General features: G+C 68.6%; 39 protein-coding genes and 10 pseudogenes. 30 read left to right on the top strand and 19 right to left on the bottom strand.

All coding sequences use genetic code 11. From position 1 onward, the window contains the following. Positions 1–133: 133 nt before the first annotated feature. Positions 134–1,002, top strand: a protein-coding gene (locus ACFV9D_RS35290) for an IS5 family transposase (RefSeq protein WP_385155816.1) whose coding sequence is annotated in 2 segments (ribosomal slippage) — positions 134–481 and positions 484–1,002 — 867 coding nt in all. Because the reading frame shifts where the segments join, the coding sequence is not laid out codon by codon here. Here ACFV9D_RS35290 and ACFV9D_RS35285 read toward each other — a convergent pair. Together ACFV9D_RS35285 and ACFV9D_RS35280 are read right to left on the bottom strand one after the other, a co-directional pair. Then, positions 999–1,964, bottom strand: coding sequence for a hypothetical protein (locus tag ACFV9D_RS35285; protein ID WP_385155813.1), 966 nt, complete (start codon positions 1,962–1,964; stop codon positions 999–1,001). The two genes, ACFV9D_RS35290 and ACFV9D_RS35285, sit on opposite strands and share 4 nt — an antisense overlap. 122 nt (positions 1,965–2,086) lie before the next feature. Beyond that, a complete protein-coding gene (locus ACFV9D_RS35280) occupies positions 2,087–4,561 on the bottom strand; it encodes a macro domain-containing protein (RefSeq protein WP_385155809.1) in 2,475 nt (824 codons plus the stop codon). 1,284 nt (positions 4,562–5,845) lie between these two features. Between ACFV9D_RS35280 and ACFV9D_RS35275 the strand changes: the two genes are divergently transcribed. The 4 genes from ACFV9D_RS35275 (at position 5,846) to ACFV9D_RS35260 (ending at position 10,685) form a co-directional block, all read left to right on the top strand. Next, positions 5,846–6,496, top strand: coding sequence for a DUF4360 domain-containing protein (locus tag ACFV9D_RS35275; RefSeq protein WP_385155806.1), 651 nt, complete (start codon positions 5,846–5,848; stop codon positions 6,494–6,496). Between the two features lie 249 nt (positions 6,497–6,745). Beyond that, positions 6,746–7,573 (top strand): transposase, encoded by an 828-nt coding sequence (locus ACFV9D_RS35270; RefSeq protein WP_385155803.1) that lies wholly within the window; start codon positions 6,746–6,748, stop codon positions 7,571–7,573. Positions 7,574–7,852: 279 nt separating this feature from the next. Then, positions 7,853–8,380: a transglycosylase SLT domain-containing protein gene (locus tag ACFV9D_RS35265; RefSeq protein ID WP_385155800.1), complete on the top strand. Its 528-nt coding sequence runs from the start codon at positions 7,853–7,855 to the stop codon at positions 8,378–8,380. 1,717 nt (positions 8,381–10,097) lie between these two features. Beyond that, positions 10,098–10,685: an SMI1/KNR4 family protein gene (locus ACFV9D_RS35260; protein WP_385155797.1), complete on the top strand. Its 588-nt coding sequence runs from the start codon at positions 10,098–10,100 to the stop codon at positions 10,683–10,685. Positions 10,686–10,885: 200 nt separating this feature from the next. Here ACFV9D_RS35260 and ACFV9D_RS35255 read toward each other — a convergent pair. Further along, a pseudogene (locus tag ACFV9D_RS35255) lies at positions 10,886–11,274 on the bottom strand (kinase); the annotation flags it as partial. Between the two features lie 1,244 nt (positions 11,275–12,518). Between ACFV9D_RS35255 and ACFV9D_RS35250 the strand changes: the two are divergent. The 3 genes and pseudogenes from ACFV9D_RS35250 to ACFV9D_RS35240 form a co-directional block, all read left to right on the top strand. Further along, positions 12,519–13,496: a hypothetical protein gene (locus tag ACFV9D_RS35250; RefSeq protein ID WP_385155794.1), complete on the top strand. Its 978-nt coding sequence runs from the start codon at positions 12,519–12,521 to the stop codon at positions 13,494–13,496. 385 nt (positions 13,497–13,881) lie between these two features. Beyond that, positions 13,882–15,111 carry a hypothetical protein gene (locus ACFV9D_RS35245; protein WP_385155791.1) on the top strand — a complete coding sequence of 410 codons (1,230 nt, stop codon included), beginning with the start codon at positions 13,882–13,884 and terminating at the stop codon, positions 15,109–15,111. A 12-nt stretch (positions 15,112–15,123) separates the two neighbouring features. After that, positions 15,124–15,828 (top strand): annotated as a pseudogene (locus ACFV9D_RS35240) (IS5 family transposase); the annotation flags it as partial. A gap of 37 nt (positions 15,829–15,865) precedes the next feature. Here the strand turns inward: ACFV9D_RS35240 and ACFV9D_RS35235 are convergent. Next, entirely contained in the window at positions 15,866–16,798 is a 933-nt protein-coding gene (locus ACFV9D_RS35235; protein WP_385155788.1) for a hypothetical protein, read from the bottom strand. A gap of 1,398 nt (positions 16,799–18,196) precedes the next feature. Between ACFV9D_RS35235 and ACFV9D_RS35230 the strand changes: the two genes are divergently transcribed. Both ACFV9D_RS35230 and ACFV9D_RS35225 read left to right on the top strand, forming a co-directional pair. Then, positions 18,197–18,676, top strand: a complete 480-nt coding sequence (locus tag ACFV9D_RS35230; protein WP_385155785.1) for a diadenosine tetraphosphate hydrolase — start codon at positions 18,197–18,199, stop codon at positions 18,674–18,676. A 906-nt stretch (positions 18,677–19,582) separates the two neighbouring features. Further along, positions 19,583–19,784, top strand: a pseudogene (locus tag ACFV9D_RS35225) (hypothetical protein); the annotation flags it as partial. Here ACFV9D_RS35225 and ACFV9D_RS35220 read toward each other — a convergent pair. Next, positions 19,774–20,871: a methyltransferase domain-containing protein gene (locus tag ACFV9D_RS35220; protein ID WP_385155819.1), complete on the bottom strand. Its 1,098-nt coding sequence runs from the start codon at positions 20,869–20,871 to the stop codon at positions 19,774–19,776. The pseudogene ACFV9D_RS35225 and the gene ACFV9D_RS35220 sit on opposite strands and share 11 nt — an antisense overlap. A 504-nt stretch (positions 20,872–21,375) precedes the next feature. Here ACFV9D_RS35220 and ACFV9D_RS35215 point away from each other — a divergent pair. Then, entirely contained in the window at positions 21,376–21,507 is a 132-nt protein-coding gene (locus ACFV9D_RS35215) for a hypothetical protein (protein ID WP_385155782.1), read from the top strand. A 1,006-nt stretch (positions 21,508–22,513) separates the two neighbouring features. Here ACFV9D_RS35215 and ACFV9D_RS35210 read toward each other — a convergent pair. Beyond that, complete coding sequence (locus ACFV9D_RS35210; protein ID WP_385155779.1) at positions 22,514–22,819, bottom strand: hypothetical protein; 306 nt, start codon at positions 22,817–22,819, stop codon at positions 22,514–22,516. Positions 22,820–23,129: 310 nt separating this feature from the next. On the opposite strand from ACFV9D_RS35210, the gene ACFV9D_RS35205 reads away from it, so the two are divergent. Continuing rightward, positions 23,130–23,423 carry a hypothetical protein gene (locus ACFV9D_RS35205; protein ID WP_385155776.1) on the top strand — a complete coding sequence of 98 codons (294 nt, stop codon included), beginning with the start codon at positions 23,130–23,132 and terminating at the stop codon, positions 23,421–23,423. A 284-nt stretch (positions 23,424–23,707) separates the two neighbouring features. Here the strand turns inward: ACFV9D_RS35205 and ACFV9D_RS35200 are convergent, their stop codons facing one another. Beyond that, positions 23,708–24,940, bottom strand: a complete 1,233-nt coding sequence (locus ACFV9D_RS35200; RefSeq protein WP_385155773.1) for an NAD(P)/FAD-dependent oxidoreductase — start codon at positions 24,938–24,940, stop codon at positions 23,708–23,710. 641 nt (positions 24,941–25,581) lie between these two features. On the opposite strand from ACFV9D_RS35200, the gene ACFV9D_RS35195 reads away from it, so the two are divergent. Next, entirely contained in the window at positions 25,582–26,181 is a 600-nt protein-coding gene (locus tag ACFV9D_RS35195; RefSeq protein ID WP_385155770.1) for an HAD domain-containing protein, read from the top strand. Between the two features lie 33 nt (positions 26,182–26,214). Here the strand turns inward: ACFV9D_RS35195 and ACFV9D_RS35190 are convergent. Further along, a pseudogene (locus ACFV9D_RS35190) lies at positions 26,215–26,358 on the bottom strand (ATP-binding protein); the annotation flags it as partial. Positions 26,359–26,361: 3 nt separating this feature from the next. On the opposite strand from ACFV9D_RS35190, the pseudogene ACFV9D_RS35185 reads away from it, so the two are divergent. Next, a pseudogene (locus ACFV9D_RS35185) lies at positions 26,362–27,279 on the top strand (aminoglycoside phosphotransferase family protein). Positions 27,280–27,512: 233 nt separating this feature from the next. Continuing rightward, a complete protein-coding gene (locus ACFV9D_RS35180) occupies positions 27,513–28,124 on the top strand; it encodes a DUF6461 domain-containing protein (protein WP_385155767.1) in 612 nt (203 codons plus the stop codon). 15 nt (positions 28,125–28,139) lie between these two features. On the opposite strand, the pseudogene ACFV9D_RS35175 reads toward ACFV9D_RS35180, so the two are convergent. Beyond that, a pseudogene (locus ACFV9D_RS35175) lies at positions 28,140–28,615 on the bottom strand (IS5 family transposase); the annotation flags it as partial. A 516-nt stretch (positions 28,616–29,131) separates the two neighbouring features. On the opposite strand from ACFV9D_RS35175, the gene ACFV9D_RS35170 reads away from it, so the two are divergent. Beyond that, positions 29,132–29,554, top strand: a complete 423-nt coding sequence (locus ACFV9D_RS35170) for a hypothetical protein (protein WP_385155764.1) — start codon at positions 29,132–29,134, stop codon at positions 29,552–29,554. Between the two features lie 269 nt (positions 29,555–29,823). Further along, the gene (locus ACFV9D_RS35165; protein ID WP_385155761.1) at positions 29,824–30,369 is read left to right on the top strand and encodes a transposase; all 546 of its coding nucleotides are present in this window, start codon (positions 29,824–29,826) and stop codon (positions 30,367–30,369) included. Positions 30,370–30,465: 96 nt separating this feature from the next. Here ACFV9D_RS35165 and ACFV9D_RS35160 read toward each other — a convergent pair whose 3' ends face one another. From ACFV9D_RS35160 to ACFV9D_RS35150, 3 genes and pseudogenes are all read right to left on the bottom strand, one after another. Continuing rightward, a complete protein-coding gene (locus tag ACFV9D_RS35160; protein ID WP_385155758.1) occupies positions 30,466–30,690 on the bottom strand; it encodes a hypothetical protein in 225 nt (74 codons plus the stop codon). A 126-nt stretch (positions 30,691–30,816) separates the two neighbouring features. Further along, positions 30,817–31,167 (bottom strand): hypothetical protein, encoded by a 351-nt coding sequence (locus tag ACFV9D_RS35155; protein ID WP_385155755.1) that lies wholly within the window; start codon positions 31,165–31,167, stop codon positions 30,817–30,819. A gap of 492 nt (positions 31,168–31,659) precedes the next feature. Next, positions 31,660–31,880: pseudogene (locus ACFV9D_RS35150) on the bottom strand (kinase); the annotation flags it as partial. A 206-nt stretch (positions 31,881–32,086) separates the two neighbouring features. Here ACFV9D_RS35150 and ACFV9D_RS35145 point away from each other — a divergent pair. Together ACFV9D_RS35145 and ACFV9D_RS35140 are read left to right on the top strand one after the other, a co-directional pair. Next, the gene (locus ACFV9D_RS35145) at positions 32,087–33,127 is read left to right on the top strand and encodes a vWA domain-containing protein (protein WP_385155752.1); all 1,041 of its coding nucleotides are present in this window, start codon (positions 32,087–32,089) and stop codon (positions 33,125–33,127) included. Positions 33,128–33,412: 285 nt separating this feature from the next. Beyond that, positions 33,413–33,982, top strand: coding sequence for a HutD family protein (locus ACFV9D_RS35140; RefSeq protein WP_385155749.1), 570 nt, complete (start codon positions 33,413–33,415; stop codon positions 33,980–33,982). 6 nt (positions 33,983–33,988) lie between these two features. On the opposite strand, the gene ACFV9D_RS35135 is transcribed toward ACFV9D_RS35140, so the two are convergent. Further along, on the bottom strand, positions 33,989–35,401 hold the full coding sequence (locus ACFV9D_RS35135; protein ID WP_385155746.1) for a purine-cytosine permease family protein: 1,413 nt from the start codon (positions 35,399–35,401) through the stop codon (positions 33,989–33,991). A 544-nt stretch (positions 35,402–35,945) separates the two neighbouring features. On the opposite strand from ACFV9D_RS35135, the gene ACFV9D_RS35130 reads away from it, so the two are divergent. From ACFV9D_RS35130 to ACFV9D_RS35115, 4 genes and pseudogenes are all read left to right on the top strand, one after another. Beyond that, positions 35,946–36,470 (top strand): thiamine pyrophosphate-dependent enzyme, encoded by a 525-nt coding sequence (locus tag ACFV9D_RS35130; RefSeq protein WP_385155743.1) that lies wholly within the window; start codon positions 35,946–35,948, stop codon positions 36,468–36,470. Between the two features lie 19 nt (positions 36,471–36,489). Continuing rightward, complete coding sequence (locus ACFV9D_RS35125; protein WP_385155740.1) at positions 36,490–37,563, top strand: Ldh family oxidoreductase; 1,074 nt, start codon at positions 36,490–36,492, stop codon at positions 37,561–37,563. Positions 37,564–37,992: 429 nt separating this feature from the next. Continuing rightward, positions 37,993–38,252: pseudogene (locus ACFV9D_RS35120) on the top strand (IMP dehydrogenase); the annotation flags it as partial. Positions 38,253–38,358: 106 nt separating this feature from the next. Beyond that, positions 38,359–39,072 (top strand): SDR family NAD(P)-dependent oxidoreductase, encoded by a 714-nt coding sequence (locus ACFV9D_RS35115; protein ID WP_385155737.1) that lies wholly within the window; start codon positions 38,359–38,361, stop codon positions 39,070–39,072. A gap of 375 nt (positions 39,073–39,447) precedes the next feature. Here ACFV9D_RS35115 and ACFV9D_RS35110 read toward each other — a convergent pair whose 3' ends face one another. Both ACFV9D_RS35110 and ACFV9D_RS35105 read right to left on the bottom strand, forming a co-directional pair. Beyond that, the gene (locus ACFV9D_RS35110) at positions 39,448–40,614 is read right to left on the bottom strand and encodes a winged helix DNA-binding domain-containing protein (protein ID WP_385155734.1); all 1,167 of its coding nucleotides are present in this window, start codon (positions 40,612–40,614) and stop codon (positions 39,448–39,450) included. A gap of 192 nt (positions 40,615–40,806) precedes the next feature. Next, the gene (locus tag ACFV9D_RS35105) at positions 40,807–41,190 is read right to left on the bottom strand and encodes a VOC family protein (protein ID WP_385155732.1); all 384 of its coding nucleotides are present in this window, start codon (positions 41,188–41,190) and stop codon (positions 40,807–40,809) included. A 271-nt stretch (positions 41,191–41,461) separates the two neighbouring features. Here ACFV9D_RS35105 and ACFV9D_RS35100 point away from each other — a divergent pair, with 271 nt between their 5' ends. From ACFV9D_RS35100 to ACFV9D_RS35090, 3 genes and pseudogenes are all read left to right on the top strand, one after another. Next, positions 41,462–42,043: a TetR/AcrR family transcriptional regulator gene (locus ACFV9D_RS35100; RefSeq protein WP_385155729.1), complete on the top strand. Its 582-nt coding sequence runs from the start codon at positions 41,462–41,464 to the stop codon at positions 42,041–42,043. Positions 42,044–42,345: 302 nt separating this feature from the next. Beyond that, positions 42,346–42,438 (top strand): annotated as a pseudogene (locus ACFV9D_RS35095) (transposase); the annotation flags it as partial. A 128-nt stretch (positions 42,439–42,566) separates the two neighbouring features. Continuing rightward, positions 42,567–43,094, top strand: a complete 528-nt coding sequence (locus tag ACFV9D_RS35090) for an IS5 family transposase (protein ID WP_385155725.1) — start codon at positions 42,567–42,569, stop codon at positions 43,092–43,094. Positions 43,095–43,156: 62 nt separating this feature from the next. Here ACFV9D_RS35090 and ACFV9D_RS35085 read toward each other — a convergent pair whose 3' ends face one another. Next, positions 43,157–43,582, bottom strand: a complete 426-nt coding sequence (locus ACFV9D_RS35085; RefSeq protein ID WP_385155722.1) for a hypothetical protein — start codon at positions 43,580–43,582, stop codon at positions 43,157–43,159. Between the two features lie 210 nt (positions 43,583–43,792). Between ACFV9D_RS35085 and ACFV9D_RS35080 the strand changes: the two genes are divergently transcribed. Continuing rightward, on the top strand, positions 43,793–43,918 hold the full coding sequence (locus tag ACFV9D_RS35080) for a hypothetical protein (protein ID WP_385155719.1): 126 nt from the start codon (positions 43,793–43,795) through the stop codon (positions 43,916–43,918). 21 nt (positions 43,919–43,939) lie between these two features. On the opposite strand, the pseudogene ACFV9D_RS35075 reads toward ACFV9D_RS35080, so the two are convergent. Further along, positions 43,940–44,556: pseudogene (locus tag ACFV9D_RS35075) on the bottom strand (IS5 family transposase). Positions 44,557–44,792: 236 nt separating this feature from the next. Here ACFV9D_RS35075 and ACFV9D_RS35070 point away from each other — a divergent pair. After that, a complete protein-coding gene (locus ACFV9D_RS35070) occupies positions 44,793–45,356 on the top strand; it encodes a dihydrofolate reductase family protein (RefSeq protein WP_385155716.1) in 564 nt (187 codons plus the stop codon). 360 nt (positions 45,357–45,716) lie between these two features. Here the strand turns inward: ACFV9D_RS35070 and ACFV9D_RS35065 are convergent, their stop codons facing one another. Next, the gene (locus ACFV9D_RS35065; RefSeq protein WP_385155713.1) at positions 45,717–46,541 is read right to left on the bottom strand and encodes a dienelactone hydrolase family protein; all 825 of its coding nucleotides are present in this window, start codon (positions 46,539–46,541) and stop codon (positions 45,717–45,719) included. A 98-nt stretch (positions 46,542–46,639) separates the two neighbouring features. Between ACFV9D_RS35065 and ACFV9D_RS35060 the strand changes: the two genes are divergently transcribed. Both ACFV9D_RS35060 and ACFV9D_RS35055 read left to right on the top strand, forming a co-directional pair. After that, entirely contained in the window at positions 46,640–47,737 is a 1,098-nt protein-coding gene (locus tag ACFV9D_RS35060) for a GlxA family transcriptional regulator (RefSeq protein WP_385155711.1), read from the top strand. Between the two features lie 158 nt (positions 47,738–47,895). After that, complete coding sequence (locus ACFV9D_RS35055) at positions 47,896–48,699, top strand: maleylpyruvate isomerase family mycothiol-dependent enzyme (protein WP_385155708.1); 804 nt, start codon at positions 47,896–47,898, stop codon at positions 48,697–48,699. Positions 48,700–48,746: 47 nt separating this feature from the next. Here the strand turns inward: ACFV9D_RS35055 and ACFV9D_RS35050 are convergent, their stop codons facing one another. Further along, on the bottom strand, positions 48,747–52,145 hold the full coding sequence (locus ACFV9D_RS35050) for a hypothetical protein (protein WP_385155705.1): 3,399 nt from the start codon (positions 52,143–52,145) through the stop codon (positions 48,747–48,749). Positions 52,146–52,369: the final 224 nt, after the last annotated feature.

The following is a 52,369-nucleotide window of genomic DNA, read 5'->3' as shown; positions in this document are numbered from 1 at the left end:
CGGCCTGGCGCAGGGCGGTGTCAGCTGCGCTGCCGGGCCGCCGCCGGTCGGCCCGCACCGGCCCGGCAACCGGCCCTTCTCAAAGGCCTCTTAGACCTCGTTTCTTATGGTGTGATCGTTCGTTGATCCGTGCATGACGGATCTGGTCAAACGGCTGGTGCCGGACGAGTTGTGGGTGTTGTTCAGGCGGGTGGTGCCGCCGACGGTGGTGATACGTCCGCAGGGCGGTGGCCGACGCCGGGCGGGTGACCGCGAAGCCCTGGCCGCGATCATCTTCGTGGCGGCGTCGGGTTGCACGTGGCGGCAGCTGCCGCCGGTGTTCGGCCCGGCCTGGCCAACGGTCTACCGCAGGTTCGCCCAGTGGAGCCGGGACCGGGTCTGGGCTCGCCTCTACCGCGTGATCCTCGACGAACTCGGAGCGCGGGGCGAGCTGGACTGGTCGCGGTGCGCGATCGACTCCGTTAGCTTGCGGGCTGCAAAAGGGGGCCATTGACGGGACCGAATCCGACCGACCGCGGCAAGCTGGGATCGAAGATCCACCTGATCACCGACCGGAACGGACTGCCGCTGTCCCTGGGCATCTCCGGCGCGAACATGCACGACAGTCTGGGCCTGGAGCCGCTCGTGCGTGCCATCCCGCCCATCCGGTCCCGCCGCGGGCCCCGGCGTCGGCGGCCGGCGAAACTGCACGCGGACAAGGGTTACGACTACGACCACCTGCGCCGATGGCTGCGCCAGCGGAGAATCCGCCACCGCATTGCCCGCAAGGGCGTCGAGTCCTCACAGCGGCTGGGCCGACACCGCTGGGTGGTCGAAAGAACCGTGTCCTGGCTGGCCGGCTGCCGTCGGCTCCACCGCCGCTATGAACGCAAGGCCGAACACTTCCTCGCCTTCGTCGGCATAGCCGCAACCCTCATCGGCTACCGCCGGTTGACGCCTCTGCTCATGGCCCGAGTTGTCGCGGCGCCAGGTCACCACCACTGCGTAAGGATCGAGGACTAGGGCAAGGTCAGCACCCACCACTGTCGCCACGTGCGAAGGGTATGCAGGAAGACGTTCGGACCCCGGCAGACGGGGCGGGCGTAGCGTCTGACAAGGTCGCCGTTCGGGAAGACGAGCCTCTCGCGGTCGACGAGGACAGCTTCATCATCCGTCAGCCGGAGGTGGTGGACGGCATGCGTCTGGGCAGCAGTGCCTATGCCCCGCTCGGCTCCTCCGAGCAGGAGCAGCCGGTCATCTTTGATCGCGAGGCCCGACGGGTCCGAGACCGGCAGGGCGCGGATGCGGAGCATCCCGCTGGGACCCGTTTCGACGAGCGGGGCGCCCGGCCAGTACACGGCGTGGGCGGTGGAATGGGAGATGTTGATGGTGCTGACCTCTGCCACATGATGGTAGGGCGCCGGTGGGCGCATGACCCCTGCCCGGTTGCCCCTACCGTCCCAGCGGGTCAGTCCACCCGCGCTGACGCGGTCACCGCTGTATACCCCTTCGTCGGCGTACCCGGTCCAGAAGCCGGTCCGGTGATCCGCTACCAGATGCGTGAGGCCGGTTCCCAGGGGAAACCGGCGCCGAGAGCGGCCGTCCGGGCCGAGGATCTGGCCGGACAACGCGTTTGGTCTCATGGTGCCGGAGAGGACGAACCCGCCACCCGGAAGGACATCGAAGGCATTCGGGTCCACGGCCACTCCGTGGAGAGTTTGTTCCAGGACCCTGCCCCCGTCATCGATCACGACGAGGGCATCGAAGGGCAGGTTGACGGGTGCTGGAACGTCCCGACCTGCCCACCTGTAGGGGAAACGGGCATCAGGACAGATCAGCCAGAGAGCCCGGCCACGCGAATCGATCGTCGTAGCCAGTACCTTCCGTTCGTCGTACTGCCGAGGCAACAGTGCGTAGGAACGCAGTGCCACCTTCGTCAAGAAGATCACCTCACGGGCGAAGGAATGCGACGCGTTCATGATCACACGCTTGCTCCGGGCTCAGCTACCCAGGGCGATCACCACGACCAGCCAACTCGGCTGCTGAGGGACCACGCCTCAAGTGCCAGGACTCAACAACACACACCTCAACCAAAGGAAACGACGTCTTAGGACACCATCCCCTGTCCCTCCAGTTCGGCGAGCCGCACGGTGCAGAGCCCCCCGCGCTCGGCTTTCACCTCCGTCACCTTCAGCTGTGTACCTGGCGCGAGGATGTACTCCTCTTCGCCGGTGAACGCGGAGAACCGGCGGATCCCCACCGCCCGCGCCGGTGTGACCTCGAACAAGGTGCGCTTGCCACGACTTCCGAGGAACGCCCGGGCCACGCTCAACTCGGACGTGCACGACGAGACACCCCACCACGTCACCGTCCGCCCCACCGGATACTGGGACCGCAGATCCAACGCCACGCCTCGCCACAAAGGCCGCTTCTGTGCCGGCAAGGCCGCCACCGCCGAGAACAACAGCCGCAGGTACGGCAGGTAGGGCACCAGCCGCTCCCGGTCCGCCGAGCGCAGCACGGCGTTGATCTCGCGGTAGAACACCGACTCGCACGTGTACAGGTACAGAGCCGAGATCGCGTCGGCCGACAGTCCGTCCCCGCTCATCCCCTCACCGGACAACCCACCCCCAGCCACCGCCTTCGCAGCCTTGTCTTCCCCGAACCGAATCGAGCGCTCGATGTGCCCGTCCAGATGTGCGAGCACTCCCGACACCGGCTCGGCGGCCTTGCGGAAATCCATCAGCGGCGTGTCGAACACACCGGTGATCGGCGGCAGGACAAGCCCCTCGTCCTTGACGCTCGTGAGCCGCTCCAGATACAGCTGGTGCAGCTCCATCGTCGACGCGATGAACGCCCCCATCCGCTCCGCGACGCCACCACCCTCGGACCCGCCGGGCATCGCCGTCTCCTGGTCCCAGCCCTTCCGGGGCAGCCAGTCGACCGGCTCGGCCCCGACGACCGCCAGGGCATCGTTCACCTGGGAGAAGTGGTCCCCCTCGCAGAAGATGTCCCCCTGCGCGGCTGGATTCGCGTGGTCCAGGTGCCGGACCTCCACCCCCGGGTACTTCTTCTCCAGCCGTTGCACGACCCTCTTCAGGCTCCGGGCATGCGCGCCCCACCAGGCGAACACCACCCCTCGGTCCTCCTCTTCGGCGTCCTGCTTCGCCCGGAGGATCTCCTCGACGATCTGCTCGGCGACGGGCCGCCAGAACGACGTGTGCCGATCGGTCGGCACAGCCCCGTCCGCACTGGCCGTGAGGGACGCGTTCAGCATCAGCACACCCTGGGTGAGCATCGCCTGGAACCACTCCGGCGGCTGAACCGTTTCCTCCTTCTTCAACAAGGCCCGGATGTCGGCGATCGGTGTCTTCCTGGCTATGCCGTACTTCCACATCGCGGCCGCCTTGATGATGCAGCGCATGCTGACCACCCGACCGAACTGAGCGTCTTTCCAGTCGTTGAAGGTGTTGTCGAACATCGCGATGCCGGTCGCGCTCTCCGCCCGCGGATACGGGTTCTGTCCGAAGGCGACCACCTTCCACTTCTGCGGCGGATGCGGCTTCAGCGCCTGGAACGTCAACTCGCGCACCGGAACCACCTCCCCACTGCGCTTAGGACCGATGAAATCGGCAGCGCCCGGCTGCGCCTCGATCACCGGACCCAACAGCGGCAGCCACGGCTCACCACCACCGGTGAACAGCTCGGCCAGCCCCAACGGGTCCCCGGCCGAGGAGCCCGCCTCGCCCGCGGCCGGAACGTCGACATCGCTCACGAGGGCACAACTCCCAGGACTCCAACCGGACGCCCCCTCGGGCGCGCCGGCATGCTGAACGGATTCGACAAGGTCGTCGCCGGCATCCCCGCCCTGTGCGGTGCCGGCCTGCTGGGTGCCGGCGTGCTGGGTGTGCGTGTCAGGAGGAAGGGAAGGCCGCTTGGGCACGTTGATCCGCACCCGCCGGGCGGCCCCCGCGCCCTCGATGTCGTCGAGCTGCCCCTGCACAGCGGCCCGCAACTCGTCGTAGTCGGCGAACCCGTGATCGTGGAAGAGGGTGAAGCCCGTCCACATCAGATTGGCGCACACCTGTGCGGGCACCCGCCCTGTCTGCGCACCCATCCCCACCAGCGCCACCGACCGGATACTGCCGGGCTCCTTGCGGTTGTGCAGATGCACCGCCTGGAACCCGGCCGCGCACGCCAGCGCCACGTTCATGGTCTCGCTGATGTTCTGCGAGGACTGCCGCATGGTCGGCGTCGAGATCAGATACCGCGGCACGGCCGACCCGGACGGGACACATACCGCGCTGCCCACCGGCAGACTCCCGCCGAACCGTTCACGGATCGCCCGCTGCACCCGCACCTGAATACCGGCGCCGAGATACCGCTTGACGACAGCGTCGACCCCACCGTCCATCCGGCCCCGCGCATTGGTGGGGGACACCCACGCGTCGACATCCACATCGAGAAGGGAACCCCGCCGGATCTCGACCCCGGGCGTGTCCGCGAACGCGGACCGCCAGGCCGCCACCACCTCGTCGTTGACGTCGACCAGAACGACCCTCAACGCACCCTCGACAACCACGAATCCACCCCTCCCGCGCAACCTCGAACACACCCGAAGCTACCGCCCCCCACTGACAACACCGACGCCCCGACCCGGCGCCCCGACGGGCCGCCCACGACGAGCCGTCGACACCTCGTGGACTCCTACACCCGCCCGGTGCGCGGCCACGGCAGCCGACGCGAGCTCGACGGAAGCGGCCGTCCGATCCCCGAACGGGGGCGGGCGGATGCTCAGGCCGCGGGGCCGGAGCCGCACCGTTGGTCCGATCCCCGAACAGGGGCCGGCGGATGCTCAGGCCGCGGGGCCGGAGCCGCCCCTTGGTCACGACATGGATCTGCCGGCCGGACCGGTCGATGTTCATCGGGCGTGACTCCGGGAAGCTCGCCGGCCGTTGAGCCGCCGGGGGGACACACCGTCCGCGCGATGGACCCGGCAGCGGCGGGGCGAAAGGCCCGACACCGGTCGGTCCCAGACCACGACGCCCGGCTCGTCTCTGCCCCTTCCACGCGGCCCAGGAGACCGTCTGCGGTGCTGCACCGGCTGCGCGTGCTCAGACGTCCGCCACTACGCCCGTCCGCGGCTTGTGCGACCACATCATCGACGACGCACGCACGGCGGAACCCGCCTTCCACGCGGAGCTCGAACGCCTCGAACCCGCCACCACCGCACGCCCTCCGTACCTGCGCACCGCCCGGTTCTTCCGGCAACCAGCCCGCGAGCGGTTTGAACTGCCGCGAGGCCGGCCGGGAAGCTCCGTGCCGGAGAACGTGAGCACCGAGGTAGCGGGCATGAGGGCGTGCGGGAGCTGACGCGCCGTAAGTGGGCTGGGGACAGCCGGTGCGCACCGGTATGTGCGGCCACGGCTTCGCGTGTGCTGCTGGGACACGAGGGCGACGGACCGGGGCGGATCGCCGGCGCCGGACACGTCGAGCGCGGCCGTGGCGCGCCGGACGCCTGGTGTGTGTGGGGTGCCAGGGGCGCCACCCGCTGTTTAGAGCCACCGGAAGGGCTGTTCGCGGGGCGATTGTTGGCCGGGCTCCCTCCTGCCCTTCCGCGCCCGGGCTTCTAGCATTCGTGACCGCCCCCGCCCGCACCGGCGGGGCGCCCCGAAGAAGCCGCTGACATGTACATGATGCTTCAACTGTTGCCGGCCGCACCACCCCCGCAGCACCAGCGCCTCGATCCACGCAGCAGGTCCGTGACGGCCGCCCGCCCCCGTGGCGCGCCGCACCCCTCGCCCCGCGACAGGACGCACCCGTGCGCCCGCGCTCGCCCGGCACTGACGCACTGGATGGGAGAACCATGAGAGTCCCCCTGCTGGCAAGCGGAGCGATCACCGCTCTGTTCGCCTCGGCCCTGCCCGCACAGGCAGGCCCGTCGTCGATCGTCGACCCGCCCCCGGACAGGATCGTCATCGACATCGCCACGGTGAACGGCTCCGGCTGCCCCCTGGGCACCGCCGCCATCGCCGTGTCCGAGGACAACACCGCCTTCACCGTCACCTACAGCAAGTACCTGGCGCAGGCGGGCGGCAACTCCCTGCCCACGGCAGCCCGCAGGAACTGCCAGCTCAACCTCCTGGTGCACGTGCCCCAGGGATTCACCTACGCGATCGCCAGCGCCGACTACCGCGGCTACGCGTCGCTCCAGCCCGGTGCGAGCAGCACCGAGAAGGCTTCGTACTACTTCCAGGGCTCGCCGAACACCGCGTCCCGGACACACTCCTTCCAAGGCCCCTACGAGGACAACTGGCAGGCCACCGACGACACCGACTGGGCGCAGCTCGTGTGGGCGCCCTGCGGCGTGCAGCGCAACTTCAACATCAACACCGAGCTCCGCGTGAACGCCGGCACGTCGAACCCGGCCACCACCAGCTACATGACCATGGACTCCACCGACGGTGACATCAGCACCATCTACCACCTCGCATGGAAGGAATGCCCCGCAAGCTGACACCAGGTCGCCCCGGACGGGCCCCCTTCCCGTCCGGGGCACCACACCCCCAACAACCCCGACACTCCCCCGGCAGCCCCGGCACCCCGGCGTCCCGGCGTCCCGGCACCCCGATGTCCCCCGCCCTCGAGCAGTCCCGCGGCTCCGCAGCCGGCCTGCCCCCGGCCACGGTGACCCTCCTCACGCAGCAGCGGCAGGCCGGCCATAAGGTGCCCGGCGAGCGCGACCTGTCCACCACCGAGTGCATCCATGTCCGGGCCGACGCCCGTCCACCTACGCACCCGCCTGGAGGAAACCAAGGCCGCCGTCCCGGTCGTCATGGGCGTGCGGGCGGACGGCACCAAGGAGCTGATCGCGACGGCCGACGGCCACCACGAGTCCTCGGAGTCCTGGGCGAGCCTGCTACGGGACCGCCGGCGACGCGGCATGCGGGCTCCCGTCCCCGCCGCCGGCAACGGCGCCCCCGGCTTCCGGAATGCGATCAACCAGGCCTTCCCCGAAACCCGGCACCAAAGGTGCCCGGTTCACAAAACGGCCAACCGCCTCGACAGCCTCCCCAGGCCGGCCCAGCCCGCAGCGAAGAAGGCCATCCAGAACATCCACAACGCCGAGGACCACAGCTGCGCGATGGCCGGCATGGGGATGGAGTCCGCGTCGCCGATGCCCGGGGCGTGCTGCCCGGCCCTGGAGGGTGGCGAGGAGCTCGATCTGCTCGTCAGTCTTCTTCCGTCCCTCCGAGGCGGCATGGATGCGGCGCGCGAGACGGACAACAGCCGGCACGTGCCCGGTTCCCTTGGGGTGGACGGCGGTGGACACCGGCCAGGGCTCGCCGGCCGACCACAGCATGGCACCCGCGACGGAGCCGTCCTTGCGCCCTTCGGGGCGCCGGGACGGGGGTGCAGTCGCGTCGCCGTGCGCCGTACCCGGGAAGGCCGGGGAACAGCGCCTCGGCATCGACGGGACGGGGCCGGGGTGGTGCGGGGCGTGCGGTTCTCCGGAACGACTCCTCGTGGGTGCTGGATGCCGGACAGGCGTCGTGGCTGTGATGCCCCGCACAGGAGCCACGTCACGTCCTAAGAGAGGTAGTACGCAGGCGTCCCGCGATCCCGTGCCCGGGTGGCTTCCGGCAGGCCACTGCGGACATTTGCTATGCGGTGCGGTAGTACGTCACATCCTTGCGCTGTGCTCGGAGAGCCCCTAACCATGGCTGTCGTTCCCGGGGATCCCGGTGCGGACCGGACAGCAGACCATGTCCGCCCGACCGCCCCAGCCGCCTCGCGGAGACACGCTCCGCTTCCGCCGTACCGCATTCGGTCGGCATCCCCACGCCACCCCCAAAGGGAGAGTTACTCGCCTATGACCGCCCCCACGCAGAACACCACCGGCCGCATCGCCCGATTCCGCAAGCTGTCCGTCGCAGGCATAGCCACCGCGGGTGCCGCAGCAGCGGCGCTCACGCTGGCCCCCTCGCCCGCCCAGGCAGCCCCGGTACCGGCGAACGTCCCGGCATCCCAGGTGTCAGCGGCGGACGCTACGGCGGCGAAGAAGGCGAAGAAGCAGTACGCCGACAACCTCGACGGCTGGATCAAGGAAGCCCTGGACATCATGAAGTCCAAGCACATCCCCGGCAGCTACGAAGGCCTGCACCGCAACATCATGCGCGAGTCCTCCGGCAACCCGAACGCCCAGAACAACTGGGACGTGAACGCGCAGAACGGCACCCCGTCGAAGGGCCTGCTCCAGGTCATCCAGCCGACCTTCGACGCCTACCACGTCGCCGGCACCCCGCACGACCTGACCGACCCCGTCGCCAACATCACGGCAGCCGCCAACTACGCGGCCGACAAGTACGGCTCCATCGACAACGTCGACTCCGCCTACTGATCCACCCCTCCCCCGCCCCGCAAACGCCTCGAGGCCCCTCGGCGCCACAACCGCAGCAATCGCCGGCGCCGACACCGGCAGCCTCACCGGCCCCCGAACCGGCCATCCAGTGGCCTTACCTCCAGGCCGGCCGGCTATGCGCTGCGGACGCGTCACGCCAGCCACGCCGGACACAGTCCCCCGAACGCCTTCACCCGGCAGGCGCCCACAGCCCGGGACAGGCCGAGCAGGGTGCGACGGCAACCAACAGCACCCGGCCCGCCAGCACGTCCTCCGTGTCCGCCGGCAGAGTCCCGCCCATCGACATCATCGAGGGCATGACCCCTCTCACCAGCTACCTGTTCCCCGGTACACCTACAGGCGCCTTCCCCAGTCCGCACCACGCCGATCGCCTCATCGACAAAAGCAGGGAGCGCCCGAACCGGTCCACCGGTGCTCTGGGCTGCTTCGGCTTTGCAGCGGGGAGTGCAGGAGGTATGGCGGGTTGCCTGGGGGTTGGCCTGGAACTGGGTCCAGCAGATGGGGCAGGCCCCGGAGTTCAACCAGCACGTCCGGTCACCCCTTTGCGGAGGTTGTCGGAGTGGGACTGGTGCGAGCGGAGACGGTAGGACGGTCCGTCTAAAGCCGGAGACTCGCTCGCCGTTCAGATGGGCGCGGATCGTCTTGCGGTCATGTCCCAGGTGCCGGGCGATCGCCGAGATCGAGCGACGCAGTGCATGAGCATCCACGTCTTCCTCCCAGGTGAGCATCCAGGGCCCTTCAACAGCCCGAACTCCGTGCTCACGCAGGCTCTCCACGACACGCCGACACCAGTTCGACACGCCGACAAGGATCACGCAAAGGATGGGGAGATCACCTGGGCAGGTTTGGCCACCTGACGAGCGATACCTGGGGAGGTTCAAAGAGCGCCATCATGCGCAGCCGTCGTCATCCGGCTCCGGTCATGAGCAGCGTTAGCGGCCTGGAAATCGGGACACCCCGACCAGGACGGTTGCAGCGAGGAAGAGCCCAGCGCTCACTGCCATGAGTGAAAGGAGCACGTCCCCTGACGGGGTGAAGGCGAAGACACTGAAAAACAGGAGAGACCGCTCCCCGTCAGCACCTGACCGAGCCCATGAGGCACAGGACGCAGGACCCGGGCTCGCTCCCAGGGATGGATCCACCCAGTGAGAAGCTCGACCGCATTTATCGCTACAGCGAGAGCAAACGCAATGAGCGCCCCCAGCCCCACGTTCTGCATCCCGCCTCCCGGCAGCCATCGTGGCACACCAGCACGCCAGGGCAGGAGTCCTGCCACCGCAGAAGGGGTGAAGTGGTCATCTGCTGAGCCCTCGAACGCCCGACCGCCGCGACAGACCGAGTGAAGTTCCGCGGTCTGGATGTGTTCAACCTGCCGGCCCGCGACGTCGTCAGGCTCATCAGACAGCAGACTACGATCGACGCGAATCCAGAGGACCCGCTTCCTTCGTCGCCGCCGATCTGCTGCTGAGCTTCTGGCGCCCCTTCGAAGCCGACGACGAACCAGACGAAGAGCAGGGCTACTACTTCACTTCGTCCCCCTGGCACAGCTCGGCTACTACGACACCCAGCCCAAGCCGAGGAACGACTCCGGCTGACCCCCTGATCGGCTTCCAGCTACTGCGGAAGCGAGTCCTGCTCGCAGGATGAGCTCTGGTGCCGTGCAATAGATTGAGGGCGACACGAGAGAAGAGCTCGCATGGACTCCCGCATCCCGCGGTTGCGACGCAAGCTGGCACGCATCCCCTACGCCCCCGCCCGAAGCCACTCCTTCGGAGAAGAGCGGCACGAATTTCGCCTCGGACCCCGCCTCACCAAAGGCCAGGCAGACACCTATGAGGCCGAGCATGATGTGGAACTCCCGCAGCCCTACCGAGACTTCCTCACCAACATGGGCGGCAGCGGTGCGTCTCCCTACTACGGACTGATCCCGTTGGCGGACTGCACGCTCTTCACGATGAACCCCACAGATACCGGCACCGGCTCACGAGGATTCAGCCGGGCCTACCTCCCCACCCGCCGTGGCGACCTGTTCCTGCACGTCATCGAACGCGGCTGCAGCGACCTCGTCCTCATAGGCATAACCGGCCCTCTCACCGGGCGCATGCTCATCGGCAACGCCGACGGCTTCTGGCGCCCGAACGTCTCCTCAGCCCCGGACTTTCTCGCCTGGTACGAACGATGGCTCGACCACATGGCCGCCGGACTGGACAACCGGGCCCTGGAACTGACCTCACCCCAGCTCCGAATGCATCCGACTCGGCAGCGGCTCCCCCACTCGCGGTGACCACACCACAGAACCCGAACCAGAACCCGTTCTCGTGGACAGAACCAGTGGAACAGACCGTCACAACACACTCACCCCCCAACAGCACGCCGCACCCGCGGAATGGAAGGACGCTGGCGACAACGACGCAGCCGAACTGGCCGAGCATCACGCCGCGCGAACCGAGAGCTTCGCTATGCAGCCCCTGACCTCCTACCTCTTCAGTGATCGAGTGCGGGAAGGCCGGCCAGGCCGGTGTCGAGCATGACGCGGTCGACGATCTCGGTCCGGGTGCTGTCGACGCCGATGACGGTCTCGATTCCACCAAGCAGCACGTCGAGCTCTCGGTACCAGCCCGAGCGCAGCTGCGGCTAACCGACCCCGCTCGCGATCGGCTTGGTGGCGTGACGGGCGAGGGTCTGCTCGAGCGGGACGTGCAGGTAGGCGTGGGTCAGGCCGCGGTGGTCAGCGCACAGCTGTGCGAGCATGTCACCGTAGTGATCGGCATACAGGATCCCTTCAACCAGCACGTGCTACCCGGCATCGAGGTCGTAACGGGCCGTCAAGTCGATCAGACCGATGATCCCGCGCCGGGCCGGACCCGCTCCCGCGGTGCGGGCGGTGCGTGATACGTCGAGCACGGCACGTATCCTCTCGGTCTCGTGCCGTGAACACTCCTCAGACCGGCATGCCCAAAGGCTTGCCCAAAGGCTTGCCCAACGCCCCAAAAGAACAGGTAACGGGCTTGCCCATATGCCCGGCAAGCCCCAGGTGACCGACAGGGCAAGCCACCCGTGGTGATGGGCAAGCCCGCTGCGACCGGCCGACGTCACCCCCGGGCAAGCCTCTATGAGGGACGGGCAAGCCTGCCGCCAGCCGAGCGGAACCAGGGAGAGGAGAGGCGGATCGGTCACAGCGCAGGTGTGGCCGATAGGCGGGAGATCGTTCACAACCGTTGACCGACGCGGGCGGGAACGGCCTCGGTCACGAACCAGCCGATCGGCCACACGAGGCCATCATCTGTCACGGTCATCGGCCACGGCCGTCGGCCACCCTGCCGACCGGACACGGCCAGCGCACCCCGGAACATGACGATGGCCGATGACCGGCGCCAGGCATCGGCCACTCCCGGAAGCACGCCAGTCACCTCCGGACAGAGCGCAGGCGCGCGGCCCTGCTGGCGACGCGGCTCCCCCAGGAACCCCACCACGGCACTCACGCGCCCTTGCCCCGCCCCCGGCGACACACCCATGCGGCGGGCGACTTCACCGCCCGAGAAACTCCCCCCGGCTTCCACAGCCTCAACAATCCACCCGGCGACGGCCACAAACTGTTACTGAACGAGATCCAGATCCGGCTCGGTTGGAACGCCGCTCGGGCACCCCCGCCGCACCAGTGCCCAGGACGGTGGACTCCCGGACAGTCGGGCCGCCAGAAGCAAGCAGAGAAAGGGGCGACGCAGCGAGCAGGCCAGCTGTTGCGGGTTGTCAGAACAGCAACGGCACTTCCTCCGGCTATCGCGGAGAAGGACACCTCATGCACTTAGGCCGTCAAGTCGTGGGGTGTTCGCCGCCCCATCGCGCCCGCAGAACCTCGGCCCAGTCGCCGGCTTCCGGACCAGGATCCTCCAGCTGTGGCACCGGGCCGGAAGCCGTCTCGATCAAGTGCACGAGCGTCCAGGCGACGCCGTAGCAGTCGTCCGGGCCGAAGCAGGTGGCCAGGGCAGCGGCCTCTTCAGATGTGACAGGCGGGAGATCGCCGACAGCTGGCGGTCACGCCTGTCGATCTCTTCCTCGCTCGGCGTGCGCACCGCCCCGGATCTCATGGGCGTGACCTGGGCATTAGCCTCAGCGGATGATTCCTGCGCTGCCACCGAAGGTCATCACGCGCCACCGCGACGGACGGATCTATGCCTACGTCGTGGACTCCGGTGCCTGCGGGACGCTGGAGCCCGTCGCGGTGTTCCAGCCGCGGGCCGGCGACGAGGTCGTGGCGTCGGCAGCCCGGCACGACCTGGAGCGAGTCGTGTACACGACGCTGAATGGCGTCGTGTGCCTCACGCGTGCCGGCGACCTGGTGTGGGCTTCGGGCTTCGAGCCGCACTCGGACGTACGCCATGGCCACCGGCCTGGCTGTGCGCTGTCTCTGGACGGCCGGACGGTGTGGGTGTACCGGCCGGACGCGATGGCGGGCCGCGCGGGCGGAGACCAGTGGGTCGTGCACGACGCCGACAGCGGTGCGGTCGTCGCCCGCCGGGAGCTGGAGACGGTCGGGCACGGCGCTGGCCACCACGTGCATCCCGTGGACGGCAGCGTCTACCTCGACATCGGTGAGGGCCAGGACGGCTCCCTCATTCTCCGGGGTACGGCCGGGGCGGACGGCGTGCCGGAGTTCGTGACGTACCCGTGGCGGGACCGCTGCCTGATCGACCTGGCGCCATCCGGGCAGCAGTTCATGACCGTCGACCACGGGCAGGTCGACGTCGCGTTCCATCACCACCCCAGCGGGGACGTGCTCTTCACCCTCCCCGTCGAGGCCTTTGGGTACGACCCCGAGGAGTCCTTCGTGGAATGGAGCGGCGGCTACCTGACCGCGGACACGGCCGTCGTCACCCTGGGCGGTGAGAGTCAGGACGAGGAGGAGTGGTTCCGCTACCACCTGGTCGACGTTTGCACGGGCACGGTCAGCGGCGCATTCTCCGTCGAGGTGACCAGCCCGTACGAGCTGGTGCCCCTGGGCGACGGTTCCTGGCTCACCGACGGCCCCGACGGACACCCCGTCCGTTGGTCCCGCGCTCCACAGCCGTCCGCGCCGCCGCACCCAGCAGGTTGAAGGGCGGTCGACGGCCTGTGACCGGCGGGTCATGCCGACGGGCGAACCTTTCTGCAGTGTGGAAGTGAGCATTCAGTTGGCCAGAGGGGCCAACTACGGTGCTCAGTGACACGAGATGTGACTGTGCAGCTCGGTTGGCACTTTTGTGCACTTGAGTTGGCGCCAGTGAGCAGTTCAGTTGGCGCGCGGCTTTCCGGAAGGTGGCAGGGTACGCCTGGCGTGTGGACGTGCTCAGTCACACCCGACCCCCGGACATGATGCGCAGCAAGTCATTCCGAGCACGTTGCTGGTCAGCACCCTGCCTCGGCTCGCCTGAGACCGGACAACTACGCTCGGTGCCCGGGCGGCAGTGATCGCGCCGGACGGGTTCCGAGGGAGGTGCACGATGCGCGCTGGGTGGATCAGGCTGTGGCAGTGGACGGCGTGGGGCGGGATCGGGCTGAGTCTGTACGCGGGCTGGTTGACGTTCGATGACATCCGGGACCGCGCTTCCAGCGAGCGCGACATCAGCGCGGCGTGCGGTCGGCTTGTGTCCGGGGCCGCGGTGATGGACCTGCAGGGCGGGATGGTCCGGGCAAAAGCCAGCGACTACTACGAGTTCAGGCTCGATGTGGACGAGCTGCCCGGTTCCTGCACCGTCTACAAGGTGCCTGGTCCCGGCAAGACCACGGGCCTGTTCACCTTGACGGTGCGGGGCAGCAACACGTCCAAGCCGTTGCACTGGATCGGTGACGACAGCGATCTCGAGCCGTTTCGCGACAGTCTCGGCAGTCAGAAGTCCGATGTCACCGCGGTCGCCGACCGGCGCCCCGAACCGCGACCAATCGGTGATGGCACCCTGGGCCGGTACGGAGACTGGTACACCACCATCCGCGCCGAGTGCGGCCCCGGCAGCCGCGCGACGGCCCCGAAGCTGCTGAACGTTACAGCAAGCGCTGACTACGACGACGTCTCCGCAGCGGACCGTGAGCGCCTCGCCCACATCGCCCGCTCGGCCACCGAGGCGCTCACCGACCGGATCGGCTGCCAGAGCCGGCTGCCCGCCCTGCCTGACCAGCAGTTGCCGTCCGTACCGTCTGACCTCCGCCCCGCGCAGGCGACGGACGGCTCATGCCGCTGGTTTGCCCGACACATCCAGAAGCAGGGGCAAGGCCGGCTGCCCGACCGTGCCCTCGCGACACCTGCCCTGGACACATCCCCCACCGAAAGCTGCCTTCTGGCGGTCAGCCCCGACCAGGTGGGCCGTATCGACGACGGCTTGCCCGACGACGAACACGATTCCGCGCGCAGTGCGCTCACTCACTCGCCGTGGTGGCTGCGCACCGCCTCCTACTTCGACGCAGAGGCGCACACCGTGGGATACGACGCCCTTGGCAGCCAGGACAGGATCATCACACCGGGAACGGCCGGACACGAAAGCGGCGCGTGGTGGGCCTCCTCCATCTGCGACGGCAAGCCCGCCCTGCACACCCTCAGCTCCAGCTATACCTACGACAACGTGCTCGGCCCCAGGGCGCTGTCGGCCCTCTTCCGCGCATACGTTGACGACATCACGAAGCGGCGCGGCTGCACCCACGTGACGTACCCGGAATCGAAGGACTTCCCTGCCCCCTGAGCACCACCCCGCGCGATCTTGTATGTGGACCGCGCTGAGGTCCAGTGGCGCTACCTGCCGCACGACTTTCCGCGCTGGAACACGGTCTACGGCTACTTCACCAAGTGGCAACAGGAAGGCGTGTTCGCCCAGGTCAACGGCCTCCTCAGGCAACTGTTGCGACAGAAGGAGGGACGGGACGGCGAACCATCGGCCTGCGTCATCGACGCGCAGAGCGTCAAGACCTCCACCAGGGTTCACGCCGCCGGCCAGGGCATCGACGCGGGCAAGAAGATCGTGGGCAGGAAGCGGAGCATCGTCACCGACACGCTCGGCCTGCTGCTCGCGGTACTGGTCACCGCGGCCGGCGTGCAGGACTCGGTGGCCGGCACCCGGTTCCTGGACCAGGTCGCCGCCGACCACCCCGGCATCCGCAAGGTTTGGGCCGACGGTGGCTACCGCCAGCATCTCGTCGAGCACGCCGCCACCCTCGGCATCGACATGGAGATCAGTACCCGTACCCCCGGGACCAGGGGTTTCACCCCCATACCCAAGCGATGGGCGGTCGAGCAGACCTACGGCTGGCTCATGCTCCACCGCCGCCTGGCCCGCGACTACGAAGCCCTCCCCGAACACTCCGAAGCCATGATCCACCTCGCCATGACCGACCTCATGGCCCGCCGCCTCACCAGCGAGAACACCATCTCCTGGCGCGACCCGACACCACAGGCCAAATAGTCGATCCCGGGATAAAACACTGGGAGAAAACGACCTCTCAGATACCAGGCCAGTCCTGTCTGGCTGTCACGTCGCGTGCGATGCGACGCCACTGGTCCTCACCGCCGGGCAGGGGCCACGCCCAAGTCGGCTGTTCCGCTGTGTTCAGGTCGTGGAGGAGGCGGGCGAGCTGCGGGCCGGCGGTGGCGGCGCCGTCCGGGACGGTGGGGCCATGGACGGCGCGGAGTTCGGCGAAGCGTGCCAGTTCGTGCTCGTAGAAGCCCACGGCATCATTGACGCGCGCGGCCAGGTCATCGCGCGACACAGTGCGGTGCAACTGCAGCAGCGGAGGCTCGACGGATTCGGCGATCGCCGCGGCGAACCGCGCGTGACCGTCCAGGATCAGATGGCAATCCAGGCCACTGACCCACCACAACAAGACGGGTGGGAGCGTTCCTTCACGGGCCTGCTTCCGGTACGCCTTGACCCGGCTGTCGTCGGCATCGGGCATTGGCCTCAGCGGAAGGACCTCCCACGAATGCGAATGGACGAACCAGTCGAGGTATCCGTCCGGATGGCCGTCGACGAGCATCGAGCTCCAGTACTCGGCATGCGAATCGTCGGCGTGGCGCCAGCGCCGGAGCGGACTGTCGCACGAGAGCAGCCACCGGCCCTCATGCAACGGGCTGTCCGGCGAGTCGATGAGGTACTGGGCAAAACGGTGAGCCCACCGCTCCGGACTGCCCGCCAGAGCCCGCCCTGCATCGGCGCGCAACGGCGGGACGAAGGAGCGGTACTCGTCGGTGCGCCAGAAGTCCACGCCCTGGAGTTGCTCGTCGACAACGGCGAGCAACACAGGCCGCGACAGCTGTGAGACCAGTAGTCGCGGGCCGGCACTGAACACGCACAGCCCCGGCTGGTGACGGTCGTGCACGTCCAGGGACAGGCCCGCCCACGTGCCGTCGTCCCGCGTGACATCGCTGCGCTGCATGCGCAGAGCGTAGACGCCTGCTGCGTGGGGGACCTCGATGGCCCCGCGGCCGTCCGACACGACCCCCACACTCCACGAGCCGGTAGTCCCGGCCGGAAACACGCGCCGTGCTCGTTGAAGCTCCTCACTCCCTTGAACGCCGGACCGAATGAGGCGACAAGCGGTCCTGGCCGAATTCAGAGATCCCATCAAGGTGCGCCCCGCCCACCGGTCACCCACGTCCACCTCGCCCCGGGGCCGGCCTGAGTCCTCCCGTCGAGCCGGGGCACCGGAGGTGAACGTCGCGACGGGAAGGCCGAGGTGTGGACCCTAGTCTCGATGGGGCTCTGGCCGAGGAGAGGACGGTATCGGCTTTGAAGACCTCTGTTCGGCCAGTTGGCTTCGTCTACGAGATTGGACAGCACTTCGAGACCGATTCGGGAGGCGTCAAGCCCACGAGACCAGGGCGCAATGTTCACGAGATTCGACAGCGCCATCCTGCCCAAACGGGGCGGTTGGGGCGCGCGCGGAGGGCTGACGTACGTTCGCACCTATGACACTCGCCTTGAAATCCCAGCTGGGGGCTCTGTGAGCGGCTGGTGGGCCTACTTGGAGGAACGGACCCGCCGAGAAGTCGACGCAGACGTGCTGCGCGACCGACGGATCTCGGCAATCAGGTCCGTGTGGGAGGCCCTGCGCCCGTTGGGGCTGGGCTTGCACGAGGCGGAGCGGATGGTCCACTCGCGGTACGAGACTCTTGCCGACCAGGTGCAGCGCACGCCGCCCGATCCGCTCGATATCCCGTCACTCGCCCCCCGGGCCGCAGCTCTCCCGGGCCGTGTAGCTGCGGTCGAGGCTCTCTGGGACGGCGATACCGTGCACGATTGGTTCGTGCGGCTGGTCGCGGTCCTGGACGGCCCAGCCGGGGAAGGCCACTTGGCAACCATTTACCACCGTCACGGATCCCCTGCGGGCGCTGCCGCCGCCGAGGCCGGCCGAGCGCTGGCCAGCCACCTTGGTGTGCCATTCCACTTCGCCTCGCCGGACGTTCCTGACGACGAGGCCCCCCGCTGGCGAACAGCCCAGCGACTGGCGGAAGGACCGTGACCGGCTCCGTAGGCCGATCGAGGCGACCCCGAGGAGGTCGGGACCACCGGGTGCCTCCCGTTCTCGTGAACAAGGCCTCAGGGCTGATCCGGCTGCCTCCCGAGATGGTGAACAACTTCTGTCCAAACTCGTGAACAAAGCCAGCCAGTCGCATCGCACCCCCGGGCCGCACCCGCCCGAAGGCGCGCCCTGGGGCCCCGGACGGCCACTGGCTGCTCCTGGTGATGAGGATCTTTGAAAACAACGGCCGGGTCTGCCCCTCGTCTCACTTGTCTGGGGCGGCCCTTGATCACCTGCATGTAGGTTTTGCGCATGGCTGGTGACTGGCGGATGGATCGGATCGGGACTGCCCTGAGGGGGGAGAACCCGACCGTGTTGCGGCGGTTGACATCAGGGTTCGCGGTCATCGGGGATGTCCAGTTCCTGCCGGGATACTCAGTTCTTCTCGTGGATGAACCGGATGTGCAGCGGCTGTCGGACCTGCCGAGGACAAAAAGACTGTCATTCCTGTCTGAGATGGACCAGCTCGGTGAAGCGGTCGAACGTGCCTGCCGGCGGCTGGACCCGGCTTTCCGGCGGGTCAACCTGGAGATCCTGGGGAACACGGACCCGTTCCTGCATGCGCATGTGTGGCCGCGGTTCGAGTGGGAGCCGGCCGAAGTCGCAGGTGCTCCGGTGTGGCGCTATCCGCGTGAACGGTGGAGTGACGAGCGATTCAGACTCGGTCCGCAGCACGACGCGCTGCGAGAAGCGATCGGCAGCGAACTGGACCAGTTGCGCCTGATGGCCTGACGGTTCTGGGGCTCGCCGACCTTCAGGACGCGTGGCTCACGAGGCAACAACCCGAACAGTGACCCGGGCGTCTGGGCGTGGGTACAACCACCGAGCCGAGCCCAGATGCTGCAAATGTTGCAAATGTCACCGGCGGGTGGGTTCCCGGGAAATGAGCGAAGCTGACGAAGGGCCGCTCGAGGAGCGGCCCGGCACACCGCCGGCTTCTCACAAAGTCCAGGCACGATCAGGAACCGCCCCTGCGCTTCCACGATCCAGGCCGCGCCCGCGCCCCAGCAGCCCTCGAGGAGATGGCGTGACCCCCCGCAATCGTCCGGTCATCAACGAGGCTGACGTCGCCTGCCGGCTCGAAGTGCCGCTGGCCACCTGGCGCCGCCGCGACGCCCCAGACTTCCGCGCCCACGTCCCCACCCTGCTCCCCGACAGCCGCTCCCTGGTCTACGACCTGGCCCAGGCCAACGCCTACATCGCCGGCAAGCCGACCCCCTCACTGCCCACAGGCGAACACCCCGACGACCTCCTCACCGACAAGGAAGCAGCCGCGGTCCTCGGCATCACCCCCGGCACCGTCCGTGCCTGCGCCTCCCAGGGCTACCTCTCGGGCGGCACCACCGTCTGTGGCACCCGGCTATGGCCCCGCCACGAGGTCAACGAACGCCGCGACAACCCACCCGGCAAAGGCAAGGGTGCGGCGGCCGCCGCACCGGCGAACCCCAAGGCCCCCGCAAAACCCACCCCTACGAAGGCGACCCACGGCTCCAGACCGCCAGCAACGCCCTCACCACGGCACACGGCACACCCAGGAGCCGCATCGCCGCCGAACTGGGACACTGCACGGAGGCACCCCCCGCACCTGGGAACGCCTCCTCACCACAACCACAGCACACCAGGACAACACCCCAGACAGCTGGTAGCCACAGCCACGCCAAGATCCGATGCATCGGCGATGCAGGCCATGGCCCCCTTCAAGAGCTGGCGCCTCCTGCGAAAGCTCCGCTGCAGCAGCACCCGGATCTCCAGCATCGTGAAGACGTTCTCGTCCTTCACCACCCCTCAACCTGTGGTTGGAAAAGGGCTCACTGACGCTGCGACGCGGTTCAAGCTATGAGCAGGCGGAGGCCGAGATCTGCCTCGTCGAGGTCGACGAGGTCGCTGTTGCCCTCGGCCCACCGGCCGGAGTCGAGGTCGTCGCTGAGGCTTCGTACCGCCCGCTGCTCGGCCTCCGGCCCGACCCTCGTCCACACCGACATCGCACGGCGCACGTGATCCTCCAGATACGCTCCCGGTCGGCGCCAGTACGCCTCGAACAGGCCGTCAGCGCAGTCCCACGGGACAGGCACCGGCTCAGCGCGGGCGCCGATCGCGTCGGCCATCCCAGCAAGCGAGGGAAATTCTGCGAGGACGGCGGCGAACTCGGGCAGGTAGTCGCGGGTAAGCCAGAACCGGTCCTGCCATCCAGGCTCGTCGGTGTCGAACGTGAGCACCACCACGCGGCGGGCCACGCGCCGCATCTCGCGCAGCCCCGCTATCGGGTCCCCCCAGTGGTGAACGGTGGAGACGGCCATCGCGACGTCGAAGGAGTGATCCTCGAACGGCAGGCTCTCCGCGGTGGCGGCCCCGCACGGCGCCGAGCCGGCAGGCCGCTGCCCCCGCATGACCGCCGATGGTTCCACCGCGGTCACGTCGCGATCAGCAGGCTCGTAGGAGCCGGTGCCGGCCCCGACGTTCAGCACCGTCTGCGCGTCCCCGAGCGCGTCCCAGATCCGAGCGGCGATCTGCGGCTCGGTACGCCGTGTCGCCGTGTAGGCGCCGCCGATCGCGTCGTACAGCCGTGCACCGAGCATCCCCAATTGCTCTTCCAGTGTCACCTTCAGTCCCTTTGCCCGCGCCTCAAGTTCCCTGTCGATGGCCGCCACCATGGCGTCAGCGCGATCGCGCCGCTCCACCAGCAGGCCGCGCAGTCGGCGCAGGTGCGCGACCGCGTCGATGGACGGGTCGCCGACCAGTTCCGCAACCTCCCGCAGACCGAAGCCCAACCGCCGATAGGCCAGCACCTCCCTCAGCCGCTCCACATCGCCCGCCGAATAGGCCCGGTACCCAGCCAGGGTCCGCGCCGACGGCCGAACGAGCCTGATCTCGTCATAGTGATGCAGCGTGCGGACGCTCACGCCGGCCAGCTCGGCCACGCGTCCCACGGTCCAGTGATCCTCCACGGCACCGACTATGCAGCCTGACGCCACGTGAGGGTCAAGAGCCTCACTCACGGCAGCAAGGTGGGACGCAGCATGACGGCTGCGCCCCGGGGCGGGGTAAATCTGGACGACTCGCAGGCCGAGCCCTGGGCAGCAGTATCAAGAGCCGGGGTGCATCACAGGACGTTGGCCGCTGCGCCTCTCTGCCGTCGGGACCGGATGATCCTCTTGCAGGCACAGCAGCTCGCCGAAGCCTCGCGGCCTGCCTCGGCACCGTGCTGAACGGGTTGTACGAGGCGCTCATGACCCAGCTCGGAGCCGACCCGGACCTCTCCACCTCTCCGGCGACGACACCGGCGCCACCCGGGCTCACGACCCCTGGACCCGCACCTCACTCAAGAAGTGGACTCCTCGAGCCGAGGCCCGGCGCCTCGCAGCCGGCCGGGAATCGCGTTCGGGTCAGGCAGCGCGTGCGGCCAGTAGCTGGGCGCGGGGTCGGGTCGGAGTGTGGACAGCAGCCGGACGTGGCTGCAGGGGACGGCGTACGAGCGGGACCGCGCCGCGCTCCGGCTGGCGCTGCGCACCAGCAGCGAGCCGCCGCTCCCCCAGCGCCGCCGCATCGACCGTGACGGGCAGTGATTCAGCCCGACTAACGGCCTCGCCACCTTGAGTTCTAGTGGTCCTTGCAACACCCCAGCTCGTGGGCGGGCAGTGGACAAGCGAGAGCCTCGCCGACGGGGGGCGGCGAGGCTGCAGCCAGTGTGGCAGGAGCGCTCCGCCGATGTGCCCATTTGCCGGCCGAGCGCGACAGCAGCGAGGCGCGCGCCGACGGCCAGACGGCACCAGGCCGCGCCGCGTACGCGATCGCTGGAGGCGAGGCCGGCCGACTGCGAGGCCGGCGGAGGCAGCGGGTGACGGAGGCTGAGGAGAGGAGGGCGAAGCGAGGGAGGGACGACAGAGCCAGCAGGCCGCGCCACGCCCGTCAGAGATCAAGAACCTCTAATTACTTACGAATTAGAGGTGTCGGCGTACGAAAGGGGCTTGCCCAGGGGGTCTGACCAGGAGAAATGCTCAAGATACCGAAAGGGGGGTTCACACCTCCGGTAGTACCTCCGGTGCAACTTTCGGTGCAACCGTGCAGCCAACTGTGCAGACAATTGTGGGTGCAACCCCTCTGGGGCGTTCCACAGGGAGGCTTGCCCTCACATCATGGAACGGCCGTGCCGTCGAACTGGCGCCGATGTCGGCGCGCCGCTGGCGTTGGCGTCCTTCCTCGAGCCGCTGGGCGAGCTGCGCGTGGCCGGCGCAGCGCTCTGCGGCTTGAGAACCAGGCGCTGGAGCGCGGCCGGTTCGAGGGCTTCGACTTGCCACTGGGCTGGCAGGTCTGCGTCGCAGCCGTACCGGTGGGCGTAGGCCGGGCCACCGTGGATCGCCGCTTGACTCCGACGTACTCGAGGTCGAGCTGAGAGGCGTGGGCACCCATCGAGGACTGGGTTCCCGCTCTTGCCTCTCGAATACGAGGACGACGAGGCGTAGAGACGATCAGTCTGTTGCCGCAGGCGCTCGATCACCAGACGTGCTTGGCGCCAAGGGCTGTTCCCCGGTCCGCGCCCCATTGTCCTGTGCCATCAAACCTTGATCGTTGTCACAGAACTCTGATGACCAGCACGCTCGTGTCATCGAACGTTGAGCCGATACCTGCCACACGCCCGGTGGCGAGGCCGCTGGTGTGCTGGGCGAGGTAGGAGCGGACCGGGGTGTCGATCACTGCCCAGAAGCTGTTGGAGGTCTCGGACGCCAGCTTGGTCTCGGGGGTGGCCGTGGCGATCCGGTGGGCCACGGCGGAGACGATGTCGTCGGCGGTGTCCAGCAGGACGATGGAGGCGCACACCCCGGCCAGGCTGAGCACCGCTTTGATCCAGTTGGTTCTCCAGACACGTGAAGTTGTCATATCCGGGTGACACCTCGGCATCTCTCAGCACGCCCTCTGGCTGCGTTGGTGAGAACGGAGAGCGCTTGTCGTTGACTCCGGGGAACGATCGGGCGACAGCGCTTCCCGACATGTTGATGAGTCTTGAGAACGCGCGTCGGCGTGTCGGGCTGGGGCCGTTCCGTCGGATCGCGTCAGAAGCGTCAATTGCGCGAACTCGTGCGATGCCCCAGAGGTGATTCTTTGCCTCGCACGGCACGCCAACATGCCGCGGACCCGTACCAGGCGTCAGCATGATCACGTCCGGACTCGGCACCCTAGGAGAAATCACGTGAACGACGAGATCCACATCATCCCGGCGGGAGGCCAGTCGGCCGAAGAGGTCGCGGAGGTCTTCGCGAAGGCTGCGGAGGCTCGAGGCATGGACGCCGATGCCATCAGCGTGGATGGAGGCGAGGTAATCCTGCCGCAGGACATCGCCGCGAACCTGCGGACCAACCTCAGCGGCTTCCCTCCGGTGAACCAGACGTACAGGCTTCAGGAGCCGATGCAGCTGTTCGAAAAGGACGGCCTTGTGCAGGGCGAACTTCAGGGCTTCGATGTCATGGTCAACCACGACGCATAGACGGCCCCGCAAGCAGGCCCGGGGACGACGCCCGCGCTGTGTTCGGGAGGAAGCGGCCTGGGGCGCCCCGCCGGAGACCCGACGGGGCGCCCTTTCCGTTGCGTCAGTGGCGTGGCTTGCGACCGGCTCGCGCCGAGCCGGCGGGTCGCACCCGTGCACCCGGGCGGAAGCGGCCCGAATCCGTTCCAGGGACCTGCTGGGGCAGGCGTTCCCAGGTGCCGTTGACCGACCACAGCCGGTGCCGTGAGCACGTTCTCGTGGACAGAGCCAACTGGACGAAGGAGTCAGGCCGCGTGGGGTGTCTGGCGGCTCATCCGTTCCTGCATGTGCCCGAAGAACTCCTCGGGCGGCGTCACCCCCGCCGTGACTCTGGCGAACTCGTCCCGTGCCGAAGGGTTCTCGGACGCCGCGAGGAGCAGTTGCTGCATCTCGGGGGGCGGCGGTTCCAGCGTCGCGAACTCGGCCGTGAACTCGTACATGCTCATGACCTGGGCGTCCCGTGCCTCCTGCGCTGCCCGCATGGCCTCGTCGAGCGGCCGGCGGCCTGCGAGTACGTCGTCGAGCGCACGGGTGCATCGCTCCGCGTCCCGGAAGGCGTCCTGGATGCCCTGGGCGGTGATGGGGTCCTTCAGGTATCCCGCGTCGCCGACCAGGACCCAGCCCGGGCCGTAGGGCTTGCGGAAGTAATTGGGGATGGCCATGCCGACGAACCGCTCGGCCCGTGTTGCCCGGGCAATCCGTTCGGCGAAGGCGGGCGCTCGGGCCAGCGTGGCGAGGTAGTTGCCTTCGACGTCGTCCCGGTTGGCCTCGAAGTCCCGCATGGGCCAGGCGCAGATGACCATCGACAGATCGTCGTTGGTGGGCCATGCGGCGAAGGCGCGGTCCCCGCGGTCGTACGCCTCGAACATCCCGTGCATGGGCATTCCGGCCCAGTACGAGTAGTAGTAGGCGTTGATCTTCGGCTTCTCTGCGTAGCCGACGGCGCCCGTCGCCTTCGCGACGGACGAATGGAGTCCGTCCGCGCCCACGACGATCCGCGCGTGATCGGCGGCGGTACTGCCGTCCTTGCCATGGCCCCTGATACCGGTCACTGTCTCCCCGTCGAACAGGATCTCCTCGACGCTGAACCCCTCGCGCACCTCGGCGCCGGATTCAGCGGCGGCGTCGACGAGAATCTTGTCCAGGACCGTACGGCGCGGTGCGTACGAGGCCTCGAAGCCCTCGCCTGCCGGGGACCCGACGATGGCGATCGGTCCGAGGTCGAACGCATAGGTGTCGATGGGCGGACAACCTGTCTCGACGACCCGTTCCAGCAGCCCCCAGCGGTCCAGCGCGGCCAGGCCGGGCGGATGGATCAGATGCGTGGAGATCGTGTCGCTCGGAAACCTCGCCCGGTCGACCAGGAGGACCCGGTACCCGAGCCGGGCGAGAAGCATCGCGGTGGGCGCGCCCGCACAGCGTGCACCGACGACGATCACGTCGTGGTCGTGGGCTCCGCCGCCGGCCGTGCCGGCCATGAATCTCACCTGCCGATCGCACCCATCACCACAGGACGGCGGACCGGACGAACAGAAGGCCCCAGCCGTCACCGCTGAGCAGGGTTGCCCTCTTCCACGCTAGACCAGATTCGCCTCCCGGTCTCGGCAGGCCCAACTGGACGTCACGACATGCTGCGTCCCACTCATTCCGTTGCGCTCCCTCGCCGGGCTCCGCTCGCACCGCGACCGGGCCCTGCCGGCCTTCTGGGTCGCCACCGGCGCCCGCGCCGAGGAAACTGCTCGCGGTCAAGCAGGGCGATCCGTCGCCGGGGTCGTACGGTTCGACTCGACGTCGACCAGGTCCTCATCCTGGCCGGGCATCACACGCCCCAAGAGCCGGGGAGGCGGCGCGGGTAGCGGGTGCCGGGGCGGAGGGCTGATGCCTGCATCTTGGCGGGACCGAACGAAGACGGTCGGGGGAGCAGCTGGCCGGGGCAGGGAAGCGCCCTGAACGCGCGCTGGCGGCGTCCGCACGCTCTGCCCGAAGACGATCACCGGAGAAGTCTTCCTAGGCTGCCACGGAGCCGCTGGAGGCTTGAGAGGCCCGCACGGGGGGGCCGCTCGTCAGTCCTCTCGTTGAGGCGACCGGTGGTGGGTGCCTGTCGCTATCCTGTGCTGGTGTGACTGGCTCTGCGCGGCTTCCGCTGCTGTTCCTTGATGTCGACGGGCCGCTTATCCCGTTCGGGGCGGAGCCGCAGCAGTATCCGGTCCATGCGATCGGTCCCGATCTGCGTGGAGCTGACTCGAACCCGCTACTGACCAGGATCAATCCTCAGCACGGGGCCAAGCTGGCGGGGCTTCCCTGTGAGCTGGTCTGGGCCACGACGTGGATGGATGAGGCAAACGAGTGCATCGCTCCGTTGCTCGATCTTCCGCAGCTTGCCGTGATCGTCTGGCCGGAGCCGTCAGACGTCGATGAGCAGGACGAACGCGATGGACTGCACTGGAAGACTCGTGCCCTTGTCGAATGGGCGGCGGGGCGGCCGTTCGTATGGGTCGATGACGAGGTCACTCAGAAGGATCGGACCTGGGTTGCCGCCCACCATGGGGGACACGCCCTGCTTCACCGGGTCGATGCCCGCCGTGGTCTCACCGATGGCGACTATGCGGCTCTCGACTCGTGGCTGCGACAGCCGTTCGGGGCGAAGGTCCGCCAGCAGTGCATGGTGGCGGACCTTCGCCCCGATGGCGGCGGGCCGTCCAACGGGAACCTGGAGTAATCAGCTGGCCTTGGCCGGTTCCTCGGCTCGGGCTCATGGGCTGGCGAGCCGGTAGGAGTCGGTGCCGGTCTCGATGATGGTGCCATTGAACGTGAGCCGGTCGACGATGCCTGCGCAGAGGCGGGGGTCTGCGAACGTCTTGGTCCAGCCGCCGAAGGATTCGTTGGAGGCGAGGGCGTCATGCACGCTCATAGGATCGACCGTGTGATTGACATCCCGGAACAGCTCGTTGCTACCCAAACCATGTACAACGGTGCGGCGGGCCGTGCCTTCATCGCGGCGCTTCCGGAGCGGGCCGCTCATTTCCTCGACCGTTAGGCACTGAAGCTGACCGGATCCTCGATGTACGGCATGGCCTCGCTCGTCCTGCCGGTCGAGCGGGCCGACGGAACGCCGGCCGTAATGAAGATGCAGCTGCTCGACGAGGAGAGCGAGGGCGAGCCGGTCGCACTGGGAGCCTGGGGCGGCGACGGCGTCGTACGACTGCTCGAGCACGATGCGGGCACCAACACACTTCTGCTCGAACGCCTTGACGAGGACCGCCACTTGTCGACGCTCAACGACTCCCGCGAAGCCGTGCAGATCCTCGCCGAACTGCTGGCCAGGCTCACATCTGTGCCCGCACCCAGCGGTCTGCGTAGCCTCGGCGACATCGCACGGCGCATGCTCGCCAGTGTGCAGGGCTCTGTGCTGACGGTCGCGGACCCGGCCGAGCGTGAGCTTCTGAAGAGCTGTGCGGCGGCCGTAGGCGAGGTCGTGGGCGAACCCGGCGACCGGCTGCTCCACTGGGATCTGCACTACGACAACATCCTGGCCGCGGACCGCGAGCCTTGGCTCGCCATCGATCCCAAGCCGCTGGCCGGCGACCCAGGCTTCGACCTGATGCCCGCGCTCTGCAATGACTTCGACCCGTCCGAAGTGCTGTACCGCTTCGACCTAATGACCGAGGTGCTGGGCCTCGACCGGCAGCGGGCCGCCGCGTGGACGCTGGGGCGGGCCTTGCAGAACCTGCTGTGGAACCTCAAGGAAGAGGAGGTCGGGCTGGATCAGGAGCAGGTCGCGATTGCTCAGCTGCTGCTTGGGCGGAAGCTGATGTGACGTCGTGGCGGCAGTTACCACCCCGGAGGAATGATGCCGGTCCTGGTCAGGCCGTAACCTGAGAGGGACCGCGCGGGTCGGGTGAGTGGTGAAGCTGACCTAGGGCCTGTCCGACGGGTCGGTCGAGGCGCTTTTGCGCCCTGGCGTGCTCTGTCTTCGTTCGTGCCATTGGGCGAGCGAGAGGTGGACGAAGAGGGGCGGGCACTGCCAGTGGCGGCTGCCATGCTGCGTCCATGGCTGACACAACCACCGCCGCCGATTATGCATGGCTGAGTGATCAGTACGAGGACCTGATGGAGGCGTACTGCATCACGCTCGTCCAAGGGCTCACCCCTGACGAACTGCTCCGGTCACTCGGAGCCGAGTCCGGAGTGCGGATCACCGGCGTGGCCGGGTTGCGCGAGCCGTCGTACGACGTCTGCGGCCATGAGCAGTTGCTCGTGGGGACTGCTTCCCTCGGAAGCTGGTCGCTCATGGTCGAGTACAACGGCTATTTGGGCGTCACGGACGGGGCCATGCTCCCCGTCTCGCGCGGACGCACGGTGGTGTCGCACTTCCGCAACGTCAATGCGGTGGACCACTTCTGCTGGTACGAGGACGGCGCCACACGCCTGCATTTCGAGCCGCTCTTCGCCTACCACCGCGACGGCAGCCACCCGGACGAATTGCTCACCGAGATGCGGGAGTCAGGATTTGACCTCAGTGATGACGACGACCGGGACTTCGACGGGCACACCGAAGCCGCCTTCGCCCTCGCCCACCGCATCACGGGCGTACGCCTCACGCCGGAGCTCTTCGCGTCCGCTGAGTTCATCTGTGGCCTCGCGCCGGCGCCCCTCGAGTAGCTTCGGTCCGGCGGATCAGCGGAGGAGCCATAGTCGGATCGCGGCGGGGACGACTGTGCCGTGAAAGACATACGCTCTCTTGTCGTACCTGGTGGCCACGGCGCGGGTGCCCTTGAGCGCGTTGATGGTGCGCTCGACTTCGTTCCTGCGGACGTATCGGGCCCGGTCGAAGGCAGTGGGGCGACCTCCTCGGCTGCCGCGCCGCTGACGGTTGACGCTCTGGTCGCGGCGTTCGGGAATGGTGTGTCTGATCTGGCGACGCCGCAGGTATCGGCGGTTGCGGCGGGAGCTGTAGGCCTTGTCGCCGCTCAGGTGATCCGGCCCGGTGCGGGGACGCCCACCAATCGGGCGCGGTACACGGATGCGGTTCAGCACGGGAATCATCTGTGGCCCGTCGCCTGCCTGCCCAGGTGTGGTGAGCACCGCCAGCGGGCGTCGACCGCCTTCGGCGGCCAAATGGATCTCGTGGTCAGTCCTCCTCTGTGCCAGCCGTCATGCACCTGGCGGGCTGGCTGTCGTACCTGGGTTCTAGAGTCTGGCGTATGTCCCGCAACACACCTGACCGACCCGTCGACGTAGAGAGCCTCTTTCCTGAGTTGCTCCCCTTCCGCCGCGAATCCGTCCGCCTGCACCCACGTCCTGGTTCTCCGACCTGCAAGGACAGTTCCGTCGGAGGTCCTTTGCTTTGGCCTGCCGGGGAGCCGTGGCCGGTGTGCCGGGAAGAGCACTACGACACGGACACCACGAGCCGTCTGGAACCCGCTGTGCCCCTGGTTCCCATCGTGCAGGTCCGTCGTGTCGACGCGCCCGGCGTGCCCTTCCCTGAAGGTATGGACCTGCTCCAGGTCCTGTGGTGCCCCCACGCCCATGGCGAGTTCTGCTACCCCTTGCCCCAGGTCCACTGGCGGGACTCCAGTGCCATCGGCGACGTACTGCCCACCCCGGCACCGGCGGCCGGGCTTCCCAAGAATTGGTACCCGGCTCGCTGTGTGGTTCACCCCGAGCAAGTGACCGAGTACCCGAGCTGGGACCTTCCTGAGGATGTCTACGACGGGCTCAGAGGACGCTTCGACGCACTGCTCGCCGAAACCGGCCTGCGGTACTCCCACCACCTTGCAGAGGCCCCTGGGATCAAGCTGGGCGGCTACCCGGGCTGGATGCAGGAACCGTACTGGCCCGACTGCGAAGGGTGCGGCAGCCGGATGGAGCATCTCCTGACCGTGGCCAGCTGGGAATTCGACGGTGAGTCCTGGCGCACGTGGCTTCCCGAAGAGGACCGAACCGACGAGAACGAATCGGGCGGCCGGCGATGGCAGGCCGACGCCCACAACCCCGCCGAACTGTGCCTCGGCGACGCCGGAGGCGTCTACATCTTCGAGTGCCGCACCTGCCCGGATCGCCCCATCGGGCACTGGTTTGACTGCTCGTGACTACCGGGCGCCCCGTGCCCGCTGGGCACCACGAGCTCACTACGAAGTGAAGCAGCCGGCCGTTCTCGAAACTCGGCAACACGGATCTCCCCCATTTATGTGGAATCCGAGATGTCAAGCCCTCCGGCGGGGCGGGTGAGGTCAGCGATTCGCAAGTCCCGCAGCGGTCCCGGTCGTAGTGCATCCCGCGAGGCGTGGCACCGGGGACCGGTATGGGAATCCGGCGGCGGATCTGGCCGGCTGGGCAGTACCTCTGGCGGGGTTCGAACATGCGCACACGGCTCCGCAGCGAGGGCGTTTCAACTAAGCACGACTCCGACCTCGGCCGCGCGATCGCCGTTCACGCCCGGGCCCAGCAGGACTCGCTGTGGAACCGGCAGCAGCTCGCCAACCAGCTACGTTCCCTGCTGCGCGAGTACTACCCTGCCGTCCTGGCCGCCTTCGCCACCTGGACCAACGGCTTGTGCCGCCCCGAAGCCAGCGAACTCCTCAAGACCGCCCCGACCCCCACGCGGGCCGCACGGCTGACCCGCACTCAGATCCAGGCCGCGCTCAAGCGAGCCGGCCGCCAGCGCCGCTTCGCCGACGCCCGCGGCCTCAAGGCCTACGCCAGCTCCTCACCCATCCCCCGCGCCTCCGGCAAGAAGTCCGCCATCACCAGACGCTGGGTGAAGAACGACCGGCTCAACCATGCCGGCTACCTCTGGGCCCTCACCTCCCTACGGCATCCACCGGGGCCAACGCCCATTACCGGCGCCGACGCGAACAAGGCGACCGGCACGCAGCCGCACAGCGCAACCTCTTCAACCGCATGATCGGACAGCTCTACCACTGCCTGAAGGAGCCCTACGACGAGTCGCTCGCCTTCGGGGCCCCCCTCCCACCGAGGCCGTTGTCGCGGCTTGGGCCGGTCACCGGGGAGTGAGGCAGGCTTCGAGGGCGGCTCGCTGTTGTGGGGGCAGGTGGTCGCCGAGGGGGACTTTGCGGGGGCTGTGATCGCCGTCGCAGAGCCAGCTCTGTTCGTCATCGTCGAACCACCAGTCCTCGGCGCCCCACATGGGGTGCCCCTGAAGCAGGTGTCTGGCCAACGCCTCGCTCGCCTCGGGCGCACCCTGAGCGACCAGAGCCTCGACCACCGCCGTCACGGCCTCCTCCGGAGCTGCCGCGTCGCCGAGAACAGGCAGAAGAAGGAGGAGACGGGCGTGAGAGTCGGTGACGCCTGCCGCACCCGGTGGTGCCTCCAGCAGGGCGGCGAGCTCGGGTCAGCACAGCCCGGGGCCGATGCGGTCCTGATCGTCGCTGGCCAGGACGAGATCCTGGCTCCAGTCGGGATGGGTGAGGAAGTAGTCCGTGGTCGTGAACTCCTCGCCGCTGTTGAAGTGCACGACGATCGTGAAGCCGCCGGCCAGCGGCACCGTGAACATGGGCCACGCCGACGGGTCGTGGAGCGTGTCCAGCATGGCGTCCGCGTCGCCCGCGTCCGATCCGAAGGCCTCCAGCGCGAACCCCTCAGCAAGGTCCGCCAAGTACGCAGGCCAGAAGCCCGGCTCATCCAGGAGCGCATGCCCGTCCACGACGGGCGACGAGGAGTACCAGTGCCGTGCCATCACCATGCCGGGATTATCTCCAAGCCCGGTCAGGACTGTTCGAAGGCCCCGGCCCTCACGGCCGACCGACTTGACGGCAGAGCAACGTGAGGTGTCCAACCACTCCCGAGCGCGTCGGCCGCCATCGTGTTCATTGAGCCGGCCGAGACGCGGTCCGCTCTCTGTCCACCGTGCAGGTGGCGCGGCTGGGCGCGGCGGTGAACGGGATCGCCGCCGACCCCGGCGACGTGAAGGCCCACGCCACGGCGTCGGCGCCGCGGGACTACCAGGTCTCCGGGATCCGTGTGATCTTCTACGCGACCGCTCTGGGGAGCATCCTCATCGTCACCTGGGTCGAGGTCGACTGGCCCTTCTCCCTCCCCCGCGCGCAAGCCGTCTTCCCCATCGCAGAGGGATCTGCCCGCGCCGCTCAGGCCCGCCTGCTCTGGCGCGGTTTCCGCTGGGGTGGTTCACCACGCGCATGGCCGTGCGCGGCCACTGGTCACGTGCCGGTGCTGAGTGGGTGGGGGCGTGGAGGGGGTGGGGTGCGCGGAGGATCAGACCGATGTTCGCCGCTCCACGCCGATCCCGTTCCCGCGGCACGATCCGCCGCAGGTCGTCCTGGCCCACCAAAGCCAAGCCACGCCCGCAACGGTCACGAACTCCGACCGCGACGGACGACTTACCCGAGGAGCTGATGTCGCGCGGACCACCAACCAGGCTTCTTCGCTGTCCACCATCGCCTGCCAAAGGCGACCGGGCGCACGGCCAGCGCCGGCGACGATGACCTGTGCCCTGGGGTCTCTTACGGTCCGGGCCGACTACCACTTGCAGCGGTTCGGCTGCCCCTGGCGGGTGGGCTCTTCAGCCGACCTGGGAGCCGAGATCGATTGTCAGTGGTGGGTGAGACGGTAGGAGCATCGAGTCGGAATGAGGGGGAGCTGTCATGTCCGGAAACCAGAACTACATCAATCACGTTGCTCTTGTGCTGGATGCCAGTTCGTCGATGTCGCACCTGAGCCGCAAGGTCGTCGAAGTCGCCGACCAGCAGATTGCATATCTTGCCCGCCGGTCGAGGGAACTGGACCAGGAAACCCGCGTCACTGTGTACGTCTTCGCCGACAGGGTGGAGTGCGTCATCTACGACAAGGACGTGCTGCGGATGCCGTCGCTGAAGGAGCTGTATCGGGTCGGTGGAATGACGGCGCTGCTGGCGGCCGCGCTGAAGTCGCAGCGGGAGCTGGCGCAGACGGCTCAACTGTACGGCGACCACAGCTTCCTGACGTTCGTGCTGACCGATGGGCAGGAGAACGCAAGTCATCGCTGCCCGGATGCCCCTGCCAGGAATTCGCGTGAACTGGTGAACGCGGTGGCCGAGATGATCGCGACGCAGGAGGACAACTGGACGCTGGCCGTCCTTGTGCCGGACCAGATTGGCAAGCGCGAAGCGATGCAGTGCGGATTCCCGAAGGAAAACATCGCCATCTGGGACGCCACGAGCACACAGGGTCTGGAGGAGGCCGGGCAGGTCATCCGGCAGGCAACCGAGAAGTTCATGGTGGGCCGTGCCCAGGGCATCCGGGGATCGCGAGCGGTGTTCTCCATGGGTGCGGAGGCGGTCAATAAGGACACCATCAAGGCGGCCGGCCTGACCCCGGTGGATCCGTCGGCTTACCAGCTGATTCCTGTGGCTCGTGACGCGGCAATCCGGGAGTGGGTCGTCGAATGCGGGCACACCTATCGCACCGGTGGTGCGTTCTACCAGCTGAGCAAGCCGGAGAAGATTCAGGCGCGTAAGCAGATTGCGGTGCTGGAGAAGAAGACGGACCGGGTGTACACGGGGCCCGAGGCTCGAGCCATGCTGGGCCTGCCGGACGTGGAAGTGCGCGTCAAGCCGGACCACAATGACGACTTCACGATCTTCGTACAGAGCACCAGCGTGAACCGAAAGCTCGTACCGCACACGCGGCTGCTGCTGATGATCTGACGCGTTGGAATCTCCGGCGAGCCGGGAATTCCTTGCCGTCCCGGCACCCCACCTGCAACAGGTTCGAGGTTCTTGCCTCAGTGAGCGCTTTGGACGCCCGAACCTGCGGCTCTTGTCGAGGCGCGGGCCAGGGGGCCGCATACACTTCGTCGGCGAGCTCACCGACGTGGACGACTCGGGCCCTGGACACGGTCGCTGCCTCCGGCGAACGCGCGCGGTCGCGGTCGCGGTCGCCCAGCAGGTGTGATTCGCGCCCGTACCGCACTTAGGTCAAGGAGCCCGCCCATGCACCGCTTCGATGTCGAGACACTGACGGCAGGGCGGTGGCGCAATGGCGGGGGCGTGACCAGGGAGATCGCCTCGTGGCCGGCGGGCACCGAGGAGTTCGGGTGGCGCGCGAGCGTCGCCGATATCGAGCGGGACGGGCCGTTCTCGGCGTTCCCGGGCGTTGACCGGACGCTCACGCTGCTGGCGGGCGACGGCGTGCGGCTGGCCTGCCCCGGAGTGTTCGACCGGCTGCTGGCACGTGTGGGCGAGCCTTTCGCGTTCTCTGGCGACCTCGTGCTAGCCGCGGAACTGCCGGGCGGCGCTTGCAGGGTGCTCAACATCATGGTGCGGCGCGGCGGCTGGACGGCCCGGGTGGAGGCGGTCACCGGCCCTGTCGTGGTGCCAGCCGGGCACGCCGGCGTGCTCTATGTGCTACACGGCCGCTGGCAGGCGGGCGCTGACGGGGATGGCCTGGCGTCCGGCCAGGGCGTGTGGTGGGACGGAAACGACAATGCGTCGGGCGGAGCGGTGGTGCCGCTCTCGCCCGACGCTGCCGCCCTGTGGGCGGATGTCGCGCCGGCGGGGTGATCTGGGTCAGTCGATGGGTGCCGTCGCTCGGTCGCTGCTCTCGGCCTCGGCCGGGTGGATGGTCTGGGCGGGCGGGTTGGCGGTGCGCGTCGCCCACAGCCAGTACAGGGCCGAGGTGACCATCAGTCCGACGATCCACGAGATGTCGGCGCCGTCGAGCTTCTTGGTGATCGCGCCGGTGTACAGCTTGGTGGCCAGGAACGGGATCTGCACGGCGACGCCGGAGGCGTAGCAGGTCAGCGCGGTGACGTTCCAGCGCCCGTAGCGGCCGTCCGGGTCGTACAGGGCGGGGATGTCGACGCGTTCGCGGGAGATCAGGTAGTAGTCGACCAGGTTGATCGCGCTCCACGGGGTGAACACCATCAGGAGCAGGAGCACGAAGTTCTTGAAGTTGGTCAGGAAGTCGTCGCTGGCGGCGAGCGCGATGACCATCGACACGGCGATGAAGCCGATGATGTAGGCGGCGCGTGCGGCGGCGGAGATGCGCGAGCGGCCGTCGAACGCGGTGACGGTGGTCAGGATCGACATGAAGCCGCCGTACGCGTTCAGGCAGTTGACGGTCAGCTTGCCGACCACGATCACCAGGTAGATGAGGAACGCGAGATACGCCGGGCCGGCCAGGTGGCCGAGGAAGCCGACCTGGTCGGGCAGGAAAGCCTTTCCGGCGACGGCCGCGGTGAGCGCACCGAGCGTCATGGCCCACTGGGAGCCGATGACCGAGCCGGCGAACGTCGACCAGAACGTCGCGCGCGTGCTGGTGTCGGACGGCAGGTAGCGGGAGTAGTCGGCGACGTACGGGCCGAAGGTCAGCTGCCATCCGGCGCCCAGTCCCACGGCGAGCAGGAATGTCGCCGCCTCGAAGCCCTTGTTGCCGATGTGCGCGCCGACGTCGTACTGCGTGAACACCCGTATGAGCAGGTAGCCGAGGCCGAGCACACCGACGACGGTCGCGATGCGGCCTGCGATGTGGATGAGCCGGTAGCCGGTGACGGCGACCACGGCGGTCAGCGCGCCGAAGATGAGGATGCCGGCGTCCGTGTTGTCGATGTGCAGCATCTCGGACACGGCCTGCCCGGCGAGCACGCTGCCGGTCGCGGCGAAGCCGAGGTACATGAGGATCACCAGCAACAGCGGCAGGATCGCGCCGTAGACGCCGAACTGGGCGCGGCTGGAGATCATCTGCGGTACGCCGAGCCGCGGCCCTTGTCCGGAGTGCAGCGCCATCACGATGCCACCGAGCACGTTGCCGATCAGCAGCGCGGGTATCGCCCACAGTGCGTCGGCGCCGAAGACGACCGCCAGGGCGCCGTCGACGATCGCGGTGATCTGCATGTTGGCGCCGAACCACAGGGTGAACTGGCTGCGTGGCGTGCCGTGTCGTTCGGCGTCCGGAATGACCTCGATGGTGCGTCGTTCCATCGCGAGTCGTTCCCCATGGGCGTGTTGGACCGGCATGTTGGTGACCTCTCCCCACAGCGATTGCGGCGTGTCGGGTTGCCCCGCCGCCGTTGACCCAGGTTGTGCTGCGCCGAATCTGGCATAGTGATGAACAGACATCAAGATGTTGAATGAACAATTTCAACGACGGTCGTCTCGCCACCACGCCGGACCGAAGGCATCGGCGGACCGCCGATGAGGGGCTTGAGCGGCCGCCGGGAACATGAACGACGGCCGTGATCATCAACCTTCCACACTTCATCTGTTGAAGAGGGCGACGCAGTCGGTGCGTTGGCAATCCGCCATGGCAGCCGCGCCGGCTGTTCGCGCGAGGGAGTCGATGTCGTGGATCGGGAGTCGGCGTATGCGGTCCCGGCAGGGCATGGCGGTGCGCAGGCTGGCGCGTGTGTAGGCCGGTCGGCACGGCGGCGCGTTCGGCGAATGCCGCCTGCAGGCGGGGGTGCTCGTTGGCCCAGGCTGTCAGCGTGACGGTGGATTTGGCTGGCAAGGAGTTGCGCTGCGCCAGTTGCTCGACGGCCGGGACGCGATCGTCGTGGACGAGACGATCACCCACAGTCGGGTCGTCAAGCGACACCTGCGGACCGACGCCCCAGACTCGTACTACTACGTGCAAGGCGGCCTCGGCCAGGGCATCGCCGTCGCGCTCGGCGTCAAACTGGCCGCACCGGAGCGGCCCGTGGTGTTCACCGTCGGCGACGGTGCCTTCACCTACAACCCGGTCATCCCGTCCTACGACGCTTCCCGGGCGTACGACCTCCCGGTCCTGATCGTGGTCTTCAACAACCGCGTCTACAAGTCGATGAACCTCAACCACCGCCGCTTCTACCCCGAGGGTGCGGCGGCCGAGACCGGCGAGTGGCTGGGCACCGACCTGCACCGGCTGCCGCGCCTCGCCTCCTTCGCCGAGCCGTTCGGCATGCACACCGAGACCGTCGACACCTCCGACGCGCTGGCCCCTGCCCTCGAACGTGCGCTCAAGGCCGTGGCCGACGGCACCACCGCGGTCGTCGACGTCCTCGTCACCCGCTGACCCCAGGAGCCCCGCCACCATGACCGACACACCGCCCCCCAAGCCGGGCAAGGTCCTCGTTCCCGCCGATGAGTTGCGCACCTTCGCCGCCGCGCTCCTGGAGACGGGCGGCCTGAGCCCCGAGCACGCCCGTACGACCGCCGACGTGTTCGTCTGGGCCGCCCGGCGTGGCGTCGACTCCCACGGCACCGCCCGCGTCCCCGCCTACCTCGACCTCCTCGCCAAGGGCGTCGCCAACGCCAAGCCCGACATCACGATCGAGTCCTCGACCCCGGCCGCCGCCGTCCTCGACGCCGACCGCGCCCCCGGCCCCGTCGCCCTCAGCGCCGCCGCGGAGGAGGCGGTGAACCGCGCCCGCACCACCGGCATCGCCGCCGTCGGCGTCCGCCGGACCGTCCACACCGGCGCCATCGGCTACTACGTGTCGAAGATCGCCGAACACGGCCTCATCGGCATCGGCTTCGTCGCCGGCATGCCCAACATGGGCTACACCGGCGTCAAGGGCGCCGCTGTCGCCACCAGCCCCCTCGCCATCGCCGTCCCCGCCGCCGACCACGCCCCGCTCCTCCTCGACATGGCCACCGCCACCATCGCACTGGGCAAGATCCGCCAGGCCAAGGCGGCCGGCACCCCGCTGCCCGAAGGCGCGGCCGCCACCGAGGACGGCACCCCCACCACCGACCCGGACAAGGCGGTCATGCCCCTGCCGCTGGGCGGAGCCAAGGGCTCCGGCATGTCACTGGCCTTCGAGCTCCTGACCAGCGTGCTCGTCGGCGCCCCGATATTCGCCGACTTCCATTCCGACAACCCCCAGGGCCGCAAGCACCGCCAGAACGCCCTGCTCATCGCCCTCGACCCCGCCGCCTTCGGCGGCACGGAGCCCTTCATCCAGTCGGTGGACGCCACCTTGTCCACCCTCAAGACCCTGCCCCCGGCAGACGGTTCCGACGCGGTGTTCTACCCAGGTGAACGCAGCGCCGCGACCGCCGCCGACCGCACAGCCGGCGGAATCCCCGTCGCCCCCAAGGTCTGGAAGCAGCTGACCAAGGTGGCGGCGGACCGGGGCGTCGCCCTGCCTGCCACCGCCGGCTAGCGAGCCGGAGGCGAAGCCCGGGGCCACAGGGAAGCCGCGCGCAGTTCTCCCCAGGGGTGAGAGCTGCGCGCGGCGCGTCCGTTCTTCACCGTTCGACATCGCACCACTGCTCACCGACCAGGCGGGTATCGCCGCCGGCCTCGTGCCGCTGGTGCTCGTCGGATTCGGCGCCGGCGCCCTGGCGGGCTTCCTCGTCGGGGGCCGTCTGGGTGACATCCGCCCGTACGCGACGACCATCGTGGCGCGGCGTCGCCCACCGTGATCCTGCTGGCGCGCGTCCTGCTGTCGGGCTCCGCGCTCCCCACGCTCCTGTTGCTCGCCCTGCTCGGGCTCTTCGACTTCGTCGGCACCCCGGTCCTGATCGCTCTGGGCGTCCGCTTCGCGGGCCAGGCCCCAACCCTGGGTTCCGCGCTGATCGTGTCGGCGTTCAATCCCGGCGGTCACATGGGCTTCGCCGGCGTCAACTGCGGCGTCCACATCCCCGGCTTCGACCTGTTCCTCGCCGGCATCCACATGGAGGGCGGCCCCGCCTCCGTACGCCGGTTCCTGCCGAGTTGATCCTGCTCATCTGGGACCGCAAGATCGACCCCGGCAAGGCCTTCGACCTCACCCTGCCTCTGGAGCAGGCCGCGGAGGGTTACAAGGCCATGGACGAGCGACGCGCGACCAGGGTTCTCCTCACCCTCTGAACCCACGCACTTCCCGTCGCGCGGCGGACCGAATAGCCGTATGCGGCAGGTGGCCGGGACCGCATCCCGGCCGCACCTCATCCCCACAGAACGAGAGATGACGGACATGGCACTGATTCTGGTGACCGGGGCATCGAGCGGGCTCGGGCACAACGCGGCGAAGTCGCTGGCTGACGCCGGGCACGACGTGGTCATCCACGTCCGCAACCCCGCCCGCCTGGCCGACGCGGGCGATGCCGTCCGCTGGAAGGGCGTTGTCACCGGGGACCTGGCCGACCTGGACGAGATCCAAGGCGTCGCCCGGCAGGCCTCCTCGTTCGGCCGCTTCGACACCGTCATCCACAACGCCGGCGTCCTGCACTCCCCCGACACGGTCACCGTCAACACCGTCGCGCCCTACCTGCTGACGGCACTGATGCACAAGCCGGGAAGACTCATCTACCTCAGCAGCTCCATGCACCGCACCGGGTCCACCGACCTCGGCCGGCTGGTCGCCGGCACGGCTTCCTACAGCGACAGCAAGCTGTGGGTCACCACCCTCGCCCTCGCGCTCGCGTCCCGGTGGGAGACAACCTCCAGTCACGCGGTCGACCCCGGGTGGGTGCCCACCCGCATGGGCGGCGCCGGCGCCCCGGACGATCTGGCCGCCGGGCACCGAACGCAGGTGTGGCTCGCCACCCATCCCGACGTCACCCCGCACACCGGCGGCTACTGGTACCACCAACAGACGCAGGTACCCCATCCCGCAGCGCAGGACGAAGGCTTCCAGGCCCGCCTCATCCAAGCCCTGGAGGACCACACCGGCGTCCCGCTCGGCTGACGGCACCCGTCCGTTCACAAGCCCTGCCGCCGACAAGCGCGGCAGCACGCACCCAGACCGGTGACTTCACCCGCACGATCGGCCCCCTGGTCCCGGGCACCGCGTGCGCCTCGAGGTGTCGTTCGGACAGTTCGACTCCACGGTCATGGACCACGCCTCGACGACACGCCACTGGTGCCGCTGGGGATGGGCGCCGGCATCGCGCCGCTGTTGAGCGTGACAGCCGAGTACCTGACGGACCGGAACATCCGACATCACAACAACTGCTGTAACCACGGACGATAGTTGGCCAGCTGCACCCACGAAGCCGAAGGTTCATCGCTGTGAAGCTGCGATGTGCTGCGCGGCTCAGACCTGTGGGCAGGTGGGCTGGTGTCAGGTGGCGAGCTGCCGTTCGAGGGGGGTGCGGTAGGAGGGGGTGACGCGCGTGCCGGCGAGGAAGGCGGTGAGCCGGGCGACCTCGTCTTCGATGGCGGTGCGGGCCTCGCGGCCGACGTCGGTGAGCAGGTGGTGGTTGATGGTGCCGTCGTTTCGTTGTGCCCAGGCGCCGACGATGTGGCCGTCGGCCCAGACGGTGGGGCCGATGTTGCCGTTGCGGTCGTAGAGGGCTTTGACGTGGTCGGGGTTGAGGTACCAGTCGCGGTGTCGCCAACCCATGGGGGCGGGGTCGAGGCCGGGTAGCAGGGCGGTCCAGGGTTGGGGGTCCTGGACGGGCTCGAGGTCTTCGGGCAGGAGGTATCCGGTGCCTTCTGCGAGGTCGACGGCTTCGGCACCGGTGGCCGCGATGGCCTGGCGGGTGGCGGTCACGGTCCAGCCGGTCCACCACTTCAGGTCGGCCTCGGTGACCGGTCCGAAGGCGGCCAGGTAGTGGCGGGCGAGGATGGCCTGCGCCTCGGTTTGCGGGATGCGCGGCAGAGGTTCGGTCCGTGCCCAGCGGAACTGGGCGGAGGTCCAGGTCCCGGCCGGGCGGGCACGGCGGATGCGGCCTTCGGCGGCGAGGACCCCGAGGACGGTGGAGCAGACGCGCTGGCGCGACTCGTACGACTTGCCGGGGAAAACGGTGATCTGCTCGGCCAGAGCGGGTACGGCCGCGGCCAGCTCGGCGGCGGAGAGTTCACCGCGCTCGGCGAGCATCGCAAGGGCGTCTCGTTCGGCCGCGACGTAGCGGGCCTCGTCCCAGCCGGCCGCCTGCCGCAGGCGTTCGACGGCGGCGGCGCGGCTGCGGTAGGTGTCCTGGCCGCTCGCGGCCAGGACGGCCGGGGCGATGTCAGCGTGCAGGACGAACATGGTGTTGCGCATGCACCGTATCCGTTCGAGAGTCCGCTCGACATACAGCGCCTTCTCCAGCGCGGCGGCGCCTGGTGCTGTGGTCCGGGCAGCTGCGGACAGGAACACGGTGGCGGGGTCGGTGGCGTGGAGGCCGACGAGTGCCCCGGCGACCTCCTCTGGGGTGTCCACCCGGGAGGCGGGCGTGAGCAGGTGGCGCAGGGCGAGGCGGGAGCGGCGCTCGGCCGGGGCGACGAACCGGCGGAAGGAGGTCATGACGGCGGCTCCGGGGAAGCGGTGTGGCTAGGACAAACAGTGCTGAGCTTGGAGGTCGACGGCCCGTCGCCTGGGCGGGGGCTGGCAGGCGTCGGCAGGTGATCGGGATCCGCCGATTCAGGGGCGGAGGCGCCGATCGGGTGCCCGGCCGCGCTGCCGCGGGGCCGGGCACCCGATGGTTGCCGTCTGGGCCTACCAACTCTTCTTCTGGGTGACGCCGATGATGTAGCCGTCGGGGTCGGTGAAGTAGAAGATCGACACACCTTCATGGACGGCCTCCTTGGTGACGTTGACCAGGGGGCGGATCTTGCTGACGTAAGCGTCGAAGTCGTCGACGGCCAGGTAGAACATGCCGAACGCGCCGGGCGAGCGGTCCTTGAGCACAGGCAGCCACTCACGCAGGTGCTCGTCCCGGTACACCATCAGCGCGAATTCGTCTCCGAAGAGCAGCAAGCGGATGTCGTCGTTGGGGTCATTGCCGGCGGGCAGGCCGGTGAAGCCGAGCTTCTCGTAGAAGTCGACGGACGCCTGGGTGTCTTTCACGCCGAGGCATGGGGCGATGGCGGGAGCCTTCATGGGGGGGTACTCCTTGGTGGGGGTGCGACCTGTGGGCCGTGGTCCGGATGCGGGGCGATCTACCGTGCGGGACGATCCGGCATCCGATTAGTACATTAGTACCGTACTACTGAGCAAGGTGGAGCGCAATACGGACATCAGGGAAAATTTCGGCGCGATGCATCTCGCCTCGAGGGTTCCGCACGCCCTCACGTCGGCGCCTGACCTGCGGAGCGGCGTGCATCGGATTGAGTTACAGTACGTTCGTACTGCCTTTGGGAGAGGAGGGGTCATGCCGACCGAGAAGCAGGTGCGGCGCCGTCGCGATCCGCAGCGGCGGATGGAGGAGATCACCGCGGCGACCGAGCGGGTCATCGCGGCACGGGGAATCGAGGGGTTGACCCACCGCGCGGTCGCCGAAGAAGCCGGCGTGCCTCTGGGGGCGACCACTTACCATTTCGCCACGAAGGACGACCTCATCGCGGCCGCCCTCACAGGCGCCGTCGACCGCTACGCCGCCTACTTGGAGGAATGGGTGGCCCAGCGGCCCGGCCTCACTCCGGACCAGCTGGCGGTGCTCCTCACCGACGTCCTGCTGGGCTGTTTCGGCCCACAGCGCGACGAACAGGTCATGGAGTTCGAGCTCTACCTCGCCGCCCTGCGCCGCCCCGCTCTGCGCCAGCTCGCCGACCGGTACGTCGAGCTCAGCATCCAGGCCCTGACCCACTACACGGACAGCGTCACCGCCACGGCAGCCGCCGCCACCATGAACGGGCTCACCCTCCGCGGCCTGGCCGCCACCACGCCCCCCGACCGCACCAGCATCGAAGCCATCCTTCGCCGCGTCCTGATCCCCAACGACAACCTCAGGTAGCCAACCGGCGGGTAGCTCCGGGGCGGCGGCGCCGAGGCGCGGTGGGGCTCAACAGGCCAGGCAGGGGGCCGACTATGCGGACACGCGTACGAGCTCGACGGCTGGCACATCACCGACGAACCGGGCCCTCGATCCGGCACTCGGCGAGGCCGCGAACGGACCGGGCGGCTACTGCGGCGGCTACGTGGACACCCTCGTGGACTGTGGCCCGACCTAGGGCGTGGCACGTGGAGATCTGACGGACGCACAATGGGCGGTGCTGGAACCGTTGTTGCCGAAGGGCAGGAAACCCGGACGGCCGCCTGTGGACCAGGCGGCAGCTGATCGACGGCATAAGGTTCCGGGTCCGCACCGGCATCCCGTGGCGGGACCTCCCCATCGAGTACGAGCCGTGGGGCCGGGTATACGACCTGTTCCGCCGGTGGCAGCGGGACGGCGTCTGGCATCGGATCTTCACCGCGCTCCAGGCCCAGGCTGACGCGAAAGGGTTGATCACCTGGGACATCAACGTCGACTCCACGGTATGCCGGGCTCATCAGCACGCCGCCGGGGCGAGGAAAAGGGGGAACCACAGAAGGAGCCGCCTGGCGGCGTCACCGTCGAGCCGGACGACCACGGGCTCGGGCGCTCGCGCGGCGGTCTGACCAGCAGGCTGCACCTGGCCGTCGAACAGGACCAGAAGCCCATGTCCATCGTGATCACGGCCGGGCAGCGAAGCGATTCCCCTCAGGTCGAACCTGTCCTGAACAAGGTCCGCGTCCCGCGTCTTGGGCCGGGAAGGCCGCGCACGCGGCCTGATCGTGTTCGCGCCGACAAGGCGTACGCCTCCCGGAAGAACCGCGCTTACCTGCGGCGGCGCGGGATCCGCTGCACCATCCCGGACAAGGCCGATCAGTCACGCAACCGCAAGAAACGTGGCTCGCGCGGCGGCCGGCCGCCAAAGTTCGACCCGCCGGACGACAAGGCTCGGCACGCGGTCGAGTGCGGCATCAACCGCCTCAAGAGACACCGCGCTGTGGCCACGAGGTACGACAACCTCGCGGTCCGCTAGGAGGCGACCGTCCTCGTAGCGGCCATCAACGAATGGCTGTGACCGGCACACTCAATAGACACCTAGTCCTCAAAAGGGATAAACCTGGCAAGTGAAGCCCAGTCCAGGGGACGCACGATCGTGGCCAGGTGGGCGAAGGGATCCTGCGCAGCCGTTTGGAACCACATCACCGAGAGCTCCGTGTGCCCAAACTCTGCAATGTTCTCAGGCTTCCACCATGACGTCAGTCGAGCATGAACCGCCTCTCGCGGCAGCCACTCCTCGACCCGCCCCTCCGCATCGGCTCGGAGCTTGTCGAGATCGTGCACATACAAATGCGGCGCCGCTGCCATCGCCTTCTCGATGCCCATCAGACGAAAGCGACGGTGCAGGTGCGGCGTCCCTTCGAGCATACCTTCACGATCGTCACTTACCGTGAGCGCGCGAAGCTCCGCGTGTACTGGCCCCACCTGATAGCTGCGCAACCCTTCATGCCTCATCTGGATCATGGGCCAGAGGGTAGGCGTGTCCGACAAGCGGACCAAACGACTTTCGATACACGCCCCAGGGCCTGTTGCGAAAGCCTCGGCTCCTGTCGCAAACCGGCGATTCGCCCGGGAACATGCACTCGGGGGCACCTTGCCCTATGACAGCCGCGCAACCTTCTGGGCCGTAGCGGAGTCTGAAGGGGAAATGCAGGCCGCAGAAAGAAGGATGCCGTGGACGAGGTCCTGGTGAAGGCAGTGAAGTGGGCTGCTCGCGGTGCGGGACTCGCCCTCGAGTACATCAACCTGCGCGCTGGCTTCGAGCACTTCCGGCGCGACGTCCGAAAGAACCGTCGCTAGCGTCCGGCGCGGATGCCCTGGTCAGAGCCACTCGTTGAGGACTGCGACCAGCACCGTCGCCTCGTAGCGGACGGCGAGTTTGTCGTACCGGGTGGCCACTGCACGGTGGCGCTTGAGCCGGTTGATGCCGCGCGAACCGCGCTTCAGTCGATTGCGGACCCGGTCCGCCGACACGGGGATCGTGGCCGTGATCCCGCGTCTACGCAGGTAGGTGCGGTTGCCACGGGAGCGTCCGAGGCCGTGGTCGGCCGGCTCGACGGCGATCCCGCCAGGCGGCTCCTTCTGAAGGTCCCCCTTTTCGACGCCCCGGCGGCATGCTGGTGGGCCCCGCAGACCGTGGAGTCGACGTTCACCTCCCAGGTGATCAGGCCCTTCGCGTCGGCCTCGGCCTGGAGCCGGGTGACGATCCGGGCCCAGGTACCGTCCCGATGCCAGCGCCGGAAGAGGTCGTAGACCCGGTCCCACGGCCCGTACCGTTCGGGCACGTCCCGCCACGGGGCACCGGTCCGCGTCCGCCACCGTATGCCGTCTATCAACTGCCTCCGCGTCCATACCCGCGGACGGCCCGACTTGATGCCCCGCGGCAGCATCGGCTCAAGCCGGACCCACTGGCCATTCGTCAGATCCCCACGTCCCACGAGGCGTGCTCATTCACGACCAAGATCCACTTTCGCAACAGGCCCTAGGCCGCCCCGGGACAGCCCATACCCCCTGAGGTCGATCAGCGCAGCGCGACACGGCAGCTCGGAGCCACTGAGGTTTTCTCAACGAATTGATCTCGTGAGGTGACGGCCCAGGGGATCCCGCGAGTCGCGATGAGTTCCGCGGCGTCCTGCGGTCGTACGGTGGAAGCCGTTATCAAGGAGGACTTCTGATGCGCAGCGTGACCTATTCGATGAGCATCTCACTTGACGGCTACATCGTCGGGCCGGACGGCGACTTCGACTGGGGAGTGCCCGACGAGGAGATCTTTCGCTTCTGGATCGACGACATTCGAGGGGTCGGCGTCCACCTGTTGGGACGACGGCTGTACGAGACGATGCTGTACTGGGAGACCGCCGACCAGGATCCAACGCTCGACGACTCACAGCGCGAGTGGACCGATCTCTGGAAGCCGCTCCCAAAGGTGGTGTTCTCCACCACGCTGTCGGCGGTACAGGGCAATGCCCGCCTGGCCTCCGGCGGCTTGGCGGAGGAGATCGAGCAGTTGCGCGCCGAGCCGGGGGAGGGCGAAATCGCGATCGGCGGTGCGACTCTCGCCGCCGAGGCGGCCGCGTTGGGTCTGATCGACGAGTACCGGGCCATGGTCTACCCGGTGCTGGTTGGCGGTGGCATTCCGTTCTTTCCCCAGAGCGAGCGCCGGGTGGATCTCGCACTCGTCGAGACCCGCACCTTCGGCTCGAGAGTCGTCTACCTCCGCTACCGCGTGGCGCGTTAGCCGGCTCGTCCGCCGAGCCCTGGGGAAGAACGGGCCAGGCAGTGCCCTCTTCTCAGTGGGCGCGGACGTTTCTGATCAGGGCGTTCGTTGGGCGGGTGTCGGCGTGCAGGGCCTGCTCGGACTGCCCTTGGGGCGGCGGACGGGTACCCGGATACCGATGCCCGCACCGATACAGCCCCTTGTCCGCCAAAGCCGGCAGCCTTGTACAGCGGGCAGCGGTGATATCGGGGGGACCGGGCTCGACGCCGCAGGCCCACAACGGGGTGCCGTCCGGGGCGGACGGGAGCTGCGTCATTTCGTACCGGCCAGCGCTCCACGACGCGGAGCCCACCTCATCGACGGCCACTGGGTCAGGAGTTCCTATTCGGGCTGCGCTCCGAGGCGTTCGGCCAGGAAGGCGATGATCTCGTTCCGGGCCTGCATCGTGGGGTGACCTTCCTGGTCTACGAGGTGTGCCGTGACGACGCTGTGGGCGCAACCGACGACGTCGCGGAAGAAGGGCGGAGGGTTCGGATTCGCCGTCTCCGCTTCGAGTACGCGCCCGTCGAACGCGTCCCCGAGCAGCGCTCGGTAAGCCGCGAACCGCCGGCCAGTGCACCACGTGTCGTTTTCGAAGCGGTAGGCGAGAACCTTCAACCCGTCTCGCGTGAGGCGTTCAGCCACGGCGGCAGCGTCTTCGTCGCTGATCTCCAGTCCGCCTGGGTCGTCCAGCGGAAGCGACGGATGGTTGACGACAGGCGCGATCACAGCGGGTTCGAGCGCCATGGTCAAGGCGAAGTTGCCGGTGAAACACAGACCGACGGCGCCGACACCTGGCCCACCACACTCGGCGTGCGCAAGGCGAGCGAGGCCGCGCAGCCACGTGACGACGGGGCTGGTGCCGCCGCCCGCGAAAGCTCGGAACTCGGCGCTGACGCAGGCGCGTCGAACGATGGTCTCGCGTGCCTCGGCGAGCGGATAGGCACCGTCGATGCCGAAGAGTGAGGGCAGATACACGTGGAAGCCGGCATCGCGCACCCAACGGGCGAACCGCGCTACGTCGGGACTGATACCCGGCATCTCGGGCATGAGGACGACTGCCGGTCCTGCCCCGGCGACGTACACGATCTTGTCGGCGCCATCGACGCTGACGACTCTCCGTGAGAAATCGTCCAGGGGATCATTCTGACCTCGCATGACTGTCATGACCGAGATGATGATGAACCGGCCGCCCTCATGAGAAGCGGCGGCATCGCCACGTATCCGGGTAATATCGCCGCCCGTTCAAGGGCGCCGGAGGCCGCATGAGTCCGCTTCGAGTCGGTGTGCTGGCCTACCCGGGCTGCTTCGCGTCGGAGGTCTACGGAGTCCCCGATCTCCTGGCCATGGCGACTCATGTCGCCGCGGCGCAAGGGTCGGTCCAGCCGGCCTACGAGGTGTCGGTCATCTCGCCCCGGCGGCATGTGGTCGCGTCCGGCGGCTTCGTCCTCGACGTCTCGGCGGTCCGCCCCGTCGACGTCCTGATCGTGCCGGGCTTCGAGGTCTCGCCCACGGTCGATCTCGACGCGACACTGGCAAAACTCGGACCGGAAATGGCGTCGATTCGATCACAGGCGGCATCGGGGACCGCTGTCGTATCGATCTGCGTGGGGGCCTTCCTGGTCGCAGAAGCCGGGCTGCTCGGCGGACGCGAAGCGACCACGTCCTGGCTGTTCGCAGATCGGTTCGCGCGCCGGTACGCCGACGTGCGCCTGCGCCCGGAGAGCTTGGTCGTGACCGACCGGGGGGTGACGACCACCGCGGCTTTCAGTGCCATGTACGACTTCGCGCTCCAGTTCATCCGCGAGCACGACGGCCCCCGCGTCGCCCGCAGCACCGCGCGTATCGCGCTTGTCGACGATGCACGTTCCACCCAGGCTCCCTACGTCGACTCCGGGCTCATCCCCACCGTGGGCAGGGAGTTCTCCCTCACCGTCAAGCGGTGGCTCGACCAGAACCTCGGCGCGCGCTACGACCTGCCCGCCCTCGCCCAGGAGTTCCACGTCAGCACGAGAACCATGCTCCGCCGCTTCCGCGAGGAGGCCGGCGAGACGCCACTCACGTACCTGCAGACGGTTCGGATACGTCGCGCCAGACACCTGCTGGAGACGACCGACATGACCATCGCAAGCATCGCCGCCGACGTCGGGTACCGCGACACTGGGGCGTTCAGCGGCATCTTCACCAGGCACACGGGCCAGCGGCCGCGAGAGTACCGCGCGATGTTCCGTCGCCGCGGCGACCGCCACGGTTCGGACCGACGAACGCAGACGCGAGGCCTCGCTCCCGACTCCACCGCTACAGGTACCGCCACCACCGACCAGCGTGGAGCACTGCCGCTCCGCCGGTCTCGACACACGTAGTCCGAGGACTGGGGGCGACGGCGCACCTGATCCTCGATGCCGCCAGGCAGCTAGGGCCTAGGCGCAGACGGCATGGAAAGGCACCCGTGCCTCGCGCTGGCCGTGTCGGCTGCGAGAATCGCTGTCCGGTTGCCGGAGCGCGGTGATAGACACCCGGAGTGGAACAGACTCTGGAGTTCCCCGATCTGCTGCGGCTGATCGACGAACGGTCGACCGCGTTCCGCGCCGCAGTTGCCTCCGCGCCCAGCCTCGACGTTCAGGTGCCGACCTGCCCCGAGTGGACGCTGTTCGATCTGGTGCAGCATCTGGGCGGGGGGCGCCGCAAGTGGGCCGCCATCGTCGCCGCAGGGCCTGCCGACGCTCCCCCGGCCAAGTCCGCATGGAGCGCCCCGGTTGCGCCTCGGGAGCGCGAGGCCCTGCTGGACTGGTGGGCGGCATCGGCGCAGCAGCTACTGGACGCACTGCGGGAGTCCGGGCCGGATCGCGGCTGCTGGACCTGGTGGGATACGTCGCAGTCGCCGCAGACCGCCGGTGCCGCCGCCCGACGCCAGCTCCAGGAGATCGCGGTGCACACCTACGACGCCCAGATCACCGCGGGCGCCCCGCAGCCGCTGCCGGACGAGGTGGCACTCGACGGTGTCGACGAGTTCCTGTCCACCTGCTGCGCAACGACGAGCGCCTGGCCGCACGAGCCCGCCGCCGTGGACTACCGCGCCGCCGAGAGTCGCTCCTGGCGCCTCATGCTCTCCGCCGACGGCGCACGGGCCGCCCGGCTCCCCGCACTCGCCACAACGCCCGCCACCGCTGCCGGCGAGGACCCGGATACGGTCGACGCCTCCCTCCGGGGCACGGCCGGTGAGCTGGTCCTGGCCCTGTACGGCCGTATTCCGGTGGACTCCCTGAAGGTCGACGGCGACCGGCGTCTCTTCGACCAGCTCCTGGCCTGGGACCCGGCTGAGTAGGATGTGACGCTACGCCAGCTCGCACGGCCCGAGGACATGCTGGGCCGTCACAGCGCGGACATGAGCTCGGATGTACTCACCTCCGGGTCCCAGTCCGACGCCTGTTCCGTCAGCACGGCGTAGAGGCGTTGCCACGTCCTGGGCTCGTCACCGAGGCGGTCGCGCACCAGCTCGGCGGCCTCTGAGAGGGCGTTGTGGACCTCTTTCGGGGCGTCGGAGCGTCGGCGTGCGCGGTTGAGATAGCTCAGGACGATCGTGGTCGGGGCCGCGTGGCGGATCAGGTCCCGACCGGTGAGCTGTTCCGCCCTGAGAAGGTGATCAAGCAGGGCGTCCACGGGTTCGCGGGAGTATCCGCCCACGCCGTGGCGGGCTCTCGCAACGACCAGCTCCCGCCCCTGCCGGAGTGTCCGGAGTGAGAGTTCGTGCAGATGCTCCGCGTTGCGCAGGGTGAATGCGTGTGGGGCTTCGGGGTGGCGGACGAGGTGTTCCCATTCGGGGATCGGCTCTCGGCGGTGTTCCGCTTCCAGTGCCTCCCATGGTGGGGTGCCGGGGGTGCTGTCGAGGATCTCGCGGGTGTGCCAGTGCCCCTTCGTCCGCCGCAGCCGCTGCCCCAGACGGTCCGGCGCCAGCTCCTTCTCCACACGCGCCGCGAGGGGCGCGGCCGGGTCGTCGGCCGTGAGCGCCTTGTGGCACAGGCGCGTCGCGGTGGCCCCGAGCCTTCCGCTGTCTGCCAGGGCGGCCAGGCGCTCACGTCCTGCGTGACACAGGAGGCTGAGGCAGCCCACCAGTTGCTGCGCCAGGGTGAGGCGCTTGCCCGCTCGTTCGAAGACGAGCTCGATCAGCTCCGGTTCAGCAGACTCCAGCCATGCGGTGTGGCCGGGGACCTCGGCGAGGGGATCGGCGCGCAGTTCAGCGACGAGGCGGGGCGCCAGGGAGCCCGGGCGGGCGACGATGCGTCGGGGTGCCCGCGGGTCGCTCGTGGTCCGCAGCACGGCAAGGTCGACATCGGGGTCGGCGAGGTCCAGCAACCGGAGTGTCGCGTTGTCGTCGAGCCACCGGCGTTGTTCGGAGAGCACCCGCAGCGCTCCCGTGTCACGGAGGCAGAGCAGATACTCGAAGGGCGTGTGTTCCGTCGGGCTGCGCCGAAGGAGAAAAGCGGCCAGCATCCACGGCCCGTCGGGGCCCAGGTGAGGCAGAAGGGCCGCGACGACCTCGGGTGTGGCCAGGCACAGCAGTGTCCCCAACGGCCAGGCCCACAGGTGGTCGCCGCGGGCGAGCAGATGCAGCGCCTCCTCCACGGTGGTGGGGGCGACCGTGGAGCAAGACGTCGACGGAGTACCGATGCCCTCGCATGCCTCACTGAGCATGTCAGCAGCGCTCCGGCTGTCGAGGCGTGACCGGTCGAGCAGTTCGGGCCAGGTGGTTGCGGTCTGCTGTCCGCGCGTGTCAATGGCCGTCGCTGCCACGTCCCGGGCGGCTGCGGCCAGTCCGAGCCAGGCCTTCACTTCGGTTCCGAGCTCGCGTTCGAGGAACGAGGCGAGCGAACTCCGCCAGGCCATGACGAAGGCCAGGCCCTGCCAGTCGTGCTGCAGGCGAAGGAAGAGTGCGGCCGGCAGATGGGCCAGCAGGTCGTCGGTCTGCAGGATGCCGTGCAGGTAGGCCCGCTCGGCGACCCGGGCGAGCGAGCGCGCGTCCGCTGCTTCCTTGATCCAGGACAAGGCTTCCTGGCGGGTCGGTGCGTCGCAGCGGTGGGCCAGGTCGTGGAGGCCCTGGGCGAGGCATGCCTCACGCAGCCAGTCCGGATGTTGCCAGCCGGGTGAGTCGGCGGCCCGGTTGTCCGACAGATAGCGCAGGACTGCCGGGTCGTCGGGGAGCGGGGCAGCGTTCGGCCGGGCGAGTGTGCGCAGCAGGTCGATCGCGCCCAGGGCAGCGCGCCCCCGCTCGCCGACGGGTGCCGAGGGCGGCAGGTCGGGTGCCGAGGGCGGCAGGTCGGGTACCGATGGCGGCTGGTCGGGTGCGGCCCGTACAGGTGTGGTGTCCGCGGACCGCGCGTCCGCAGGCGCTGCATCCGTGGACAGGGCGTCCGAAGGACCCGCGTCCACGGCCTCCGCTCCCCCAGGCTGTGCGCCGGCGTGCTGGGCGTCGGCAGGGTGGGCGACGGCGGTCATGGCCCTGACCGGCTGAGCGCCGTCGGCGGTCCCGGTGGCCTCTTGGACGGCTTCGGTCAGCGAACCGGGATGCCGGGGCAGGATCTCCCGGAGTACTTGCCAGGCGTCAGGCCGCCCCGTGAGATGGTGCCGGACCAGTCCCGCGAACACGTCCTGGGCCGATTCCGCGCCCAATCCCTCCTCGGTCACGACGTGGAGGGCCTGCAGGGCGCGGGCGGCGGGCCTCGCCGTCGTGACCAGTTCGGCGGGATCGAGCAGGCCGGCCCTGACCACGCCCGGGGCCCACTCGGCGGCCGTGTCGTCCAAGACCTCCTCGGCCAGGCGCTGTGCCGGTGGGGTGAGATTGCCGGCGATCCGCCCGCCGGCCCGCCAGGGCTCGTTCAGCAGGGTCAGGTGGAACTCTCGGCGTTCGCTGTCTGTGGCGTCCTCGTGCCGTACCAGTTCCTGTGCTGCCTTCGGCATGAACGGTGTCTGCCGGTTGGCGGCGGCCAGTACGCGGAAGTCGTGTGTGTACGGCTCGTTGAGCAGATCACGCAGGGTGCTGGTGCCGCGGCTGCTGCTGAGCAGTCGCGGCAGCGCGGTCGGATCGTCGTAGGGCTCGACGCCCTCCCGCAGCAGCGCCGCACCGTCGGGTACGTCCAGGGCGGCGGTGACCTCGGCCAGGACGTCCGCATGGACGTAAGGAACGACGGCCGGGTCGCCCAGCATGGCGCGTACCGCGTCGGCGCCCCGGCACTCCCAGACGCGCAGGAGTGCGTAACGTTGCGCCACCTTGCGCACACCCCAGCCGAGCGCCTGGGCGACCAGTTGGGGATCGCCGCAGGCGAGCAGGGGGGCGGTACGGCTGCGTGACGCCCTTGCGGCGGGCGAGAGCAGTTCCGCGCGCAGTCCTTCGTCCAGCGGAACGCGGTCCAGGGCGTGGACGATGATCCGCCGCAGGGACGGCGTGCAGCGCGGGTTGCGGTACACGGCCGCGTTGGCCGCTGGGTCGTCTGCCGCGACGAGGTCTTTGAGGACGCGTGCGTCGATGCGTGGATGCCGGGCGAGTGCGACTCGTGTCCGGCTGTCTCCGTGCCGGGTGACCGCGGACGTCAACACCGGGCCGGGCAGGGAGCCGCCCGCGAGCATCGTCTCCACCGTACGATCCGGCAGCGCGGTGAGCGCAGCCGCGGCGTGCTCGGGCGTCGCCTGCTCCAGGAGCAGCTCCAGCGTGCCGCACACCGACTTCGGGGCCGGGGGTGTCCCCTTGGCGTCAGGTGCGGGGCGGGCCGCGATCAATTCCGGCAGGGTGCCCGATGATGTGGCGAGAGCGTCGTGAAGTCCGCGCCAGCGCTCGGGCGAGCCGCCCAGGTGGCGCTCCGTCAGCTGCCGTACGAGGGTCGCGGCGGAACTGCCCCGAGGCGGTGGCCCTAGGCCATGTCCGTAAAGTCGTCGGCTCGTTGCTCTATTCGTGGTGCGTCGACATGAACTGACGGATGAGTCGTGGGCGTTGATCGCTCCGT

It is taken from the genome of Streptomyces sp. NPDC059875 (assembly GCF_042731085.1).
In the GTDB taxonomy this organism is placed as follows: domain Bacteria; phylum Actinomycetota; class Actinomycetes; order Streptomycetales; family Streptomycetaceae; genus Streptomyces.
The sequence above is the reverse complement of the archived record's forward strand: the minus strand, read 5'-3'. Positions and strand labels throughout refer to the sequence as shown.

Coding starts and splice junctions, on each gene's coding strand:
- ACFV9D_RS35270 (WP_385155803.1), top strand. CDS start 6,746: ATGTCCGGGCCGACGCCCGTCCACCTACGCACCCGCCTGGAGGAAACC.
- ACFV9D_RS35135 (WP_385155746.1), bottom strand. CDS start 35,401: ATGGAACGACGCACCATCGAGGTCATTCCGGACGCCGAACGACACGGC.
- ACFV9D_RS35245 (WP_385155791.1), top strand. CDS start 13,882: ATGCGCGCTGGGTGGATCAGGCTGTGGCAGTGGACGGCGTGGGGCGGG.
- ACFV9D_RS35060 (WP_385155711.1), top strand. CDS start 46,640: ATGAGTCCGCTTCGAGTCGGTGTGCTGGCCTACCCGGGCTGCTTCGCG.
- ACFV9D_RS35065 (WP_385155713.1), bottom strand. CDS start 46,541: ATGACAGTCATGCGAGGTCAGAATGATCCCCTGGACGATTTCTCACGG.
- ACFV9D_RS35275 (WP_385155806.1), top strand. CDS start 5,846: ATGAGAGTCCCCCTGCTGGCAAGCGGAGCGATCACCGCTCTGTTCGCC.
- ACFV9D_RS35145 (WP_385155752.1), top strand. CDS start 32,087: ATGTCCGGAAACCAGAACTACATCAATCACGTTGCTCTTGTGCTGGAT.
- ACFV9D_RS35155 (WP_385155755.1), bottom strand. CDS start 31,167: ATGGTGATGGCACGGCACTGGTACTCCTCGTCGCCCGTCGTGGACGGG.
- ACFV9D_RS35115 (WP_385155737.1), top strand. CDS start 38,359: ATGGCACTGATTCTGGTGACCGGGGCATCGAGCGGGCTCGGGCACAAC.
- ACFV9D_RS35230 (WP_385155785.1), top strand. CDS start 18,197: ATGGCTGGTGACTGGCGGATGGATCGGATCGGGACTGCCCTGAGGGGG.
- ACFV9D_RS35260 (WP_385155797.1), top strand. CDS start 10,098: ATGGACTCCCGCATCCCGCGGTTGCGACGCAAGCTGGCACGCATCCCC.
- ACFV9D_RS35210 (WP_385155779.1), bottom strand. CDS start 22,819: ATGACAACTTCACGTGTCTGGAGAACCAACTGGATCAAAGCGGTGCTC.
- ACFV9D_RS35085 (WP_385155722.1), bottom strand. CDS start 43,582: ATGATCCAGATGAGGCATGAAGGGTTGCGCAGCTATCAGGTGGGGCCA.
- ACFV9D_RS35200 (WP_385155773.1), bottom strand. CDS start 24,940: ATGGCCGGCACGGCCGGCGGCGGAGCCCACGACCACGACGTGATCGTC.
- ACFV9D_RS35090 (WP_385155725.1), top strand. CDS start 42,567: ATGCCGGGCTCATCAGCACGCCGCCGGGGCGAGGAAAAGGGGGAACCA.
- ACFV9D_RS35125 (WP_385155740.1), top strand. CDS start 36,490: ATGACCGACACACCGCCCCCCAAGCCGGGCAAGGTCCTCGTTCCCGCC.
- ACFV9D_RS35070 (WP_385155716.1), top strand. CDS start 44,793: ATGCGCAGCGTGACCTATTCGATGAGCATCTCACTTGACGGCTACATC.
- ACFV9D_RS35180 (WP_385155767.1), top strand. CDS start 27,513: ATGGCTGACACAACCACCGCCGCCGATTATGCATGGCTGAGTGATCAG.
- ACFV9D_RS35165 (WP_385155761.1), top strand. CDS start 29,824: ATGCGCACACGGCTCCGCAGCGAGGGCGTTTCAACTAAGCACGACTCC.
- ACFV9D_RS35235 (WP_385155788.1), bottom strand. CDS start 16,798: ATGCAGCGCAGCGATGTCACGCGGGACGACGGCACGTGGGCGGGCCTG.
- ACFV9D_RS35105 (WP_385155732.1), bottom strand. CDS start 41,190: ATGAAGGCTCCCGCCATCGCCCCATGCCTCGGCGTGAAAGACACCCAG.
- ACFV9D_RS35110 (WP_385155734.1), bottom strand. CDS start 40,614: ATGACCTCCTTCCGCCGGTTCGTCGCCCCGGCCGAGCGCCGCTCCCGC.
- ACFV9D_RS35250 (WP_385155794.1), top strand. CDS start 12,519: ATGATTCCTGCGCTGCCACCGAAGGTCATCACGCGCCACCGCGACGGA.
- ACFV9D_RS35265 (WP_385155800.1), top strand. CDS start 7,853: ATGACCGCCCCCACGCAGAACACCACCGGCCGCATCGCCCGATTCCGC.
- ACFV9D_RS35100 (WP_385155729.1), top strand. CDS start 41,462: ATGCCGACCGAGAAGCAGGTGCGGCGCCGTCGCGATCCGCAGCGGCGG.
- ACFV9D_RS35140 (WP_385155749.1), top strand. CDS start 33,413: ATGCACCGCTTCGATGTCGAGACACTGACGGCAGGGCGGTGGCGCAAT.